Consider the following 57,671-nt stretch of genomic DNA (forward strand, 5'->3'; position numbering starts at 1 on the left):
GGACAGAAGCTGCCATTGCTTATCAGTCAGGATTCAACTGTAATATGGCTGCGATTTCCGCGGTTATGGACAAAAATGACGCTATCCTTTCTGACGAATTGAACCATGCATCGATTATTGATGGCTGTCGTCTTTCGAAAGCAAAGATTATCCGTTTTGGTCACTCAGATATGGAAGATCTTCGTGCGAAAGCTAAAGAAGCGAAGGAGTCTGGTCAATACAACAAAATCATGATCATCACCGACGGAGTATTTTCAATGGATGGAGATGTATGTAAACTTCCTGAAATCGTTGAAATTGCTGAGGAATTTGATATCATGACGTATGTAGATGACGCTCACGGTTCCGGGGTCCTTGGAAAAGGTGCAGGAACGGTTAAGCACTTTGGCCTCTCAGACAAAGTGGACTTCCAAATGGGTACGTTATCGAAGGCAATCGGCGTAGTAGGTGGATATGTGGCAGGAACGCAGAACCTGATCGACTGGTTAAAGGTCCGCTCACGTCCATTCCTATTCTCTACATCCTTGACTCCCGCGGATGTAACGGCTTGTACAGAAGCACTTGACCTGATCATGAACTCTACAGAGCTTCAAGATAATATGTGGGAAAACAGTCGTTATCTGAAAGAAGAGCTGACGAAGCTTGGCTTTGACATCGGAAACAGTGAAACGCCTATCACTCCGGTTATCATCGGTGAAGAACAGGCGACCCAGGACTTCAGTAAACGCCTGTATGAAGAGGGTGTATATGCCAAATCCATCGTGTTCCCAACCGTACCAAGAGGAACAGGCCGTGTGAGAAACATGCCTTCAGCAGCACATACGAAAGACATGCTTGATCAAGCGATTAAAGCATATGAAAAAGTCGGTAAAGAAATGGGAATTATCTAATCCCCCTATATAAATAACGAGATAGGGTCTGGCTGTAAAAGTCAGCCCTATCTGTATGAATCATGAAATCATTCTATCACCATAGGAAAATGCAGGAGGAAAGACGATGAAAAAGATTTTAGTAACGGGTGCCTTGGGGCAAATCGGTTCTGAGCTCACCAATAAACTTCGTACCGTGTACGGTTCTGATAATGTCATTGCGACAGATATCCGGGAAACAGACAGTCCTGTCGTAACGGACGGTCCTTTTGAGCAATTAGACGTGACCGATGCCGGGAAAATGTTTGATATCGCTAAAACAAATAAAGTGGATACGATTATTCACCTTGCAGCTCTACTATCTGCAACGGCTGAAGCAAAACCGCTACTTGCCTGGAATTTAAATATGGGTGGACTGGTAAATGCCCTGGAAGCAGCAAGGGAATTGGATTGTCAGTTCTTCACACCAAGTTCAATTGGAGCATTCGGTCCATCAACGCCAAAGGATTCGACTCCTCAAGATACCATCATGCGCCCTACTACCATGTACGGAGTCAACAAAGTGTCAGGAGAACTTCTGTCTGATTATTACTTCACTAAATTTGGAGTGGATACAAGAGGACTGCGTTTTCCAGGTCTGATTTCATATGAAACCCTGCCAGGTGGCGGGACGACTGATTATGCAGTAGAAATTTATTATGAAGCAATCAAGAATAACCAGTATACTTCATACATCGGTGAAGGAACCTATATGGATATGATGTATATGCCGGATGCACTTAATGCGATCATCGATCTTATGGAAGCGGACGGTTCAAAGCTTGAGCATCGTAATTCCTTCAATGTATCTGCCATGAGCGTAGCACCTGAGGATATTGCAAAAGCAATCCGCGTACACCAACCGGACTTTAAACTGGATTATAGCGTAGATCCTGTTCGCCAAACCATTGCCGAAAGCTGGCCGAACGCCATCGATTCCAGCGCAGCCATGAACGAATGGGGCTTCAAAGCAGAATACGACCTAGCCAAAATGACAGCTGATATGTTAGAAAAATTAAAAACGAAGTAAACAGAATGATCCCTGAGAAGCGATAGTTTCTTAGGGATCTTTTTTATTCCTTAATCTCTTTTATTTTGGTTTTTTTCGCAAAGTTTGAGGCTATCTTAGATAAGAAAGTAGTAGTTGATTTCCGCTACAGGATGCTCGCTTTCCGCGGGGCGTGAGTTGAGCCTCCTCGGGCTTTGCCCTGTGGGGTCTCAACTTTCCCGCAATTCCCGCAGGAGTCGAGCACCTTCCGCTCCAATCAACTTTCTCAGTATAATATTTTTAATGAAATCACTAATTTTTTGAAAACAATATTATTAAAAAGAGCAGTGATCCATTTCCTTTTAAGGACAAGTAATTCTGGTCTCTATTAGATTTTTTTTCAACCTTTTAGCTCTGTCACTAAAATTCTCTTATAGATGGTGAGGGGAACTGCGTAGACTCCTGCGGAAGTACGGTCGTGCCGAGACCCCGTTCGGCTAAGCTGAGGTGGCTCGGCCGAACGATAGCTGCAAGCGGAGCAGTTCCCCTCACCATCCAGCACAAACTAATTGATAGAGCTTATGTTATTAAACAACAATCTTTGCGAAAAGAGCCATTTTAAACGACAAAATATGACAATAATTGATAGTAAGTTGGAAGGGAAATGTTATACTGAAAGAGAATGAATAAAGGAAACCAAGCTCTTTTTTTGTGGAAAAAAATGGTGATAACCTATATAAATTATGCTAAAATTCAGAAGTCTAAGGATTTTACATAAGGGGGATTCAGATGAGAGAAAAATTGAAAGTATTTGGGATACCTATAGGAATCATGCTTCTATTCATCGCTGCCTTGTTCTTTCACCAGCTATTGTTAGTGAGAGAACTGCCTCAGCCAAATTGGAGCCGTTCACTCCCATTAGACTACACATCAAAAGAGAGACCACAGGTGTTTCAAAACAATGGGGAACTATACATATCAAGTAAAGGGAAGATCCATGCCTTTACAATCAATGATGAAATGACAGTAGCAGATGAAAGAGTCATTGACACCACTATTACCAGAGGCTATCCATTTTGGACCGATGGCAATGAATTCATCTACTATAAAGATGGAAATCTAGTTTCGACCCAAGACAAGAAGGATCAAATCCTTTCCAAAGAGATCACGGGTCTTGGAGCAAGCGCAAATCATATCTATTATTGGAGTAACGAACAACTCTATGAATATAATGTGCAAGAAGGTTCATCCAGGGAAGTCTACACTTTTCCATCTGGAATTTCTGATGTGCACGTAGGAGAAAACGGAAAAGCTGTCATTCAGGTGGCAAAAGATGATACTCATGATTTCGTCTATTATATGAATGAAAACCGTGAAGTAAGTGAGAAGCCTTTTTTACTAGTAAATACAGCACCGAATAAAAAGGTGGAAGGTTTAACGTTTAAAGTAACAGACGGGCGGCTCATCTTACTATACAATGAGAAATCACGTACACAAGGCACGCTTTCCTACAGTACATACAAGGTGCAGGTTCCATTACAGGAATTGGGATCATCGATGTTAACGGGGAACAAAATTGAATTCGTAAATAAAGATACCGGAGAAAAGCTGGCGAGTGCCGGTGGGGTACAGTTTGTAGATGTTGATGGGAAAGAATCCGTGGTGTTCACTTCAGAAGGACAGCGTATTGGTGATAACGGTGCAATGAGCCTGTATGCGGCTCCTTTTCAAGATCAGGGGATTCTGGAGGGTTCTCCTCTTAGTACGACCAAGCATGTCACATATTCACCCGTGCAATTAACTGACGAAACACTGGTTTGGTTTAATTATGATGGTGGTACATATGAACTATACGGAGCATCTCAGAACGATCAAGTCGTTTCAGAAAGTACAAGCTGGTCGAAAAGATCAGTGAAAGAGGCACTTAACAACGGCGTTCTCATGATGTTCAGCAGCTTGGTGACGGTATTGACGTCCTTTTACTGGGTGCTTCCATCACTCTTTCTATTAATCTTATTGTATATATTCAGACCAAACGCGTTTGAAAAAGACGGGATCAGCTGGGCTGAATATGCATCGATCATCATTTTTATGCTGATGCCGATCAGCTACACAAGCAATGCAATGAACGCATATTTTTACCAAGTGGCACCGGAGTATTTGGTGTTTCCTGGAAGCGGCTACGCACTATTAATGTTGATTAGTGTGATCACTTGGGTGATTTGGAAAGTAGGGCGGGACCCTGATTGGGGTTCATTTGCAGGTGCCTTTTACTTTATGGGAATCTATATTTTGTTCTATATTACTTCAATCGGTCCATATATATTTAACTTATTTTAACGAATAAAAGTATGAGTGGGACGGGTGACTTGGATGATGGAGAAAATGAATCATATGATTAAACATACCTTTTATAACAAAATAATGATCCTCATGGCTCTATTTGTCTTACAGTTCATCTTTTTACTCTTGATTGCCAAGCCATGGAACGTAATCGCTGCCCTTATGGTTACCATTGCAGGCGTAACGGTCCTGGCACGCTTATTAATTAAAGGGAAAATCTTTCTGGCAGAGCATCGAAAATTGCTGGAAGAAGAAAATCAGCTGTCCACCCTTCTCCATTCCCTGCCTGATTTTGTGTGCTTTAAGGATGGACAGGGCCGCTGGTTAAAGGTCAATCAATTTGGCCGAAAACTGTATAACCTTGAAAAAATTGATTATGTAGGGAAGACGGACAGGGAATTAGGGGAGCTGGTTCCCTTTTTTAAAGACGCCTTCGACTATTGTGTGGACTCGGATGAACAATCTTGGAAAGCAGAAAAGGTAACAAGATGTGAAGAAGGATTCTACCTTCCGAACGGTGAATACAAGACCTTTGATGTCATAAAAGTCCCGTTATTTCATTCGAACCAGACAAGAAAGGGACTAGTCATCATCGGCAGGGATATTTCTCAGCAGAAAATAGCAGAAGAAATGCTATTAAGAAAAGAGAAATTATCTGTGGTCGGGGAGCTTGCGGCGGGAATCGCCCATGAAATCCGGAATCCCCTTACGAGCATCAAGGGCTTCATTCAACTGCTTGAAGAGAATGAGCATGTATCCGACCATTACCTTACCGTCATGTCTACCGAGATAGATCGAATCAATCAAATCGTCGGGGAATTACTCATTTTATCAAAGCCACAAATGAGGGAATACCAGGTCTTTGATATGAATGAAGTGTTAAAGTATGTAATCAAGGTAATGGAGCATGAAACGATCCTCAATGGGATCACATTAAATGTTCAAGTACCCTCGTCCTCCATTCACGTATTTGGAGATAAGAATCAATGCGTTCAAGTCTTTATTAATATTATAAAAAACGCAATCGAATCGATGGATGAAGGAGAAATTCGCGTCAACTGGAATGTTCTGAACGAAACGATCATCATCTCGATTCAAGATCAAGGGGTGGGAATTTCACCTGACCGATTAAAGAGACTGGGAGAGCCCTTCTTTACCTTGAAAGAAAAAGGAATGGGGCTCGGACTGACCATTAGTCAAAAAATCATTGAAGACCATAAAGGGTCTATACACATTGAATCAGAAGTGAACAAGGGAACAAAAGTTGAAGTTACCTTACCGGTAAAACATAAGTGAAGTTCAGGGCTGCCTCATTGCGATGCAGCCTTTACCTATTAAAAGGCAGAATTCGTAAGACGATAGGGTTCTTAGCTTGGATTGGTTGTGGGGATAGATGAAAAAGAGTTAATGAACATGAAAGTACAAGAATAAGATGAAAGGAACGTAAATACAGGCTTCCCTTCATAGAATCCATAAAGGAGGTGTGAAGTCATGATATCATCCAATCATCCATATAAGCGGAAAGGAACGGTCAACGTTTTGTTCACTGGTCAAAGAAATAAAAAACCCAGGTTCGAATTCGAACCTGGGTTTCTTTCATCAAAAAATCATATGAGCAATCGCAACAATCACAAGTAAAGTCAAGAATGTACGCTGTAAGAAGATAATCACTAAGTCCTTGAAATCAACAGGGATCTTAGAACCTAGTAACAGCCCACCAACTTCAGACATGTAGATCAATTGTGTTACAGATAAACAAGCAATCACAAAGCGTGTCAGCTCACTTTCAATTCCAGATCCAAAGATGGCTGGAAGGAACATATCGGCAAAACCGACAAGGATCGAACGTGACGCTTCTGTTGCCTCTGGAATTTGAAGAAGTTCCAGTAAAGGAATTAGCGGCATACCGATATATTCGAAGAACTTTGTATTCTCGGCTACGATCAACGCGGTTGTACCGATCGCCATTACGATAGGTGCAACCCCCATCCACATATCCAACACATTCTTCATTCCATCAGCGAAAAACTTAGAAGTACTATTGTTATTCTTCGCTTGAACAAGAGCTTGCTCGTATCCATAACCTACGCGGCTGTAGCCTTCTGGAATGACTTCCATCGTGTTCTTGCCTTCTTGATCATTATAGTAAGTGTCAGGCTTACGGGATAATGGCGGGATTCGTGGCAGCACGATCGCTGCGATAATTCCTGAAATGGCTACTGTTATATAGAAAGGAATGAAGTATTTTCCGAGACCAACCTCAGAAATGACGACCAAACTGAAGGTAATGGATACAACAGAGAATGTCGTACCGATGATCGCTGCTTCCTTCTTTGTATAGTATCCTTCTTCATATTGCTTACTTGTCAGTAGCACCCCGATCGTTCCATCTCCTAACCAGGAGGCTAAACAATCGATGGAAGAACGCCCGGGTAAACCGAATACGGGACGCATCACTTTCGTTAAGAGAGCACCGAATAATTCAAGTAGACCGAAATTTAATAATAAAGGTAGAAAAAGTCCGGCAAATAAAAATACAGAGAATAGAATGGTGAGAAGTCCATCCGGATTTAATAAAAGTCCACCTGTTGCGTCTGACCAGACCCATTCAGGACCTAATTTAAATAGAGTCATAATGGCAAACACTGCACCCAATACTCTGACAAAAACCCAAACAGGTCTCACATCGAACAGGCTTGTGAAAAACGGGGATTTTTCAATAAAAGCCGGTCGTACGAACTTTGTGATAAAAGTCCCTAATACGGTAAGGATGATTAACCCAGTCATGATCGCAGGTACATAGCTTCCAATCCAGTCCTGTAATAGTCCTGAAAGAATGGCGATGGGTATCGTGATCCCGTCTTCCTGTGGAATCGGAACCATAAAAAGAAAAATTCCCAATAGGGAAGGAATGATAAATCGTAAATGGCTTGTTAATGTAAAGCGATGTTGTCGATTCATAAATTCACCTCAGATGTAGTTATAACGGAAAATGAAACATTATTCATTCTAATGCATACATATAAATTTGTCCATAAGAAGTTCCCACAAGGGAGATTATGCATTACCTAGCTGTTTTTCCCAAACGGTGTGAAAGTGAAACATAAAATGTCGAATGATAAATCTAGTAAATGTAGGTATACAAAAGAAAGCGCTATCTTTCAATACCTCTCTATTTTACTAAAATTTTAAAAAATTTCAATTATAAGCTGAAAAACATTTCGATTTCTCACATTTCAAGTAAAAAAGTCTGAGGTTCAGGGGGGATTATTACCTAAAAAACTTATTAATTATTTTGATAATAGGGTTTAAGTAGTATGAAAGAGGGTATTAAGAATTCATACCTTGGTAAGTCAGGAGTTGTACTAGATGACATCTTTAACGATACTTACGGAAGAGCAATTGGCTAATGTCTATCAATTAGCACAGGAAGAAGGATTGGAAGAAGAATTTATTGAGATGTTAGAAGGGGAGCTGGAAAGAAGAGAAAGCGCTCGATAGGGACCAGAATAGAAAACAATGAAACGCCATACATAACGGCTGATCTCCTCACGGGAGGTCAGCCTATTTTTATTGTCATAAGACTAAAGTGCCCCAGAGATTCTAATGGCACAGTCGAAACACTCTAAGGCACTCATAGTATTTTTATAAGAACAATAATCCAAGGGAAATGACGACTCCACTAATGACAAGGATAATGACGCAGTAACCCATAATATCCTTCGCCTTTAATCCTGCAATCGCTAAAGCAGGCAATGCCCAGAACGGCTGGATCAGATTTGTCCAGGCGTCTCCCCAAGCAACAGCCATAGCGGTCTTAGCTACAGAAGCATCCAATGTTTGAGCGGCATCAAGCATGATAGGAGCTTGGACGGCCCATTGTCCTCCCCCGGAAGGAACAAAGAAGTTCACAATCCCGGCGCTGAGGAAGGCGAAGAAGTAAAAGGTCACATCATTTGAAATCGATACAAAAGCCTCGGACATGACGACAGCAAGACCAGATGCCGTCATCATTCCCATGATTCCTGCGTAGAAAGGGAATTGAATGACAATTCCGCTCGCGCCTTTGATCGCTTCCTGAACAGCCGCAAGAAATCGCTTTGGTGTCCCGTGAAACAGAATGCCCAGGAATAAGAATAAAAAGTTGACGATATCTAAATTCAGGGCGAAACCGTTTTGAACAAAATATGAAAATAGGAACGCAATCCCGAGAACGGCTACAATAATGGATAAAATCATGCTGTTTTCGAGACGCTCAGCAGGTGTTAATGCCTCTTTTTCAAGAGTGGCGGCAGTTTCATTAAAGATTTCAGGATCTACGGTTACAGTTTCTTCTTTTGACGGCATCAGCATCCTGTTAATGACCGGAAGAATGATAAATAGAGCTAACACAATCAGGACATTGAATGTAGCGAAAATCGTCTCGCTTGTCGGGATGACACCGATCATATCCTGGAATGGATGATCGGCTGTTGCAACGGATAATGGAATGGAACCCGAGAACCCTGCATGCCAGACGATAAATCCGGAATAAGCACTGGCGATCAGCAACCGGTAATCGACACCTTTCACCCTTTTTGCCAATTCTTTCGCAAATAATGCCCCGATTACAAGCCCGAAGCCCCAGTTGATCCAGCTGGCAATCATCGAAACGACAGTAACAATGACAATCGCTGAACCAGGTGACTTCGCAAATGAGGCCAGGAAACCAAGGAACCGTTTAAACAGTGGACTGCTTGCCAGTACATACCCCGTAACAAGAACAAGGACCATCTGCATGGAAAAGGCAAGCAGGCTCCAGAATCCGTTACCCCAATATTGAATCATCTCGAGGCTTGAACTTTCAGTGAAGATAAGACCAAATCCAAATACGGCCAGTGTTAAAATGACAACGAATAAAAATGGATCAGGCAGATAGCGTTGCATGATTTTGTTCGATAATGATATAAGTGCTTTCATCTATTCATCCCCCTTATTTAATACACACCCTTTCTATTCTTCTATAATGATGTGTGAAAACCCTTTCATTTATATGAAAATATGCTCCAAATCAAAAGCGCCTGACTCATTTACAAGAGATCAGGCGCTTTGGTTTATTTCCTTACAGTTCTGGAAGTTCCCTTCTTTTCTTTACGTAGAAGTCTAAATAACGTAACACACATCAAGACAAGGATGACAGTGAATGGCAATGCGGAGACAAGAGAGGCGGTCTGTAAGCCCTCCAGTCCACTGGACACCAGTAAAACAGCGGCAATGGCAGCAATGAGTACCCCCCAGACGATTTTTACTATCATAGGAGGATTCAAGCTTCCCTCCGTCGTCATACTGCTTAAAATATAGGTCGCTGAATCAGCAGATGTAATTAAAAAGGTAAAGATCAATAAGATGGATGTGACTGACAGGATCATGGTAAATGGAAGTTCTCCATAAGTAGAAAATAATGCACTTGTGACATCTTTGTTGACCCCTTCAGCAATGGAGGTACCATTAAATAAATCGAGGTGAAGAGCTGTACCACCAAAGACGGCAATCCACATAAGGGCAATCAGTGGAGGGACCACCAGGACCCCTATGATAAATTCCCTTATCGTTCTCCCTCTTGATACCCTGGCGATAAAAGCACCTACGAATGGAGACCAGGCGATGGCCCATGCCCAATAGAAAATCGTCCAATCCTGTACCCATGTCCCTCCCTGATAAGGAGTCAGACGTAAGCTGTAGCGGATGAAATTAGAAATATAGTCACCGATTCCAAGGGTGAACGTGTTTAATATAAAGACAGTCGGCCCGACGATGAATACAAACAGCATCAAAAAAAGAGCCAAGGATAAATTTACATTACTGAGCCATTTAATCCCTTTATCGAGGCCAGTTGTGGAAGATGCTAAATAAAGGATAAGCAGAATGAACACAATCAAGAGTTGAGAAAGTGTGTTGTTACCCACTCCGAATACGGAACTTAATCCTCCGTTTATTTGGAGAATCCCTAACCCCAGTGAAGTCGCTACACCCATGACGGTTGCGATGACAGCCAGGATATCAATCGTATTCTTAATCCCTTTCGTTCTTTTACCTTGGCCGATCATAGGAGTCAGGGAAGTGGAAACCAGACCATTTTCCCCTTTTCTAAATTGAAAGTAGGCAATGATCAATCCGACAATCGTAAAGACAGACCATTGACTGACGCCCCAGTGGAAAAAGGAATAACCCATTGCAAGGCGCGCAGCTTCCTCCGTTTGCGGCTCTACACCTGGAATGGGGGTTTCAAAGAAATGACTCATCGGTTCAGCAATCCCCCAGAACACAAGACCGATTCCAAACCCGGCTGAGAATAACATGCCAATCCAGGTGAAGAAAGGATACTGCGGTCGTTCATCATCCTTTCCCAATCGTATCTTCCCGTATTTACTTACCATAAGAAAAAATAGAAATAATACAAAGAAAAACACTGCAGCAAGATAAAACCATCCAAACGAATAGGTCGTGAATCCAAAGGCTGCATTCGCTCCTTTAGCAAAAAGTTTCGGAAAAGCAGCCCCAAACACAACCAAGATGGACACAATAATAGCTGAAATCCAAAACACTTTGTTCAAATATGTACGATTACCCATGAATACCCCTCCTGACATAGTAGACGAACGTCTTCTATATTTTCATACCCTAAATCTACAGGGTTATTCATAAGCAGGAGGTGGTTCAGTACAACTCGGGAAATGTTTCATGATACAATGGGTAAAATTATGAACATTAACAACAGGAAGGTGTCTACTTATGATTACATGTATCGCAACGGATATGGACGGAACGCTTTTAAATGAAAAACAGGAAATCAGTGAAGCCAACAAACAGGCTATCCTGGATGCGCAACAGCAAGGAATAGAAGTCGTTGTTGCAACAGGGAGATCATATGAAGAAGCCCGCTATGTCATACAGGAGGCAGGCATCTCATGTGATATCGTTTGTGCCAATGGAGCAGAGGTTCGAAATAAAAAGGGTGAAATCGTCTATCAGGCAGGCATTGAATCAGCACAAGCGAAAAAAATTGCAGCTGTCTTAAACGAAACCGGTATTTACTTTGAAATCTATACAGATCAGGGAACATACACTGAAAATTATGAAATGGGCGTTGAGTTGATCGTCGATATTTTCACGACAGCCAACCCTGAAGTATCAGAAGAGCAGGTGAGAAAAGCAGCCAAGGAACGATTTGATAAAGGTCATATCAAATTAGTGGAAGATTACGGGGTACTGTTCGAGGATGCTTCCCAGCTTGTTTATAAATTCCTTGTTTTCTCTTTTGATGAAAAGCAATTGACAGAAGCGAATGAAAAATTGAATAAAATAACAGGCATTGCCATTAGCTCGTCGGGTAAAGAAAACATTGAAGTGAATAGCCTTGAAGCACAAAAAGGAGTGGCTCTGCAGAAGCTTCTGAACGACAAAGGCCTTTCAGCAGAGAATGCCATGGCAATGGGAGATAACCTTAACGACCTATCCATGATGAAGGCTGTGGGAAGACCTGTTGCCATGGGGAATGCCCTGGATCAGATAAAAGAGTTCTGTCCATTCATCACGGCAACAAACCGTGAAGACGGTGTCGCAAAAGCAATTCAGGAAGCTCTTCAACAGACGGCAAACTCATGAGAACGTACTCTGTTGTCCATACTGGTTAAAAAAGTAAATAAGGGAGCTTGAAAAAAATGAGAAACCGAAATAGAAGCAGTTGGTTCTTATTCGTCATTGGTCTTAGCTTACTACTTAGTGCCTGCTCAATGGGACAGCCAGATGAACAACAGGAAGAAAGTGAATCCGTCAGTAAACCGAGTGTCGAAAGCAGCGTGACCGCACAAAACCTCTCCATTCCCTGGTCGATTCAAAAGCTTGATGATGTATTCTATCTCACCCAAAGGACAGGGGATATCATTGAAATAAAGGATGGCAGGAAATCCGTTGTGAAAATCAATCTGTCTATGCCATTATCCAAACGGCCGGAAGCGGGGTTACTGGGATTTGTGCTTCATCCTGATTTTAAAACAAATCAGCAGGCGTATGCCTACTATACCTATGATGACTCAGGGGACCCGTATAACCGTGTCGTAGTATTGAAACGAACGGAAAATCAATGGAGCGAGGAGAAAGTATTGCTGGATCGTATCCCAAGCGGTCAATACCACCACGGCGGCCGGCTGGAAATCGGTCCGGATAACAAACTTTACATCACGGCAGGGGATGCCACTCAACAGGATAAGGCTCAGGACCTCTCCTTTCTTGGCGGGAAAATTCTTCGGATGAAGTTGGATGGTGGAATCCCAAAAGACAACCCATTTAAGGATTCTTACGTTTACAGTTACGGTCATCGTAATCCTCAGGGACTTGCATGGAACAAAGCTGGAGAGCTATATGAAACAGAGCACGGACCGAACGGATATGATGAAGTGAACCGTATCGAAGCCGGCAGCAACTATGGATGGCCGAAGATTACCGGGGATGAAAAGGAAGGGTCTTTGATTTCTCCTCTCGCTCACTCCGGGGAACCTTCATGGGCCCCATCAGGAGCGGATTTTTGGAATGAAGATTTAGTGTTTGCTTCTCTCGCAGGTCAAAGTGTGAAGCGATTCGACCCTGAAACCGGCAAAGTATCGGAATTGCTGACAGGATTTGGACGTATTCGGGACGTGCTTGTGGAAGGTGACTCCCTTTACTTTGTATCGAATAACACAGACGGACGCGGGATCCCCCGGGAAAATGATGATAAATTGTATGAGGTGGATCTGAATTCATTGACGATTGAAGAATAAGATTGGGATACCTTCCTTAGCGCTGGACTGGGGGAGGGGTTTTTTGCAAAAAAATAACACGCTAAAGAGCGTGTTTATGAATTCTTATTCTCATCATTGTCTTTATATTTCAGAATAGCGATCACAAACATCCCAAAGCTGAGCATCAGAGATAATACTTCAAATGTATTCATGGATACATCGCCTCCTTACACTAATGCTTCCCTGATCCAGGATTGTCCTATACGCTTCTTAAAAATAAAAAACATGAAACCGATGGAGTATTCGGTTTCATGTTTTTTGTTTTATCTTGTTAAAATATCCAACACATTTGACAGAAATACATCCTCATCGATGGCAACGGCAATCCGTGAACAGCCTGTCCCAAAGCAGTCTGTACTTCCCGGCCTGAAATCAGCGATGCTTAATCCATTTGCATTATTTTCTTCATGTTGTACGCGGATTACCCTTTTCTCATAGGTGAACAGCCCATCTATGGCTGCGGCAGCCATGACGGCAGAGAGATCATGCTGTGGAGTCCCGGCTATGCCCGGCTCAAGCTGCTGATACGCTTCGTAATAAAAGTCCAGGATGGGTTTGATGATCTGATCCAATGGGGTCTTTGCCCTGGAATGGATGAAATTCACTTGAGCAGGTGTTATAAGGGCCAACCTTGTGACATTCAGCGGGATCACTGTCAGGTTCGGAGTATTTCTGCACACAATGTCCGCTGCCACTGCATCCCCATAAAAGTTTGCCTCTGCTACTTCTGTTACATTTCCTGGAACAAAAAATGCCCCTCCCATGATATAGGTTTCCTTCACCAGTGACATGACGTCAGGGCTCAAGAGCCAGGCGATGGCAAGGGATGTACACCTCCCCACACCAACAATCGTGAGTTCCCCGGGATTCTTCTTGATCAGTTGGAACAGCTTACTGAAATTGGTTTTGTTCCCATATCGTTCTTCGGGAATTGGAGGGGAGAGGGGACCAAGCCCTTCCACACCATGAATATCCGGGAAAAACTCGGGTTCCTCCCCATTAAGTGGCCGGGTGCTCCCCGAAATGACGGGAATTCCTTTTTGGCCTGCTAATTTTAGTAGATATGTTGCATTCCTATAGCTTTTGTTCCGGTCTGTATTACCGAATCCACTGACAATACCCACGACTTCGATGTTTGGGTCTTTCAAGGCATAGATCAGCGCAATCGCATCATCTATACCGGTATCTGAGAATAGAATGATTTTTTTAATAGAAATCACCTCCTACTATCATATATGTAGGAGGTGCGAAGATTGCTTGTTGTAATCACTAGATTCATCGATTTATTTGTTGGAGTCTGGTAAAAAGAATAATACTTAGCGATAGAAAAGTGAAAGTGATCCAATGCTGATGGTTCATCAAGAGGAGGGTCAAGCTGACGCAGCTCAGGAATATGGCAGCCCATCCCCCGATTATCTTAATCAATTCATATACCATCCGTCTATTTCCCATTATCATTAAACGATTTTGAAAGAGCATGAATGGCGAGTTCTAGCTGTTCCAACTTTTTCTCAAGTTTCACTAATAGAAAGAGTGTGACGGCAATGGGAAATCCGAAATTACCAAGTAATTGAACAAAAACCGAATAATCCATTAGTGCTCCTCCTTTATAAGGCAGGCTGGCCTGCTAGAGATTCAGTGCCTTCCCGATGCCTGATGCTATTGCGTTAGAAATTCCCGTGAGGAAGGTAGGGTCTTTTAAGAGATTGGTATCATTCACACTATCGATAAAGAGATTTTCAAGTAAAATTGCAGGCATGGCCGTTTCTCTCAATACGGCGAAGTTCGCTTCCTTTTGACCTCGGTCCCTTAATCCAAATCCAGTGAGGAACTTCATGACTTCTCCGTGCAGGACGTCCTGGCGTCTACCCGTTTCCGAAGAGCTTGTACCGGGATAGATAAAGCTTTCAAATCCGGTGCCTCCACCTGCATTATGATGAAGGGAGACGAAGTAAGATGCTCCTAAGTTATTGGCGAAATCAGCCCGCTCCGACAGCTCTATAAAGACATCCGTTTCTCTGGTTAAACGCACATCAACGATATAATTTGCCTCCAATAATTGCTTCACCTTCAATCCGATCGTCAGGGTAAGATTCTCTTCCTGAAGTCCGTTTCCAATAGCGCCAGGGTCTGTTCCCCCGTGGCCGGGATCAAGTACGATGATTGGCATATGTTTTCCCCCCTTTCCTTCTTAAGCCCAGTAATACGACCCGGCACCATACGGGTATTCGACCCGGCTGTCATTATGAACGAAGGTAGAATATTTGATTATCCCGCTGAAGCCGCATGTTTTAGCAACTTCCGCAACTTGGGCCGGTGTCTTTCCTGAGGGATCTACATCTGCTGCGATTCCGTACGTATGCATACTGTTAGAGGCACCGCCGACATTTCGGTTATGTGTGATGCTTCTGAATCCGGAATTAATGACAACGGGTGGATTCCCCAGTTTTTTTCGAAGGGCCTCGAGCTTGTACATCAGTCTTCGTACATTCTCTCTTACCTGTGTCGAGCCGGTATTCCCTCCAGAGAAGCCGCTTCCGTCCTTGGAATAGAATTCACTGAATGCAAAGTTGACCGTCGATCCATCGCTGTCTTCTAGACTATTCAACAGGTTATGGGTTTGCGGTCCTGCAATTCCATCAGCAGAAAGACCGTACGCACTTTGGAATCGTTTGACAGCTGCTTCCGTTCCGGGTCCGAATGCCCCATCCACCGATACATAGGTTTTCGAAGGGGAACTTGCCGCCCAGCCGGCAACGCGGATTTGAAGTTCCAATACATCGCTTCCTGAATCACCTTGTCGTAACGTTCGTGTCCAATTCATTCAACATCTCTCCCTTTATATGGTTATAGGCAAAAGGATGAAGCGGAAGAAAGACCATCCCAATCTCTCTCACTCTTTGTTGTTTGCCTTACACTGTATAAAGAAGAGTTCTAAGGGAAAAAGACAACCTGCAGTCAAACATTTATTAAAAAGAAATACAGACAAAAAAAGGACAAGCGCCACAGGTTTGTGAGCACTTGTCCTACCTTTATTGTTCATTTAAATCAAATAACCCTGGTACTTTTTCTAGTGAGTAATCCCGGACATACCGGATCAGTTTGATCTTTAACTCCTGTTCGAGATCATCCCTATTTTCGACCCGGGTAAGATACAAGGATTTCTTGATCTTCGGTTCAAACGTCCGGATGACCTTCGTTTCATATTCCGAGTTGCCCTTCGCTTCTTTGACTAGATTGTATAGAATTCCCATAGTTTATGATTCTCCTTTTTCTAAAATGGATTTTAATAAGCGTAAAGCTTTTCGATGGGTTTTGGAGATCGCTTGTTGTGATACGCTCAGCATTCTTGCGATTTCAGTATCAGATAATTCCTGCACATAGGCTAAATCCAGGATATGCTTCTGTTTGTCGGTCAACGTTTTATAAGCCTGCAAGAGTTCTTCGTTCTCCACGCATTCCATTAAAGTCGAATAATTGGTAAAAAGCGCAATATCCGATGCCGGATCTGGAACAAGATCGACATACGATCCACCATCTTCATCCGCCTGGTTATCCAAGGTCAGAGGGTGTCGTTCGCTATACTTTCTTGTATGTTTGTCAAAGTTCACACTGTGAAAATAAAGGGATGAACTGACGTAAGAGGTAAACCGGATATCAAAATAATGGGCTTTAAAAGCTTCGTTTAAACGTTCTTCCCTACATGCACTGGGGTGACGTAAAAAATTTTCGACTAACTTCTGGTTATCCGATTGACTGATAAAGGACTCAACGGCTTTATTCTGTTTGAGATGAGGATAATGACGATAAAATTCACTGACTAATGAATCCATTTTTTTCACCACCAATAGAACGTATGTTCGATTTTAAAGTAAAAAAAAGAGGAGAAAAATCTCTCAGCTTTTACTTTATAAAGAAGTGGAAGGGGACCCTTTCCACAACCCTCTTCACTAATATCGTTCCATAGTACTATCTATTAAACCATATTTTACAGAATGAAGTAAGTGATGAATGCACTAATTTTTCCTGTTTATCCCTTATTAGCTGCAATTCTGATTTTAAAAAGGGGTTAGAGGGTATTTTATATAATATAGTATACAATGGTGCATTCTCTAAGAAAGGGAAGTGATGACTATGAGTGGTAAATGGATGTTCGCATTCCTTTTGGTGCCCTTATTACTGAATGGATGTACTGCAGACGATCAGAGGAACGATCAAGATTCTACTGAAGTCAACTCGGATGTACCTGCTGGAGAAACCGAACAGCCAGCAAACAAGATAGACGTTCTGGCCAACGATGAAAAGATCATCGAGATGTTAAAGAAGACCGGAGTCATAGCGGAAGACGCTTCACATGAAGAGATTGAAAAGGCCCTTCAAAAATACCTCCAAGATAAAAACAGTGACCAGCTGAACAATGAAAAAGAAAAGAAAAAATATATAGATAAGATCAAAAAGAAAATTCAAGAGGGCAGCTAGAAACCAAGAATGGGTTAACCGGGGCAAGGGTGAAAATCCTTGCCCGTTCTTTGTTCAACCATGGATCAGCGCATGACGCTTCCTCCTGAAATTTTGACCGATTCCCCGACAATGTTTTCGGCTGCATCACTTAATAGATAGACAATGGTGTTCGCGACCTCAAGAGGGGAGGTCAATCTTCCTGAAGGAATGCTATCCTTTGCGATCTCCAATTGCTCCTCATAACTTCTGCCTTCACGTTCGCCTTTTGATTTAATTGCGCTTCTTCCCATATCAGTATCTACATAACCAGGGCAAATGGCATTCACTCGTATGTGGTTTTCAATCGCTTCATGGGCAAAGGCTTGTGTAAACCCGATTACGGCAAACTTGGAAGCACTGTACGCGCTATTCCCATGTGTCCCTCTCAATCCTGACAGGGAAGAGATATTGACGATGGAACCGCTTTTCTTATCCTTCATTTGGTTATAGACTGCCTGTGAGAGCTGAACCAGTGAGAAGTAGTTCAACTCCATGATATTTCTCAGGTCTTCCTCGGATAGACTCTCGACCATATCACCGCCGCCTATTCCGGCTGAGTTCACGAGACCTGTGATGGGACCATGCTGTTTTCTTGCCGCCGGTAGAAGCTTTTCGCGATCTTCAGTGTTGGTAAGATCCGCTCTATATATGAAGACCTTGTCTGAGTCCCGGCATTCATTTTTCAGTTGCTTCAGCTTCTCTTCATTTCTTCCTGTAATCGTCACCTTTGCGCCTGCCTGAACGGCTACTTTCGCCGTTTCAAATCCGATCCCGCCTGTCGCGCCTGTGATGAGGATATGCTGGTCTTTTAATGTGCTTTCGTGAAAAAGGAAACTCATTTCTCTACCTCCTTGTGATGTATAGTAGGTTTTACCCGTTTGGGGGAGGAGGAAAACGGGTGAAGGTGGGGTGGAATGTCGGTTTTGAAAATAAATGGTGGGGCATTGAAAATAATAGTGAAAGTTTGAAAATAAGCATGGTGAAATTGAAAATAAAACCCTCATTGCATGAGCAAGACGAATGAAAACCTGCTTCCAGTATCCATTTTCAGTCCCGATGGTCACTTTACAGCCAAAAAAAAGAACCCCAAATCCCTCGTTTGGAGTCCTTTCTTCACATTTATCCCTTACCAATCCCATTCACAATCATCTGCACCGTCATGTCGATCTCCTTCTCATCATCCCAATCCGCTTCAGGAAGGAAGAGGTACCTGACAAGCAACAATCCGAAGATACTCGTTGCCGAAAATCGCACGACAGTGTATGAAGGCAGGTCGATGATCTGTCCCTTTTCTTTATAATGATCGACGAGCCTCACGAATTTCTCGATCACTTTTTCAGCGATATGCTCTTTGAATTGTTCCTTCAGCTCAGGATGAAAAGGGATTTCCTGTATCAAAATCTTAAATGCCGTCATGTTCTCTTTCAAAAATTCCTGCCGATTCAAAATCATCGCTTTCAGGAAATCTTCATACCGATCATATTTCGCATCGAGCACTTTATTGAGATCCCGGATGACAAATGGAGCGATCAGCTTGGCCATCGTAGGGGATACAATCGAAAGAAGCAGGTCCTTCTTCGTTTTGTAGTGCCGGAAGATGGTTCCTTCTGCAACACCTGCTTTTTTTGCGATTTGACTGGTAGAGGTGGAAGCGTAGCCTTTTTCTGCAAACATTTCAATGGCTGCCTCCACGATTTTTTGTTGCTTATCAGTCAGTGTTTCTTCCTGATCAAATAGCTGTTTAAATATCTTCTTTTCCTCAGTCATGCTTTAAACCCCTAACTTGTCGTTCATTACTTACCTATATTTTACGGTATTTTCTGAGGGCTGCAACATTGAGAACGATAAAGAGGATAGAAAACCCAATCAATACCGATAAGTTAAAGAGCAAATCCTCAAGAGCAAATCCCCGTATCATCACATCTCTTAAAGCATCCGCAGCATAATATAGAGGGGTGATTGGACCGATCCAGCTCAGCCATTCAGAGATCGTATCTAAATTGAATAATCCTGAAAAGAATATCTGTGGTACGACCACAATCGGAATGAACTGCATCATCTGTAATTCATTCTTGGCAAAAGCCGATAGCAATATCCCAAGCGTCAAGGCCGTGAATGATAATGAAACAATGATGATCAATACATTGAAGAAGCTTCCTTCCATCATCATATCCAAAACATAGATGGCATACCAGGAAATCAAGGAAGCCTGAAGGAGGGTGACGATACCGAAACCAAGGACATAGCTTACGACCATTTCCCAAATCTTGATCGGGGAAGCAAGCAACCTCTCAAGTGTGCCTGTCGTTCTCTCTCTCAGGAAAGATACCCCGCTGATCAAAAAGACAAAGAAGAAGACGAAAAAGCCCAGAAGGACTGGTCCAAAGGAGTCAAACATCTCCATGTCCCCGCTTCCGTACACGTACTCAATCTGATCTGATAGCTTTTGAGAGTCGGCGGGAAACAAAGTTTGAATTTTTTTCATTACAGCCCCGTTGACAGTGTGGTCACTTCCTTCGATGACAATCGAAGGGGAAGTAGAGTCCTCGAATGATATATAGCCATCCAGTTCACCATCTTTAATGTCTTTCAAGGCCTTATCGGAACTCGCATAAGATTGAAAATCCTTCGTATCGAATTTAGATTCCAGTTGCTGTGGCAGATCGACAATCGCCACCTTTGCATCGTAATCATCAGAGTTAAATACGAGCGACAGCATGCTGAGTATCAATAATGGAGCTAAAAACATCAAAGCCAATGTTCGTTTGTCCCTGAGGAGCTGTTGAAGAATCCGAATGACAAAACCTCTAATCCGCAATGGAAACACCCCCATTTTTCAAAAATACTTCTTCAATCGAAGTCACCCCATAGGTTTCTTTAATAGCATCAGGCGTATCGCTTGAAATGATTTCGCCATGCTGCAGGAGGCCCAGCCGGTCACATCTTTCTGCCTCATCCATCACATGGGTTGTAATGATAAGGGTTCTGCCTTCTTCCTTAAGACGGTGAAAGCTATCCCATATTTCCTTTCTTAAAACGGGATCGATCCCGACAGTCGGTTCATCTAAAAATAAGACTTCAGGGTCATGCAGAAGGGCAATGGCAAGGGAAAGCCTCCTTTTCATTCCTCCTGAGTATTGATGGACAGGCTTATAAAGGTGATCAAGTAAATCTACGATCGTCATTACTTTTTCAATTTGTTCGTTTCGTTTCGGTTTCTTTAATCCATAGAGAGAAGCCATGAAAGATAAATTTTCCTTTGCTGTCAGCTCATCATATAGGGCGTCTGATTGAGCCATATATCCGATGGTCGGGTACAGATCTTTTGCTTTCAGCTTGTTCCCTTTGAAGGTTACACTCCCTGTCGATGGGGTTTCGAGTCCGATCATTAGCTTGATCAATGTCGTTTTGCCCGAGCCAGAGGGTCCTAATAGTCCATAGATATCGCCTTTTGGGATGTTGAGAGAAACGTTTTTTAACACTTCTTGAGGGCCGAATGACTTGGACAGCCCGTTCAATTGGATGATGGAATTCAATTGAATCACACCTTTCTGAAGGTAATGAGTGATTACTCACTATTAATATAAAGTATGCCGGGTGAATTGTAAAGTGAGTAATCACTCATTAATTGGTTATATTTATTCTATTCACAAACCGATACCTTAGAAGAGCACAATAAAAAAAGAGCTTGAGCAAAGCCCAAACTCTTATTACAATCATTATTCCACTGTGTCATTTTCCCATTGATAGCTCCAGAATCGCTCAACAGTCACCCATTTTAATGCTTCAGGGTCATTTTGCTGAATGCCTTTTTCTAAATCCTTGAGCATCCATGCTGTTTGGGAGATATGTGCCTTCATGGCATCGATTTTTTGATCTTTAACTGGTGTGATATCAATAAGGATATCCGGCTGTCCCAACGCTTCCTCACAATTCTTGGAGAAGGCAAGGCAGTGGAGCTTCGGTCTTGATGCTTTCGGAAGGCGTCGAACGGCACGAACGACGGCTCTTGCTGTTGCTTCGTGATCCGGGTGAACGGAGTAGTCGGGATAGAAGGTAATGATGAGTGAAGGGTTCAATTCTTCAATTAACTCAGTCACCATGTTGGACAGCTTTTCATCATTTTCAAATTCAAGGGTTTTATCCCGGTATCCCATCATGCGTAAATCCTGTATTCCCATAACATCGGCCGCTTTTTGAAGTTCTTTTTTACGAATCAGTGGAAGCGACTCTCTTGTTGCGAAGGGTGGGTTACCTAAGTTTCTTCCCATTTCCCCTAATGTGAGGCAGGCGTAGGTAACAGGCGTTCCATTATTCACGTGGGTGGAAATGGTTCCTGACACACCAAATGCTTCATCATCGGGGTGGGGAAAGATGACAAGTACTTGTCTTTCTTTTTCCATTTTGACCTCTCCTTTTATATAGATTCAAGTGGTTTAGTTGAAAGGTGTAGGGCTGATTTCAAGGGCTACGGCCAGTTTCCCGTCCCCGCCGTGACCTGCAAGTAACAAGCGTCCTTGTTCATCAAATTCATAATGAGTCAGTCCTTCAGCATATATCCAGCCGATTTCAATTTTCAAACCGACACGGTAGGGTCCGTCCCCGATGATCTTCCCGTGCTCATAGTTGACTTTCGCGTTGCGGATATAGGCTCCGGCTGAAAAGAAGCCCTCATTAAAGTGAGATGCATAGGCTCCGTTGGTGGTTTCTAAATGTATATAAACGTCCTGACGGGCAAGCTGGGTAATGATCCCTTGCACATCAGCAATCTTGATCGGTTCCATTCTTTTTCCTCCTTAAATACAGAAAAGACTCTTAACCATTATGTACTATCTTACTAAAATTCATGAATGAATGCGAAAAGTATGATTGGGGGAGGGGCGTACTTTTTGGAAGGTCCGTCCCTCAAAAAAAGTGCCAGGCACGAGATCATTCTTTCGTGCCTGGCACTAGCCGGTAATTATTTTTCATGACGATTGTAAGCCCCGTGCATAACCGGGCCTACGTATTCGTTCAGTTTGAATCCGTGTTTGATGGCTGCCGTTACGAAGGTTTTCGCGTTTTGAACAGCTTCTTTCACGTCTTGTCCATTTGCAAGGTTTGATGTGATGGCTGCTGCGAATGTACAACCGGCACCGTGGTTATAAGTTGTTGCTACTTTCTCTTCTTCAAGTAGAGTGAAATCGTTTCCGTCATAGAATAGATCAAGAGCTTTGTCATGCTGTAATTGCTTTCCGCCCTTGATGACAACATTTTTCGCTCCAAGGTCGTGGATTTTCTTTGCGGCTACCTTCATTTCATCAATGGTTTTGATCGGACCTGACCCGGCAAGCTGACCTGCTTCGAACAGGTTAGGAGTCACTACGGTAGCGCGCTTAAGCAAGTGCTCTCTCATGGCATCTGTTGTTTCAGGGTTTAATACTTCATTTTCGCCCTTACATACCATTACAGGGTCGATGACGACTTTATCCAAACCGAAAGCATCGATTTTCTTCGCTGCAAGCTCAATGATCTCAACTGTACCGAGCATGCCTGTTTTCATTGCATCGATTCCGACAGAAAGAACAGTTTCCAGTTGTGATTCCAATGTATCAATGGATAATGGATGAACCTGGTGGTGCCAATGGTTATTCGGATCCATCGTAACAACCGTTGTAAGAGCCGTCATGCCATACACGCCATGCTCCTGGAATGTTTTAAGATCTGCTTGGATTCCGGCTCCACCGCTTGTATCGGAACCAGCGATCGTCAGGGTTTTTTTCAATGTCATAGTTGCATTCCTCCTTAGAAAGTAACTCTTTATAATTGTAAAAGTCTGACTAAAGAATATAATAACGGACGGGTAAATACAAATTCTTTTGACTATGGCTGTTTACAAAAAAAGACGCCGGGAATGATATCCTCGACGCCTTTTTGGATTGGATGAATCGTTAAAACTTAGAATGGTTTCGCATCATTATTTGTTGCTTCCTTGGAAGCGACGATGACAAGCTTTCCTTTATCGAGTTCTTCTTCATAGACATCTGCTTCTGCCTGATTCATCCCTACTGACTTCATTTTCGAACGTAATTCGTCTCCGCGGCTGTTGAATAAATTACTCATGGACTCAATGATTCCTTGTTCTTTTATACCGGTGGATTCCGTATGGGTTGCTTCTGTGATATGTTCAGAACGATGTTTGTCATGGGCGAACACATAGATTTCATCTTTAGAGTAACCTTCACTTGTAAACATTTCTATTTCTCTTTTCGCTTCTACTACATTTTCAGCTGTTTGAACTTTATACATAATCATTACCTCCACTTTTAATTTAATGTCTTGTTCCTTCTTTTCCCGGTTGTGCAGAAATAAAACTTTCCATAATATAGAAATACTTTTGAGAGAATAATTGTTTCCAAGATTCTACATTATTTCCTATAATAGAAGAGAGGAAGGTGAAGCATTTGACAAATCAATACAAGAAAATACAAGAAATTGAAGCGCTTTTAGCAGATTTGAAAGCGAGTGAAAGAGAAACCGGTGCCTCTTTGGCGTTTGAGAATAGAAGCAGTAGACGTTTTCCGGCTTGGAAATTAACAACATCCGTTCTGTCCTTTTGGAAAAATAGAGTGTTGTTGATTCTCCTTCTTTTCATCCTATTAGTAGGAGGAGTATCCATAGGGGTCTATTCGTTGTTATCCGGATCTACCTTTACAGAAGAGAAGGGGGCATTTGTCGAACGGATTCAAGAGATGAGTTCCCTGGCCACGGCTCAAGGGTTTATAAAGGCCGTGATCGAGCAGGAGGATAATCAATTATTCGGGAAAGACATCAATACGGATATACCCGGGACAAAACGTAAGCTTCTGATGGTGGTCCCTGGAGCCGTCCTGGCAGGGGTTGATTTACAGGGAATCGATGAAGACGATATTGTAGTTGATGAAGAGAAGAAAGAAATTCAATTAACCCTGCCACGTGCTGAGATTCTCCAAGACCCTTCCATTGATACTGAGAACATTAAGACCTTCTCCGTAGAAGGGATCTTCAGAAATGATGTGGACTGGAACGAAGGGTTTGCCCTTGCGGAAGTGGCAAAGGACCAAATCAGTCAGGAGGCGGTTGAGCAGGGGTTGCTTCAAGCCGCGGAAAAAAACGCAGAGAAATCATTGAAAGGTTTCTTTGAACAATTGGGTTATGACGTTACGATTCAATTTAAGGACTAGAAAGGATGTCTAACAGTGACAAAGATTTTTCAAAACGATTGGGCAGACATTCTGGAAGGTGAACTTCAGAGGGAGTACTATCAGACCTTGAGAGAATGGCTTAAAGGGGAATATGAAACGAACACGACGTATCCTTCCATGCATGACATCTTCAATGCTTTTCATTATACAGCTTACGAAGATGTGAAGGTTGTATTGCTTGGACAAGATCCTTATCATGGGCCGAATCAGGCAGAAGGCTTAAGCTTTTCTGTCAAAAAAGGAGTCAAGATTCCGCCGTCGTTACGAAATATGTACAAAGAGCTTCATGATGATATCGGATGTCAGACCCCTCCCCATGGCTCCCTGGTAAAATGGGCAGAGCAAGGTGTCCTGCTGTTAAATACCGTCTTAACCGTACAAGAAGGGAAAGCTCACTCCCACCGGGGAAAAGGGTGGGAGCAATTCACGGACCGTGTCATCTCGATCCTGAATGAGCGAGAGAAGCCGATGGTGTTTATTTTATGGGGGAAACCCGCTCAGGCGAAGCAGGCCCTCATCGATTCTTCCAAGCACTATATGGTAACGGCCCCTCATCCGAGTCCATTATCTGCACACAGGGGTTTCTTTGGAAGTAAACCATATACTAAAACAAACGAATTTCTGCGGGATCAAGGCATAAAAGAGATTGACTGGTGTCTCGAATAACCGGATGTTTCACGTGAAACAATGGATGGCCCCTCGTTCATGGAGGGGTTTATTTTGTAGAAAGGGGATGCCAAATGATAAATGAGAAGCGTATCAACTGCTTTCAATGCCAATATTTTTATACAACGTGGGAGCAGGCTCATCCCCGGGGCTGTAAAGGCTATGGTTTCAAAACAAGAGCCATGCCTTCACTGGTGGTTTTCCAATCATCAGGGAGTCCCTGTATGAAATTCAAGCCTAAACAGAAATGACTCAGGAAGATATTTGCGAAATCCTTCATTTAGAATTAGGATAGTGATGTAGGTGAAACAGAGGAAGTACATATTGTATGTAATCACGTACGGGAAGACTTGTGGAAGGAGTCATAAATTGTGAATATCCCACATCAATCATTAATAAAGAAAATTGAACATGAGCTCGGAAAAGCAAAATCAGCCGAAAAGTCTCAGCAAATCCGTGAGCATGTGTATTCAATAAAGGCTCTATGTGAAGTTTTGTTGGAGGAAAACCACGGGGGGGCCACTGCAGCACCTTCGTTTCAACCTCAACAAGCGATGCCATATTTACAGGAATCACAACCGAGTCAGAAGCCTGTCACCATCCAGAAAGAAGAACCTCTGGAAACGGATGATGGTGCGAATGGAAATTCATTATTCGACTTTTAATCACTAAGTGAAAGAAAGAACAGGAGGTCCATCATGAAAACATTTATCATTATTGGGGCTATCAACGCCTTTTTATCAGTCGCTTTAGGAGCTTTCGGTGCCCACGCATTGGAAGGGAAAATCTCACAGAAGTATATTGATATTTGGAATACCGGAGTTCTCTATCAGATGTTTCACGCCATCGGAATCATCATTGTAGGGGTACTGATGGGGAATGTGACACCAACCTCATTACTGTCCTGGTCCGGGTGGCTGATGCTGATCGGAACGATTTTATTCTCAGGAAGCCTTTATGTACTGAGCCTATCCGGAATCAAGGTGCTTGGAGCAATCACACCTCTGGGCGGAGTCAGTTTCTTGGCAGCATGGGTGCTTTTGATTGTCTTTGCAGCGAAAACGTTATAAAAAAAGTAAAATACCCTGACAGGAAAGTATTCTCCTGTCAGGGTATTTTTTTATCGCTGGGAATAACTTTGCATAGAACCTCCAGCTCCATACGGATATTCATATTCAATTTCTTCATCAAATGTAATGTAGTCTAAGTAAATCATCGGGATGAGGTACCTGGTCCCCGTTTGTGGATCACTCAGGATAAGGTGATCCCGGCCCGCGGCTTCTATGATTCCTTTGAAGATTTTTGCATTCCATTCTGTATTGTTTTCAAACGTAGTGTAAACAGTCGCTACTTTTCCTTTGTTCAAGCGAAGAATATTCTCGATATATGATTCTTCAATCGGCAGCATCCCCTGAATATTTTGAGTAGGGGCTGGAGCATTCGTCGGTGGAGGTACTTGGAAACCTCCACCACCTTGCTGTTGGGGATAATATTGTTGACCCTGAACCTGCCCTCCTCCGTAATATTGACCATATGGATTATACCCTTGCATATACGGGTTTGATTGTTGATTAGCCAAACCGAATACCTCCTTTTAATAAAGTTATACTTTCGGACAATCTCTTTGAGCAGGCTGATAGAAACAACGGGACTTCAAGAAGTTTCACTTCCTTCTCGTGATAAGGAATAACAGCCACCTCACTTTAAAGATGCTATATGTCTCACTATTTCATGTCTATGTAGGGGGAGAAAAATATATTCGTTTGTTTTTTGAATGAGGAAGACGAACTTTTTTTAATAAAAGTTCCTTTCGTAAACTTTGTGTCTTTGCATAACTTCTCAAAAATGAATTTCTGTTTTAGATGAGGGGTAGTGTGAAAATAGGGACCGTTACTTTCCGCTCCAGGCACTTGCTTTCCGCGGGGAGGAAGTCGAGCCTCCTCGACGTTCCGTCTGTGGGGTCTCGACCTTTCCTCTATTTCCCGCAGGAGTCAAGTGCCTTCCGCTCCAATCCACTCTGTGCTGCTCCTAATGACAGATGGCCAAAACAAAAAAAGCTCCTATTGTAGAAATATTGAGCGTTTGTTCCCCCAATAACTATCTACAAAGGAGTAATAGAAAATTTTATGTTAACTCATAAATCGAAGTATCCTTAAACCATCTTTCAAATGAACCAAACAATGATACCACCGTAAATGACCTCATTTAAAGAGAGCAGTAGTCCGTTTTCCATATTAAGCAAGCTCTGTCATGAATTTTTTTATGGATGGTGAGGGGAACTGCGTAGACTCCTGCGGAAGTACGGACGTGCCGAGACCCCGGAGCTGAGGAGGCTCGGCCGAACGTCCGCGGAAAGCGAAGCAGTTCCCCACACCATCCAGCACACGCTTGTTGACAGAGCTCCAGGCAGATCTTATGTTACAAAACAACCATCTGAGAAGAAAAGAGCCTAAAAAAAAAAACGACAAGCCAAGAAGGCTTGTCGTTTATGATTGTATTTAGTTCACGTGAAGGAATTTCGCAATTGCTTCTTCTTTTAATAGATTACCTACATAGAAAGTACCGAATTCGCCGTAGCGTGCACTTACTTCATCAAAACGCATTTCGTATACAAGCTTTTTGAATTGAAGGACGTCGTCAGCAAATAGGGTCACACCCCACTCGTAATCATCAAAACCAACAGAGCCCGTGATGATCTGTTTGACTTTTCCTGCGTATTGGCGGCCGATCATTCCATGACTTCTCATCATGTCGCGACGCTCTTCCATCGGCAGCATGTACCAGTTATCATTACCCTGGCGACGCTTGTCCATCGGATAGAAGCAGATATGATTCGCTTTCGGAAGGATCGGGTAGATGCGCTCCTGTACATATGGATTATCATAAGGATCGCCCTCTGAAGGCATGTAGTTGCCAAGTTCCACTACAGAAACATAAGAGTATGTCGGAATCGTGAATTCAGCGATCTTCAGCTTGTTGAATTCATTTTCCAGTTCATTTAATTCTTCCATCGTAGGACGAAGGATCATCAGCATGAAGTCTGCTTTTTGACCAACGATCGTGTAAAGAGCGTGACTGCCTTCCTTCGCATCCTGCGTGCTGTTTAACTTATCTAAGAAACGGTGGAATTCAGAAATCGCCGAGGATCTTTCTTCACTCGGAAGCATCTTCCAGGACGTCCAATCCATCGCGCGAAAATCATGCAGGGAATACCAACCATCTAACGTTTGTGCCGGTTCTGCCAATGTAATCACTCCTTAAAGTACTTTTTCCAACTTTACTATATCATAGTTTGGCCCTGGAGTAAGAATACAAAACCCAATGTCGTTAAAATGGCACAAATAGTGGATAGGCAAGGGATATGTGGAACACACTATCCTAGTAGATTATGACATAGGCTTAGGGGTGTAGAGAAAAGGGTAAAAGGAAATAGGAATTATTAGAAAACAAAGACTTTTTCCGTGAAACCGATAACATTTCCCCTTTTCCTTGAATTCCTATATGAGAAGAGTATTCTAAGATTGGATATGTATAAATCAAGGAGGTCCCTCTATTGAGCAACTTATTTACAACATTAACAGATAAAGTAAAAGGAAAAGAGTTAAAAATCGTTTTCCCTGAAGGTACAGACGAACGTATTCTAACAGCAGCCTCCCGTTTAGCCGGCGACGGCATCTTGACGCCGATCGTAGTCGGTAACGTGGATGAAGTTAATGCAAAAGCCGACCAGCTTGGTGTGAAGCTTGACGGTTGTGACGTTGTAGACCCGGCATCATTCCCTGGAATGGACGAGCTTGTGAAGGCATTCGTAGAGCGCCGTAAAGGAAAAGCCTCAGAAGAAGATGCGAAAAGAATCCTATTAGACGGAAACTATTTCGGAACGATGCTTGTATACACGGGCAAAGCTCACGGTCTTGTAAGTGGAGCAGCTCACTCGACAGCTGATACGGTTCGCCCGGCTCTTCAAATCATCAAAACAAAAGAAGGCGTCCGCAAAACGTCCGGTGTCTTCATCATGGTACGTGAAGAAGAGAAGTATGTATTCGCTGACTGTGCGATCAACATTTCACCTGACAGCCAGGATCTTGCTGAAATCGCAATCGAAAGTGCGAAAACAGCTGAAATGTTTGACATCGATCCTCGTGTTGCAATGCTAAGCTTCTCTACAAAAGGTTCGGCTAAATCACCGGAAACGGAAAAAGTGGTTGAAGCCGTTTCCGTTGCAAAAGAAAAAGCACCGGAACTGACAATTGATGGTGAATTCCAATTCGACGCAGCATTCGTTCCATCTGTTGCAGAGAAAAAAGCACCGGGTGCCGACATCCAAGGTAATGCGAATGTATTCGTATTCCCGAGCCTTGAAGCAGGAAACATCGGATACAAAATTGCCCAACGCCTAGGAAACTTCGAAGCAGTAGGCCCGATCCTTCAAGGACTGAACGCACCTGTAAACGATCTTTCACGCGGCTGTAATGAAGAAGATGTGTATAAGCTTGCGTTGATTACGGCTGCTCAGGCGCTGTAATTTAATAGATGTTGTATATAAAGCCGGATCCTTTTGGGGTTCGGCTTTTTTTTCGTTTGTGTGTGCTGAATTGGTGGCTGGCACCAGTGATCTGGAGAGAATTACGTTTGCCTGTTAAATATCCCTCTTTTTTTAACAGGCAAATAAACCGGAATATTCATCTGTCAAGATAACCGTAGTTTTTAACAGGCAACCAATCTCAAACGAAATGCGAACCCCATGGATTGTCCAACCCTTTTTTAGCAACCCCATCATTATATGATATAATGAGCTCGCATGTTGTGAGTGAAGGAGAAGCGTTATGGATAAGGAAAAAGCATATGCACTGCTTCGTCAAGACAGATGGAGAGTGATTGATCAATCGAGCTTGGGACCGATGTTCGGGGCCCTGCAGTCGTTTGCCATGGATGATACGTTGTGCACGGCGATTGGAGCAGCTCAGTCAGACCCGACGGCACGCTCATGGGTGCACCATCAAACGGTCGTACTGGGCATTCAGGATACAAAGCTGCCGTTTCTTTCGGATGCCTTGAAGGTGTTGGAAGAAGAAGGCTATCAATATATTGTACGAAACTCCGGGGGCCTTGCCGTTGTATTGGATGAAGGAGTTTTGAATCTATCACTGGTTTTCCCCGATTCTGAAAAAGGGATCGATATTAACCGTGGCTACGATGCCATGTGGTTGCTTGTTGAGGATATGTTCAAGGACTTTGATGTGAAGATCGAGGCGAAGGAAATCACGCAATCCTACTGTCCCGGAAGTTACGATTTGAGCATACATGATCAGAAATTTGCGGGTATTTCTCAGCGCAGGATTCGAAATGGGGTAGCTGTACAGGTGTACCTCTGCGTCAATGGAAGTGGTGCTGAACGAGCGAAGCTGATTCAGCGTTTTTATGAGACCGGGTTGAAGGATGGAACGACGAAGTTTACGTTTCCTGTTATTGATCCTGAAGTGATGGCTTCTTTATCGGAGCTGCTTGGAGTCGAGTTATCGATACAAGACGTGATGCTCCGCTTTCTGCAATCGTTGAAAGGGTTCAGCGGTGAGTTTTATAGCAGTGCCCTTCAAGGGGAAGAGTATGGAATGTATGAAATGTATTATCAGAGAGTCGTTGATCGGAATGAGAAGTTTTTAGGTTAGAAAGATAGATAAGCTGGACTTCGATTGATTTGTGGTCTGGCTTTTTTGGTGGTGTGAGAATTGGTTGACAATGGTAAAAGACGCATAAAATAAAAAAACGACGCAAAAAAATTTTAAAATGACGCAATGACGACTCCTCTCTACTACTTTTGAAGCACCAATTCCTATCGTAAGGTCAATTTTTAGCCTGTTAGCCTTATTTTCATCTGAAAAGGTCTTGAAATAACTGTATTTTCACATAAAATACATCTTTTGCATTCTTTTAGTTTTGTAGAAAAAGGCTTGATCATACATTCACAAGCACTTCGCAACCCCCTTATGCTCCAAAACCTTCCTACAACCCATACCTCTACACCATCCACAAGGCACCATACTGTCACAACCCAACCAAAAAACCAGCACGCCCACAGGCGCACTGGTTGGGAACTAGCATTATTCCGCTACTTTTTCTAAGTTTCCGTTCCGATCCATTTTGAAACGTGGGGCTTTGGCATCGTCTTCATCGAATAGGACAAGCTTTCTGGCACGGTTCATGATTTGCATAAGTGTTTCGTAGTCTTCCTGCATGGTGACGGAATTGTTTTCAAGAGCTTTGACTTTCTTTTCAAGCTCGCTGTTTTCTTTTCTGATTTCAGCGATTTCCTGCTTTAATCTCTGATTCTCTATTTTTACATAGTCGGAATTCATGTTGGTTTGAGCAAGGTTTTGCAGGAAGGCAATGACTTTTTCGAGTGTCACTTCACCTTTTAATCCTGAAGGCTTTACAACATGGTTAGCGGCAGGCGCCTGATGTGTGACGTAGACTGGTTCCTCGCTTGCTTCCATTTCGAATTTCGGGGCTTCTTCGGATTCTTTCCCAAGCTGCTCCGTTTCGGGCACATAGTTCTCGTACTCAGCAAATTCCATTTCTTCTTCGGCTTCAGACATTGATAGAGACATAGCATCTAAATCTTCGAATGAAGGCGTTGGTGGCTGGTACAAAAGCTTTTTCTTGCCGCCCTGGTCTTTCCCGAGGATGCGGTGGCGCTGTTTGCGTTGTTTTTTTGCTAGTTGAAGAGCTTTCTCGTATTGGTGACGCACCACTGCGTTCCAGCGGAATCCACATGCGGCAGATGTGCGGTTCAGTTTGTCCCCGACTTCTTCAAAGGCATTTAATTGTGTGCTGCCTTCCCGTACATGACGTAGGACCGTTTCGGCTAATAATAGATCATTTTCTTCCGTCCAGGCATCCTGTCTTGTTTTCATCATCATTTCATCTCAACTCCCATAGTTTTCTTAAATGATTCGTTGGTTAAAGGATGGACAGTTTTATAGGTTTTTATACGAATATGTTAAATTTATTTTTTGTCTGCTAGTTTCGTTGTATAAGTGGGGGTTCCCACAAGCTGGAAACGATGTTCTCTTGCAAAACATTGCAGAAAACTGTATTCTATAAATCGATGTTTACGACGAATAAAAATCATTTAAATAGATAGAAAGGGTTGTTGGCAAATGGCAAACGAATTTCGTGTTTGCGATGATTGTCAGGCCGTTAACCTAAAGACATTGATTCCCAAATTAAAAGAAATTGACCCGGATGCACCGATCGATATTGCGTGTCAATCCTATTGTGGTCCAGGGCGCAAGAAGACATTCGCTTTCGTGAATAATCGTCCTGTAGCGGCGTTGACTGAAGAAGAACTCATGGAAAAAGTAATCAAGAAAATAAAGAAATAAAGGAAAACTTCCAGTGAGGGAGTTTTTTCTTTTCTGTTGAATAAAAAAATATAGGTTTGGCTCTTATTGGAAAAGGAAACTAGTTAGAGGGTAGAGAATAAGTAGGGAAAGCGTAGATTTTTGTCAAGCGTGCTTAAAAGCTGAAATTTTTTTGAAGGAAATGGAACGCTTGGCATGGATCATTCAGAAGCCAAATACCTATTTTTTTCGACAAAATTCGAGATGAATACCAGTACGAAAGTAGCTATAATATAAATATGCTAGTTTAGGAAGAGGGTAGAAGATGGAGTATGCCAAGCAGAAATTACATGAAGAAAAAGTATTTAAAGACCCTGTTCATCGGTATGTTCATGTAAGGGATCGCGTGATTTGGGATTTGATTGGAACGAAAGAGTTTCAACGACTTCGCAGGATCAGGCAGCTGGGAACCACTTACCTGACTTTTCATGGTGCAGAGCATAGCCGGTTCAATCATTCTCTTGGCGTGTATGAGATAATCCGCCGAATCGTGGACGATGTCTTCGCAGGCAGACCGGAGTGGAATCAGGATGAGCGGTTATTGTCCCTTTGCGCTGCGTTATTGCACGATCTGGGGCATGGACCGTTTTCCCACTCCTTTGAAAAAGTGTTTCACCTGGATCACGAGCACTTCACCCAAGCCATCATCTTAGGGGATACAGAGGTGAATGAGGTTCTGACGAAAGTGGGACCTGATTTCCCGAAACATGTAGCGGAAGTGATTGCGAAAACGTATAAGAACAAGCTGGTTGTCAGTCTGATTTCAAGTCAGATCGATGCGGACCGAATGGATTATTTGCAGCGTGATGCCTATTTTACAGGGGTCAGCTACGGTCATTTCGATATGGAGCGAATTCTTCGTGTGATGAGACCCCGTGAGGACCAAGTGGTGATCAAACAGAGTGGAATGCATGCAGTGGAAGATTATATTATGAGCCGTTATCAGATGTATTGGCAGGTATATTTCCATCCCGTCACACGGAGTGCTGAAGTGATTTTAACGAAGATCCTACATAGGGCGAAGGAGCTTCATGAAGAGTATTACTCTTTTAAGCAAAGCCCGATCCATTTTTACTCCCTGTTTGAAGAAGAGGTTTCACTTCAGGATTATTTGAAGCTGGATGAAGCGGTCATTATGTATTATTTCCAAATTTGGCAGGAAGAAGAGGATCCGATTTTACGGGACTTATGCGAGCGGTTCATGAACCGTAATTTATTTAAGTACGTGGAATTTGATCCGGCTAAGGAATATAAGAAGCACAGTGAGCTTGAAGTTCTGTTTAAAAAAGCGGGGATCGACCCTGACTATTATTTAGTGGTGGACTCATCTTCAGACCTTCCATACGATTTCTACAGACCTGGGGAGGAAGAAGAACGGCTTCCGATTCATCTGTTAATGAGAAATGATGAGCTGCGCGAGTTGTCGAGGCAGTCGGATATCGTCGATTCTATTTCCGGAAAACGCCGAACCGATCATAAATTATATTATCCAGTGGATTTACTATATGACGAATCAACGAAGAAAAATATTAAGAGACAAATACGTACTATTCTAGAATTAACATAAACGACACGACACAATGAGGATCTGAAAAACGCAATACTAGGAGTAGGAGATGACGTACATTGTTGAAAGATCATGCAAAACTAATGAGTGCCTTCTTAGCCTCGGGTGAAGTGGTGGGAAGAAAAAAGCTTCAGAAGATGATCTTCATCGCGAAGAAGCTTGAATTCCCGTTTCAGGAAAAATTTCAGTTCCATTTTTATGGACCATACTCGGAAGAGCTTACCCTCAGGGTGGAAGAGCTCTGCAATATGGGATTCATCTCCGAGGTGAAGGAGAAAAAGGGTGGATATTATCAATACAGGTACACCGTCACCAAAGAAGGGGAAGACTTCCTGCAGATCTATGAGAAAGAGATGCCCTGTTTAGAAGATTGCCTGACGGATATGAACGTTCAATCAGCACGCTTTCTTGAACTTGTTTCGACAGTCTTATATTTTGATAACCTTCCAAAAGATGAAGTCGTGGAGAAAGTATTCACACTTAAGAGCAAACAGAAATATACAGAAGAAGAAATCGACGAAGCCTTCGCATACATCGAAGGATTAAAATTGAAAAAAATCGTCCAATAAAGGACGTTTCATATGAATGGCGGGGATCACTCGAAATGGGTGATCCCTTTTTAAATGAACAAAAAAATCGTCACTCAAGAGCGTAACGATTTTCCTCACTTTATTTAGGTGTTTGATCCATTTTTTCTATAATCTGATCAAGCTTTTCTTCAATTTGTTTATCATATTTCCGCTGCTGGATCCTTCGATTTCGAAACCCTTTTGCCACCATGAAAGCAACCACCACAATGGCTGCAAGGAAAGCCATCATGAACAATTGGAAGAGTACATCACCGGTATCCATGTCCATTTCACTTCCTCCTTTCCATATGGGTTTGGTATATCGTATTCATCAAAGTGAGAAATTACCCCTTTTTTACGTTTAAGTAGGCTTCATAGCCGAATGTGATGACCAGTCCAGTAAAGAAGAGGAAGGCGGAGGAAAAGAGGTCCCTGCCTATTATCAATGAAGACATATAGTTAACGGCGAGTAACCCCATATATGTATAGAATCCCAGTACGGCACTTTTGTTCCAGTTGGACTTTTCTTTAGGGGACATGGATTTGAAGAATTTCATATGCGCTCCTTCGTATAGAAAACGATTGAAGCCTGCGATCGGTCTGATGGCAGGCTTATTGTCCTTAATTCTTATTGATCACTGAGTCTCTTACCGCCGACTGCATAGTGACCTTTCGTCATTTCTTCAATGAAGACAACGATTTTTTCTTCAGGTGCTCCGGTTGTTTCACTTACGGCTTCGGTTACTTTTTCGACGAGGGCGCGTTTCTGTTCTTCTGAACGGCCTTCGAGCATTTTTACGGTGATATAAGGCATTATGGTTCGCTCCTTGCATTTGGATTTGGTACAATCTGTGGTAGGCATGTTCGTTTTAACCCCCCTTTTAAATGTAAATGGTAGGGGTTGTAAGAGCAAGCTTCTTATGGTGGGGAATTGGAATTGTTCCTTAGAGTGGTCATGAAGGCAGGAATTTTTCTGTATACTATTGAATAAGAAAGTAAATCATTTTTTAAAGGAGTACATACTTTGGATACATTTAGCTCTCTTTTTGAGTCCATTTCCGTCTTTCGCTTGGAAGAGCTTCCGTTTGTGGTGATTGCCCTGGTCATGGCCTTTACGGTTCATGAGTTTGCCCATGCATTTGTGGCGTACAAATTTGGTGACACGACAGCGAAGGATCAGGGAAGGCTCACGTTAAATCCGATTCAACATCTGGATCCCCTGGGAACCATTTTAATTTTAATTGCGGGGTTTGGCTGGGCGCGTCCTGTGCCGGTCATGAGATCCCGATTTAAAAATCCCCGTTTGGCAGGGGTATTAGTTTCAGTGGCAGGCCCGCTGAGTAATTTCTTACTTGCATTCATTGCATTCGGATTTTTTTATTTTTTTGTAGGAGTGACTGGTGGAGTCGGGGTTCCTCCCTTTGTCATCGATCTCCTGCAGATGATCGTGTATCTGAATGTGTTGTTATTTGTGTTTAATCTACTGCCGTTCCCTCCCCTGGATGGGTACCGGATCATAGAGGATTTATCACCGAATCATATCAGGGCAAAAATGACTCAGTATGAGCAGTATGGAGTCGTGTTATTTCTGATCATCGTGATCACACCCCTTGATGAGTATACGATCTGGCCGCTGTTACAAGGTGGGATGACAGCAACCAACCAGGCTTTCAGTGCAATTTTTACAACTGTTTTTTCAGTCTTTAGCTAGAATGTCAACTTTGAAGGAGTGAAGATACATGGAAAAGAAAAAGAACATCGGGTTCAATATCATCAAAAGTGATCCTACTGACGGCCACGGTGGCTATGGTGTAGGCTCATTAAGTCTTGATAATGTTTCCCCAGTGATGATTGATGTCGAAGAAGGGGAAGCGACGATTGAAATCGGAGCGATGCATGCCAGGAGCCCGATTGAAAAAGGGATTAAATTCACGAATAATCGGGATGATTCAGCAGGCGGTAAGCCGTACTGGTTAATCTGGGTAACCATTGACCGTATGGAAAATGGACCGTACTATGCAGGCGTGACGGCTTGTGAAATGGTCGTGAACCGTGAGAAGCGCAGAGGATACAAGTCCATGCCGGAGCATGTGAATAATATGGATAAATCGATTAAACGTAAAATCGTCCTTGATCATCTGGACGACAAGTCGAAAGGGATTCTCACTGACTTCCTGAAGAAACATGATGAGGGTATGTGGGAACGCTCAAAAGACGAATTAAAGGAAGCGTTAAAAGTTTAAAAAGATAGAAAAAACTTCTTTTGTGAACAAACTATGACATTTTTTTGAATATGTCGTTCACATCTTGCCCTTATGCTTGAAAAAAAGTACACTTAAATCACAGTTTGCACATAAACTAGGACATGAAAAACCACGGGTTCGCACAAACCCGTGGTTTTTCGTTTTTTTATAGAGATTTAGAGTGATTTGAGGGTGTGAATTGGATTTGTTGAGGGGACTTTCTAATTAACTTGTGCCACTTTTGAACTTTGTTGCGCTAAAATGTGAACACTACACTTTTTGGCCTGAACAACCCGCTTCCGCTTTTCGAAATGTCCAGCTCCAGGGGCTTGGGGCTCGAGGTCATAAGCCAAGTCACCCAAAAAGGCAAAGGGCGCCTTACCGGGTGACTCGTCTTATGCTTGTCGCCCCAGGGCGAGCCCCTTCCGCTTTTCGAAATGTCCAGCTCCAGCGGCTAGTCCCTCGAGGTCATAAGTCAAGAACGCCAAAAAGGCAAGGAGCGCCTTTCCGGCGTTCTCGCCTTATGCTTGTCGGGCCTGAACAAGCCGCTTCCGCTTTTCGGTATGTCCAGCTCCAGGGCTTAGAGGCTCGAGGTCATAAGTCAAACCTGCCAAAAAGGCAAAAACCCGCCTTTTCAGCAGGTTCGCCTTATGCTTGTCGCCTCTGGGCAAAGCCCTTCCGCTTTTCTGTTAAAAAATCCAATCCTTCACCTTTTCATACCAAGGCTTTTCTTCTTTTTTCATTGGTGTCTTTTCTTTCGGTGCTTCATTTTCACCCAGGTGTTCATGACAGTACTCGGTTGGTTCGGTTCCTTTTACAAAGTACGTGAAGCGCTGCACGGGACAGTCCTCTGTGGCCAGTTTCCCGTTATGAGGATTCACGGCTACGCCGACGACACCCTTCGTCGGTTTGAAGTTTTTGACGGGTTCATCCTTCAGGGCTTCTTCCATGAAATTCACCCAGAGTTTCTTGGCTAAATATTTATCGTCGACCAGGGAGATTTCTTTTTCTTTGTCATATCCGGTCCACACCCCTGCAGTGAGCTGAGGTGAGTAGCCGATCATCCAGTTATCTGTGTTGGTGGTACCTGATTTCCCGGCATAGGGACGGGTGGCGTCTTTCCGGATCTGGATCCCCGTCACCGTTGAGTAATCATTGAGCTTTGGATCAAATATTCCACTCAGCATATGTGTCATGACATACGCTTGATCAGGGTCCAAAACTTGTTCTTTTTCAGATTTATTTTCGTAAATGACGTTACCGGACCAGTCTTCCACACGCGTAATGAATACCGGTTTCACCTTATAACCTCCGTTTGCGAAGATATTGTAGGCGTTGACCATATCGATGACTCTTGCCCCTGATGTACCGAGTGCAGAGGAAGGATACTTTTTTACCTTTGTTGTTAATCCGAATGTATCCTGTGCTGTTTTCGTTAAGGTATCCTGACCGATGAAAAGGTGGGTTTTCACTGCGTACACATTATCGGAAAGGGCAATGGCCTGAGCAAGGGTGATATCATCCCCTGCATATTTATTGTTGTAGTTGTGAGGTGTGTATTTCGCTTTGCCATCATCAAATGTGAATGAAGTTAACTCACTTTTCATCGTCGTTGACGGTGTGAAACCTTGCTCCAGGGCAGAATAGTACAGGAGCGGTTTAATCGTTGATCCCGGCTGACGAATGGCCTGAACCGCACGATTAAACGGGCTTTCCTCATAGCTTCTTCCGCCGACAAGCGCTGTTACATGACCATTCTTTGGGTTCATCGATACAAAGCCCAGCTGAATATCAGACTCATCGGGGATTTGTTCCTTCACGACTTTTTCTGCGACTTTTTGATGGTCGGGATTGAGGGTTGTGTATACCTTCAGTCCGCCCATTTCAACGGTTCGATCTTCTATGCCTAAGTCTGAGCGGAGAATGCTTTTCACAACATCTTGAAAATACGGAGCCGTTTCTGCCTTATGGTGTGCGTGCTCGCCTGTAATAGTAATCGGAGCTGCCTTTGAAACGACCTGTTGTTCTTTTGTAATGAAGCCGTCCTCGGTCATGGACTGGAGGATCAGCTCCTGACGCTTCTTGGCATTCTCCATATTGGCCACGGGTGAATAGTACGTCGGTGCTTTCGGGATGCCGGCAATCATAGCGGCTTCTGCAACGGTCAATTGATTGGCATCCTTACCGAAATAGTATTGACTTGCCGCCTGGACCCCGTAGGCGCCGTGTCCATAATAGATGGTATTTAAATAGCCTTCCAGAATTTCTTTCTTCGAATAGTTCATTTCGATACGAATCGTATAGAGGGCTTCTGAAATCTTTCTTTTCCATGTCTTGTCATGGGATAAAAATAGATTACGAGCATACTGCTGGGAAATGGTACTGGCTCCTTGTACCTTTGACATGGCTTTCAAATCGGCAAGTGCTGCTCCCGCCATACGTTTGATATCGAAGCCATAGTGCTGATAGAAGCTTTTGTCTTCGATGGAGATGGTGCCTTCGATGAGCGCAGGGGAGATTTCTTTCAGGCTCACCCAATATCGTTTCTCTCCTGTATTCGTTTCCCCTATAACCGAACCGTCCTCACCGTAGAGCAAAGTGGATTGAGGCACAGCAAGTGGAGGCGGCCCCTGGATTTTAGCATATGTTAAAATTCCGATCAGACCGACAAGAATCAAAACCGCCCCCAATAAACCTGCAACGACTGCCACTCTGGCATACTTTTTTGTTCTCTCCATTCGTGCTATCAGTTCCATGCCTCTCCCCACCTTCTCCTCCCGAGGTCCGTGTGTTTAGGGACGGACCTTAGTATATTGGACAATAGTAAACATCCTATATTATGTTTAGCGTATAGTATCAGTATGAAAAGTTTTGCGAGTTTTTAAACGTCAAAGATTTAGAAAAAATTTCACTTGAAATTTTGCTAGATTCCACTATACTTTTTCTCATGTTTGTATTTATCATGATAGGGAAGGATAAAAATGACGTCTGTTGCGGACGTTTTAATAAATAGGAGTAAAGCCCGTCATTAAAGGCTTTCGCTTAATTGAGTGATCTATTTTGTCCTGAGATGAACGTGTGAAAACTCAAACTAGTGGTATATGATTTTTACAACGAAGAACGGAAATAGCGAAAAATCGATAAAAAACAGAAGGGAAGTTGAAACAATGAGCGGACTTTGGTACACAGAAAAACAAACAGAAAACTTCGGAATCACGATGAAAATCAAGAAGACTTTACATACAGAGCAAACGGATTTTCAATATCTTGAAATGGCAGAGACAGAAGAGTGGGGTAACATGCTATTCCTTGATGGAATGGTGATGACAAGTCAAAAAGACGAGTTCGTCTATCACGAAATGGTAGCTCACGTACCTTTATTCACACACCCAAACCCTGAGAAAGTATTAGTTGTTGGTGGCGGAGACGGTGGCGTAATCCGTGAAGTGTTAAAGCACCCAAGCGTGAAGAAAGCGGTACTTGTTGAAATCGACGGAAAAGTGATCGAGTACTCTAAGAAGTATCTTCCGGAGATTGCTGGAGAATTGGAAAACGAGCGCGTTGACGTACAAGTGGACGATGGCTTCATGCACATCGCGAAAAGTGAAAATGAATATGACGTGATCATGGTTGACTCCACTGAGCCGGTCGGTCCAGCTGTAAACCTATTCACAAAAGGTTTCTATGCAGGAATTTCGAAAGCACTGAAAGAAGACGGAATCTTTGTCGCGCAATGTGATAATCCTTGGTTCAAAGCGGATCTTATTCGCCAAGTACAAAGCGATGTAAAGGAAATCTTCCCGATTACCCGTCTGTACACAGCGAATATCCCGACATACCCAAGCGGACTATGGGCATTCACGATCGGTTCGAAAAAGCACGATCCAATCGAAGTGCCGGAAGACCGTTTCCATGATATCGAAACAAAATACTACACACCAGAACTGCACAAAGCAGCATTCGCCCTTCCTAAATTCGTTAAAGACCTGACGAAATAAAGAAAATTTGAGGGACGGACCTCAAAATTCAGTGAAATAGTTTAAATTGAGGTAGGGACGGACCTCTAAAAAAGAGAGGTTGAAGAGTATGCGTTTTGATGAGGCTTATTCAGGTAATGTGTTTATTAAGAGTCATCCTTCTTATGAAGACAGCCAGGTAGTTCTTTACGGTATGCCGATGGATTGGACGGTAAGTTACCGTCCCGGTTCCCGTTTTGGCCCGGCTCGTATTCGTGAAGTTTCGATCGGTTTGGAAGAGTACAGTGCGTATCTTGACCGCGAGCTCGAAGAAGTGAAATTCTTTGATGCCGGGGATATTCCATTGCCATTCGGTAACCCGCAGCGAAGCATCGATATGATTGAAGATTATATCGACGGTCTTCTTGGAGACGGAAAAACCCCATTCGGAATGGGAGGGGAGCACTTGGTATCATGGCCGGTCATGAAAGCAGTCGCTAAGAAATATCCGGACCTTGCGATCATTCATATGGACGCTCACACAGATCTTCGTGAAGAGTATGAAGGAGAGACATTATCCCACTCCACTCCGATCCGCAAGATCGCTGAGCATATCGGACCGAAGAATGTCTATTCATTCGGAATCCGTTCCGGGATGAAAGAGGAATTCCAATGGGCGAAAGAAAACGGTATGCATATCTCGAAATTTGAAGTACTTGAGCCGTTGAAGCAAATTCTTCCACAGCTTGCAGGACGTCCTGTGTACGTGACAATTGATATCGATGTATTAGACCCTGCACACGCTCCTGGTACAGGAACCGTAGATTGCGGTGGGATTACGTCTAAAGAATTACTGGCATCGATCCATGCCATCGCTCACTCTGACGTAAATGTAGTAGGAGCAGACCTTGTAGAAGTTGCCCCGATCTATGATCCATCAGAGCAAACAGCCAATACAGCAAGTAAGCTGATTCGCGAAATGCTCCTTGGTTGGGTAAAATAAACTCCCAAAAGCCTCTTCTGATCGTCGGAAGGGGCTTTTCTTTTACCATAAATCCGCTTACATCCAATCCGCAAAATGAAAACTCATCGTGTTCCATTGCAATTTCCCACAATACTTCTTATACTTAATTAGTTAGAAGGAAGGGACGTCTAAAAGAGGGACGGACCTATCACTTGATCGGACCCTAATATAGAAAAGGATGTGAGTGGTTTGACGGCAAAAACAGATTACACCCCTGTCAAAGTTCACTTGAAAACCAAAATCACAATAGGAGAGGAAAGTGACTCTTTTGAACTGGTATCATTTGGTCGATACTATGAAAAAGGAGATGCCGTTTTCCTGAAGTACGATGAGGTGCAAGAGGAAGGAACCACCCATACGATTGTTAAAGTCTCTGATCAACAAGCTCTCATTCTCAGAAGCGGTGCAGTGAAAATGAGAATGGCCTTTAACGAACGGGAGGAACAAAATGGTTCTTATGAAAGCCAGATGGGTACTCTCTTACTTACAACCAAAACAAAGAAACTTTCACATACACAAAGTGACTCAATACTTGAAGGGGATTTCAACCTTTCTTACGAGTTAAAAATGCAAGACAGTCCAGTAGGGGATTATGTTATGTCCATTCACTATAAGGAGGAAGCATAGGCACATGAATATTGTCGAAAAAGTACAAGAAAACCTGAAATCCGAAATAAAAGCAGCAGTTCTGAAAGCGGGACTCGCAACAGAGGACCAGATTTCTGATGTTATTTTAGAAATCCCGAAAGAAAAATCCCACGGTGACTACTCTACCAATATGGCGATGCAGCTTGCACGCGTAGCGAAAAAAGCGCCGCGCATGATTGCAGAGGACATTATGGCGAACTTCGACCAGTCCAAGGCATCAATTGAAAAAATGGAGATCGCAGGACCTGGATTCATTAACTTCTATATGAACAATGAATACTTGACCGACTTGATTCCATTGATTCTTGATCAAGACCAGCAATATGGCCAATCTAATGCTGGGAATGGCGAGAGAGTGAACGTGGAGTTTGTATCTGCCAACCCGACAGGTGACCTTCACCTTGGACATGCCCGTGGAGCGGCTGTAGGTGATTCCCTATGTAACGTTCTTGAAAAAGCAGGTTATAAAGTAACGCGTGAATACTACATCAATGATGCAGGAAACCAAATCCATAACCTGGCGATTTCGGTCGAGGCCCGTTATTTCCAAGCTCTTGGTGAAGACAAAGCGATGCCTGAAGATGGATATCACGGGGCGGACATCATCGGAATCGGGAAGAAACTGGCGGGAGAATTCGGTTCGAAATATGCTGAAGTTAGCGACGAAGAGCGCTACAAGTTCTTCCGTGAGTATGGACTGAAGATCGAAATGGCGAAGCTTCAAAAGGACCTTGAAATGTTCCGTGTGCCATTCAACGTGTGGTACTCTGAAACTTCACTCTACGAAAACGGTAAAATTGATGCTGCGTTAAAAACATTAAAAGACAATGGTCACGTTTATGAAGAAGACGGGGCGACCTGGTTCCGTTCGACTGAACTTGGGGATGACAAAGACCGTGTTCTCATCAAGAATGATGGGACGTACACGTACTTGACCCCGGATATTTCCTATCACCAGGATAAATTCGAACGCGGGCACGATGTGCTGATCAATATTTGGGGTGCTGACCACCACGGATACATCCCTCGTATGAAGGCGGCGATTGAAGCACTTGGTTTTGACCGTGAGAAGTTAGAAGTAGAAGTGATTCAACTTGTTCACCTTTATAAAAATGGTGAGAAGATGAAGATGAGTAAGCGTACAGGTAAAGCAGTCACTTTACGTGAGCTTGTAGAAGAGGTCGGCCTGGATGCAGTCCGTTATTTCTTTGCCATGAGAAGTGCCGATACGCATATGGACTTTGATTTGGACTTAGCGGTATCCCAATCTAATGAAAATCCAGTGTACTATGCTCAATATGCCCACGCGCGTATTTGCAGCATTCTTCGTCAAGCAGAGGAGCAGGGACTCGCTTCAGAAGACAAGATCGACTTAAAGCTGATCGGTACGGAAAAAGAAGTGGATTTACTGAAAAAATTAGGTGAATTCCCACAAATGGTTGCCGATGCTGCGGAGAAACGTACACCTCACCGTGTGGCAAACTACATTAACGACCTGGCATCAGCTTTCCACAGCTTCTACAATGCCAATAAGGTTCTTGATGAAGAAAACCGTGAACTTACAACGACTCGTTTGGCTCTTGTAAAAGTGGTTCGAGTCACATTACAAAACGCTCTTGCATTAATCGGAGTTGCCGCTCCGGAAAAAATGTAATGACGATAGATGAAAAAGGTCCGTCCCTCGGGGTGGACCTTTTTCTTATATTTCTCAAGCTTTGACGTATAATAAAAGTAGACATACTGTTCAGGAGGATGTTATGAAAACAGTTATTTTAGCGATTGTGACCGGTTTCCTGGTTGGTTTTATTTTTGCACTATTCAAGCTTCCTATTCCTGCACCGCCTGCCTTGGCCGGAATTGCAGGAATCGTAGGTATTTACCTTGGATTTAAAGCCTTCACAGCCATTCAGCCTTGGATTGAATCGGTCTTTAAATGAAATCTACATAGGAATCGATTCCAGGAACCGATAGCTTCCAAAGACCGGTTCCCGGAATAGACAAAAAAAGACGAACAACAGCGTGTTCATCTTTTCTTCTACCATTCCAACGCCCCGCCGCTAATCCGCTTTACTCCCCGAATCGTCGAGAGATCCTCTATCAGCTTCAACATGGCCAGATCTTTATGCTTTGCTTCAATCATAAAATCAATGTCCTGATCGAACGTCTTGAGAGTTTTGAAAAATCCTTCTACAAAGCCTGCATCCACCAAATCAGCGTGAGAGCGGAATGCTTTGTCCGATTTCGGCGAGGAAATATGTATTTTTGGAACGAGATCTCTCTTTTCCCATGTGGCAAAAATCGCTTCAAGATAATCTTCTAATGGCTTCTCACTAAGGTTGGCCTCGTGATGGTGGATATCAAGGACCATGGGGATGTTTTCTCTTTGACAGACACCTAATGTTTCTTCTACCGTATAGGTTTTGTCGTCGTTCTCCAGGGTCATGATCTTTTTCACATCAGTCGGGAGGCTTTTCAAATTCTCATGAAAGCGTACAAGCGTTTCTGCCTTATCACCATAGCTTCCACCGATATGAATGTTAATGACAGAGCTATCCTCAATCCCCATATATTCAAGCATGCGGTAATGATAAACCATATCCTTTACGGCGTTGTCAGTGACATGCTGCTTGGGACTGGTGAATAAAGTGAACTGATTAGGGTGAAAACTTGCCCTGATCCCAAACCTTTTGATCAGATCCCCAAGCTCTTTCCATTCGTCTTTAAATGGGGAATAGAAGTCCCATTCAACATCCGGGTGAGTAGCTAACGGAACAAGTGAGCTTGATAGTCGGTACAGTTCAATTTCGTGAGCTGCGCACAGATACAGTATGCGTTTCGTATGTTCCAGGTTTAATCTTGTTACTTCCTTCAAACGATCCATTCGTTCCTCTTTTGGAAGATCAGAATATCGTTTGAAGGTCATGGTTTTGGCAGGGCTTGCGTCCCATAAGGAGAGGGAATTAGCAACAAACCCCAATCTGACTTTCATGTGGTTTCCCCCCTAAAGTAAAATGGAAATGGATGAAGCGACACGTTCCTTTATACGAGTGAGCAAGGAAACATTTGCAAGATCGTTTTCGCTCAGCATGTCGGATGCTTCCATATCCTTTGCCATCTCTTTTTTTAATGTATGAATAAATTCTTTGTCGAAAATAAGGTTGTTGATCTCAAGATTGATAAAAAAGCTTCTTTTATCAAAATTGGCCGTACCTAAATCACAGAAATGATCGTCTATGATCATTACCTTAGCATGGTAAAAACCGTTCATAAATTGATACACCTTTGCCCCTTTAGCCAGTAAGGTTCTAAAATAAGGGAATGCTGCTTCCTTCACTAACATATGATCGGCATTATTTGGAATGATGACCCTTACGATAACGCCACGTTCCAATGCATGACAAAGGGCATCCATTAAAATGGGTGTGGGGATGAAGTAAGGAGTCCCAATAATGATTTCATCTTGTGCTTCATCAATGAACTTCTTGAAGAAATCCTCGATATTCACACCTTCTGTAGGGAAGATCTGATGTGTGATGCTTCCTTTTTCAGCTGGAGGAAAGTATTTCACTTCGTTTTTAAGTTCATTCTTCGCTGCCCTGAACCAATCGATACAAAATTCTGTTTGTAAATCGTGAACGCCTTCACCCTCCAAACGGAGATGATAATCCCTCCAAGGAGACAGCTCGGGTTTGTCATTTTCATCAATATATTCTTTCCCTACATTATACCCTCCCAAATACCCAATCCCCCCATCAATGACGGTGATTTTTCTGTGATTACGCTGTTGGGAGGAAAAGAATAAGAAGGGGAGCCTGACCTTTTGACAGTAGGCCACTTCCACCCCTGCGTCACGGAGCATTCTCACTTTTGATTTAGGCACATTATGACTCCCGATCTGATCCATTAACAAGCGGACCTCTACGCCTTCTTTTGCTTTAACCTTCAGTAAATCCATAAACCGTAAAGCAAAATGGTCATCTTGGACGATATAGAATAAAACATGAATGGAAGACTTGGCTTCCTTCATTTCTTTAAACATTCGATCAAACAGCTCCGGACCTCTGGAAAATAATTCGATATCGCTGTTTCGTTTTTCATAATCTCTTCTTGTCCGTGTCCGGATGAAATGACTTCTACCCAGCTTAAAGTCGATCATTAACCAGCCTATGACAACAACTATTATTAACAGTAGGATGAACCACCACATATAATCACTCTCTCATCTGCATTAGCATTAGTATGTCCTTAAATCTTACCTACTTTGCACTCTTTCTTCTTTTACCTTAAATGATTCATATTGAAACCTATGGGGGGTACAAAAAGTCCTGGTTATTCCCGACGAATGAATGACTATTCATGTAAAGGTTTTCATTTTTCTTGGTAAAAACCATTGACTGAATGCTCATTCATAATATAATGGATATATGAACTATTCAGAATATTAATTTGGTTTGTAAAAGTTTGAACAAAGGGGAAGTTCGGGTCAAACCAAAGAAGGGGGAGTGTTTTTCAATGAATGGGTTACTCATTCTCAATTGGGTTGCATTTATTCTTGTAACCGTTTACGCACTTAGTCTGTTTGTGTATGTAGTAAAGACGAGAATTGAATATATTAAGCTCGGAAAGAAAGTGGAGTTCGACCAGCGATTCAAGGAACGGTTCCAGAAGATCGTGGTCAATGTCTTCGGCCAGAAGAAGCTCTTGAAGGATAAGAAGAGTGGAGCGATCCACGTCATGTTCTTCTACGGCTTCATATTAGTCCAATTCGGAGCCATCGATTTCATCTGGAAAGGACTGGCGCCAGGGAGTCACTTACCACTGGGACCATTATATCCCGGATTCACGTTCTTCCAGGAGATTGTCACACTCATGATCCTGGTAGCGGTTGTTTGGGCCTTCCACCGCCGCTATGTGGAGAAACTGGTTCGTCTTAAAAGAGGATTTAAATCAGGATTGGTTCTCCTATTCATCGGGGGATTAATGCTATCGGTTCTTGTAGGGAACGGAATGGGCCTTATCTGGCACGGTGAAGAGCTTGCCTGGACAGAGCCTGTAGCGTCACTCATTGCAGGAGCACTTGGAGCCATTGGAGAAACAGCTTCCATCGTCATCTTCTATGTGGCATGGTGGATCCATTTATTATTCTTACTGGCATTTCTTGTATATGTTCCACAATCCAAGCACGCTCATTTAATCGCAGGTCCTGCGAATGTCTACTTCAATCGATTAGACAACCCTGGAAAGCTTAAGCCCATCGACTTTGAAGATGAGTCAGCCGAAAGCTTCGGGGTAGGGAAAATTGAAGAGTTCACGCAACATCAAATGATCGATTTCTACGCGTGCGTGGAATGTGGTCGTTGTACGAATATGTGTCCTGCTACAGGAACAGGGAAAATGCTTTCCCCAATGGATCTAATTGTGAAACTGCGTGATAATCTGACGAATCACGGTGCGGTCGTTACTCAGAAAAAACCGTGGGTGCCGACTTTTGCATTCAATGGGACTAAAGGGAATCAACTTGCGATGGCGAGTGCCACTCAAGCAGCGGAAGAAGCGGCTGCTGGAGCTGCGTACAGTCCAAGCCTGATCGGAGATGTCATCACAGAAGAAGAAATCTGGGCATGTACGACGTGCCGTAACTGTGAAGATCAATGTCCGGTCATGAACGAGCACGTAGATAAAATCATCGACCTTCGCCGTTACCTGGTCCTGACTGAAGGAAAGATGGATGCAGATGCACAGCGCGCGATGCAAAATATCGAACGCCAAGGGAATCCTTGGGGTCTGAACCGTAAAGAACGTGAAAACTGGCGTGAAGCGAGAGAAGACGTTCATATCCCTACGGTTAAAGAAATGAAAAAAGCTGGAGAAGACTTCGAATACTTATTCTGGGTTGGATCCATGGGTTCATTCGATAACCGCAGCCAAAAAATCGCGTTATCCTTTGCCAAGCTGCTGAATGAAGCAGGCGTGAAATTCGCGATCTTAGGAAACAAAGAGAAGAATTCCGGTGATACACCACGTCGACTCGGTAATGAGTTCCTATTCCAGGAGCTTGCAGGTCAAAACATCGCCGAATTCGAAAAGAATGAAATCAAGAAAATTATTACGATCGATCCGCATGCTTATAACATTTTCAAAAATGAGTATCCTGACTTCGGATTGGAAGCGGAAGTGTATCACCATACAGAGCTTCTATATGACCTGGTAAAAGAAGGACGTCTGAAGCCGAAATACGAAGTGAATGAAACGATCACCTTCCACGACTCCTGTTACCTGGGACGTTACAATGAAGTATACGATCCACCTCGGGAAATCCTGAAATCAATCTCCGGCGTGAAATTGGTTGAAATGGAACGTAACCGTGAAAAAGGTATGTGCTGTGGAGCAGGTGGAGGACTTATGTGGATGGAAGAAGACGCAGGTCACCGCGTGAACGTTTCCCGTACAGAGCAGGCACTCGAGGTCAGCCCATCGGTCATCAGCTCGGGTTGTCCATACTGTCTAACGATGCTATCTGATGGAACGAAAGCGAAGGAAGTAGAAGAAACCGTCTCTACTCAGGATGTGGCAGAAATCCTTGAAAAAGCGGTATGTGGCGATCAAAAAGATCAGCCGGCTGCTTCGTAAAAAGAATATTATCCGTTTGATAATGAAAAGTCCGCTTCTCAGTAGTTGAACATCTAGGAGTGAAACAAAAGCCTCAATCTGCGTTTCACTCCTAATATTTTTTTACAATAATAAATTTAATAGAAAAATAAAAACTTTCTAAAAAATCATTACGTTCTAAACGAATATGAAGTACAATAAAGGTATATAAAGGGACAAAAACTGTCCCTTCTCTTATGGGGACTGGTTGAGCGAGCGTTCAGTCGAATTAAAGTAAGTCCTATTTTTTTAGGAATAGTTGAAAGCGTATACAATTTGTTTTTGTCGAATCGAATCATTCAGATATAAAGGAGAGCGATTGAGATGGGAAAAACGGTTATTTTAGATGGAGCAAGAACGCCATTCGGTAAATTTGGTGGAAGCTTAAGCAGTTTTACAGCTTCAGAGCTGGGCGGTTTTGCCGTGAAGGAAGCCCTGAAACGATCAGGTATAAATGGTGAAGAAGTAGAGGAAGTGATCCTCGGATCTGTTTTACAAGGGGGGCAGGGACAGATCCCTTCCCGACAAGCATCACGTCATGCCGGATTACCGTGGAACGTTAAAACGGAAACCATCAACAAGGTATGTGCTTCAGGAATGCGAAGCGTGACAATGGGTGACCAAATCATCCGTGCAGGTGACGGCGAAGTCATCGTTGCGGGCGGGATGGAATCCATGTCCAATGCACCGTATATCCTTCCGAAAGCTCGCTGGGGTTTCAAAATGGGGGATTCCCAAGTGAAGGACTTAATGGTTCATGACGGATTGACGTGCAGCTTCAACAATGTCCACATGGGAACGTACGGAAATGAAACAGCGAAAGAGTTTGAATTATCAAGAGAAGAGCAGGACGGTTGGGCACTTAGAAGCCATGAACGCGCTTTGAAAGCGACAGATGCAGGCATTCTTGGGGAAGAAATCGTCGCGGTGGAAGTACCACAGCGTAGAGGGGAACCAGTAGTAGTCAGTAAAGATGAAGCCCCACGCAAAGAAACGTCCATCGAAGCTCTGGGCAAATTAGGCCCAGTCTTCGGATCAGAAGGAACAATCACAGCAGGGAACGCACCGGGGGTCAACGACGGGGCGGCAGCCATGGTACTCATGAGTGAAGAACGAGCCATAAAAGAAGGGAAGCAGCCATTAGCTACCATCCTTGGACACACGGCGATTGCCGTAGAAGCAAAGGACTTCCCGCAAACACCGGGACTCGTCATCAATGAGCTTCTGAAGAAAACAGGCAAATCACTTGAAGAAATCGACCTGTTTGAAATTAACGAAGCATTCGCAGCGGTTGCCCTGACAAGCGGGAAAATCGCCGGGTTAGATCCGGAAAAAGTCAATGTGAACGGTGGAGCAGTCGCCCTTGGACATCCGATCGGAGCAAGCGGAGCCCGTATCATCCTGACGCTGGCATACGAACTGAAACGTCGTGGAGGCGGTGTAGGAATTGCATCAATCTGCAGCGGAGGCGGTCAAGGGGATGCGATTATGATTGAGGTGGCGAAGCAGTAGGCTGTTAGGAGAGTGTTGTACCAGGTACCAAGTTGGTTGATTTTACCAGGTGCAAAACGGCTAACTTGTACCTGGTACGCATAACTATGATCAGCTACAACTTCAATTACAAACTAAACCAACTAGATAACTAGCTTTAACAAAGGGGAGAAAATAATGAACATCAAAAAAGTAATGATCATCGGGGCGGGACAAATGGGGTCAGGCATCGCTCAAGTATGTGCCCAGGCGGGATTCGACGTCTACCTGAACGATCTGAAAGAAGAATTTGTACAAAAGGGAATCGGCGTAATTACAAAGAATCTGACACGCTCCGTTGAAAAAGGAAGAATGTCAGAAGAAGAAAAAGCAGCTACAGTGAACCGTTTGACGGCTTCAACGGATATTCATGACGCGAAGCAAGTAGACCTTGTCATCGAGGCAGCGGTTGAAAACATGGAAATCAAAACAAAAATCTTTGCTCATCTGGATGAAATAACTCCGGAGCACACGATCCTTGCTTCTAACACTTCTTCACTACCGATTACAGAAATCGCTGCAGCGACGAAGCGTCCCCAGCAAGTAATCGGAATGCACTTTATGAACCCGGTACCGGTCATGAAGTTGGTTGAAATCATCCGTGGCCTAGCGACAACGGATGAAGTGTATCAAGTGATCGAAGACATGACGGAATCCCTTAACAAAGTACCCGTTGAAGTAGAGGACTTTCCAGGGTTTGTCTCAAATCGTATCCTTATGCCGATGATCAACGAAGCGATCTACACGTTATATGAAGGGGTCGCGAGTAAAGAGGCGATTGACGAAGTGATGAAGCTGGGTATGAATCATCCAATGGGTCCTCTTACTCTGGCAGATTTCATCGGACTTGATACGTGCCTATACATCATGGAAACACTGCACGAAGGCTTCGGTGATGACAAATACCGCCCATGCCCGCTACTTAGAAAATATGTGAAAGCCGGCTGGTTAGGCAGAAAAACAGGCCGCGGTTTCTATTCATACGAGTAACAACGACGAACATCAGGGAGGAACCATTCATGGAGTTACGATTCACGGAAGAGCAACAGATGATGAGAAAGATGGTACGGGATTTTGCCGAAACGGAAATCCAGCCGTTTATCGAGAAGATGGAAGAAGGGCAATTCCCGAGAGAGATATTGAATAAAATGGCGGAACTTGGGTTGATGGGCATCACGATCCCTGAGAAATATGGCGGCTCTGAAATGGATTTCACATCCTACATCATTGCCATACATGAGCTGTCCAAAGTAAGCGCAACCATCGGGGTGATCCTGTCTGTGCATACTTCAGTAGGAACAAATCCGATTCTTTATTTCGGTAACGAAGACCAGAAACAAAAGTACCTTCCCAAGCTTGCGACCGGGGAATATTTAGGCGCTTTCTGCCTGACGGAACCAAGTGCAGGATCGGATGCGAAAAGCTTGAAAACGAAAGCCGAAAAACGTGACGATCACTATGTATTAAATGGATCAAAAGTATTTATTACAAATGGTGGAGAAGCGGATACGTATATTGTCTTTGCCGCAACGGATCTGTCAAAAGGGAGCCGGGGAGTATCAGCCTTCATCGTAGAGAAAGATACACCGGGTCTTGTGATTGGAAAAGACGAACATAAAATGGGTCTCCACGGTTCGAGAACGGTGCAGTTGACGTTTGAAGATATGAAAGTACCGGCTGAAAACCTTCTGGGTCAAGAAGGGGAAGGTTTCAAAATCGCCATGGCGAATCTGGATGTCGGTAGAATCGGAATCGCAGCGCAGGCGTTGGGAATCGCAGAAGCGGCTTTCGACTATTCCACCGCTTATGCCAAAGAGCGCGTACAATTCGGTAAGCCGATCGCAGCCCAACAGGGGATCGGATTTAAGCTTGCAGATATGGCGACGGCCGTTGAAGGATCGAAGCTTCTTGTGTATCGTGCGGCAAATCTTCGTTCAAATAACATTTCCTGTGGAAAAGAAGCAAGCATGGCAAAGCTATTTGCTTCTAAAACAGCAGTGGAAGTCTCAACAGAAGCCATTCAGGTTTACGGAGGATATGGCTATACGAAGGAATATCCGGTTGAACGTCTATTCCGTGATGCGAAGGTGACGGAGATTTATGAGGGTACGAGTGAGATTCAGAGAATGGTGATTGGGAAGAATTTATTGGTTTAGAGTGATGGATGGGTTTGAGATCTTGGAAGAGTGTATTTGTGCACGTATTCTGAAGCGTGTCAGGCACCTGAACTTGATAGTGATGTTTCGTGGCGTAAAGGGGTTTGTTGCTTTGCTTGCATCGTAAGGGTGCCAGACCCGGTATGTAGTAGATCATAGATATGGAGGAATTGAAATGAATTTTAAATTATCGGAAGAGCATGAAATGATACGTAAGATGGTGCGTGATTTTGCGCGGAATGAGGTGGCCCCGACTGCTGCCGAACGTGATGAGGAAGAGCGCTTTGATATGGACTTGTTTAAGAAAATGGCTGAGCTTGGATTGACGGGAATTCCTTGGCCGGAGGAGTACGGTGGAATCGGGAGTGACTACCTCGCATACTGCATCGCCGTTGAAGAGCTTTCAAGAGTGTGTGCGTCTACGGGGGTAACCCTTTCAGCCCATACATCGTTAGCGGGATGGCCGGTATATAAATTCGGTACAGAAGAGCAAAAGCAGAAGTACCTTCGTCCAATGGCACAAGGTGAAAAAATCGGGGCTTACGGATTGACTGAGCCAGGTTCAGGATCCGATGCCGGCGGTATGAAAACGACGGCCCGTTTAGAAGGAGACCATTACGTATTGAATGGCTCTAAGATTTTCATCACAAACGGTGGAATCGCCGATACGTATATCGTATTTGCTTTGACAGATCCTTCCCAGCGCCAGCGTGGAACGAGTGCGTTCATCGTTGAGGCAGATTTCAAAGGGTTCTCTGTAGGAAAGAAGGAGAAGAAGCTCGGGATTCGTTCATCACCAACCACTGAAATCGTATTTGAAGACTGTAAGGTACCAAAAGAAAACATGCTAGGAAACGAAGGGGATGGATTCAAGATTGCCATGATGACCCTTGATGGGGGACGTAACGGAATTGCAGCTCAGGCGGTCGGGATTGCCCAAGGAGCCCTTGATGCGTCTGTCGATTATGCAAAAGAGCGTGAGCAATTCGGGAAGCCGATTGCTGCGAATCAGGGAATTTCATTCAAAATTGCCGACATGGCGACGTCCATCGAAGCTTCCCGTCTACTAACCTATCAAGCTGCGTGGCTTGAGTCAGAAGGCCTTCCATACGGAAAAGAATCGGCGATGTCGAAGCTGATGGCAGGGGATACAGCAATGAAAGTGACAACGGAAGCGGTTCAGATCTTTGGTGGATATGGTTATACGAAGGATTATCCTGTGGAGCGCTATATGCGTGATGCGAAGATTACGCAGATTTATGAGGGGACGCAGGAGATTCAGAGATTGGTTATTTCGCGGATGGTGACGAAGTAGGGATTTTGGGTGTAATGGGATTTTTGTAGAGGATCTCTTGGTCGTCCTGAAGCGTGTCAGGCACCTGATAGGTTCTACTACGCTTCGTGGCGTAAAGGGGTTCGTATCATTGCATGCGACTTTAAGGTGCCAGACCCGGTATGTATAGATATATGGTTAGAGAGATAGAAGAACTTCTGCTTTGTTGGGGGATGAGGCAGATTGGTCTGGAATGGGGTCAATGGGAGAAATGGATAGTAAAGGCGGTCGGTTGTTTTGAATAAGAAGAGGGAAGTTCATGCTTCGGTTAAGGATGAGCGTTTAGTAGAAAAGCGGCGTGATCAGATGATTCGTGGGGCCGTCTCTCTATTTAAACAAAAGGGGTTTCATCGCACCACGACTAGAGAGATCGCAAAGGCCGCCGGATTCAGTATCGGAACGTTATATGAATATATTCGAACAAAGGAAGATGTCTTGTACTTAGTATGTGACAGCATTTATGAGCAGGTCCGGCTGGAGCTTGAGGAGCTGGATGTCGGAAAAGGGACACTGGAGAGCTTAAGGCTTGGCATCGCTCATTATTTTAAAGTGATGGATCGTATGCAGGATGAAGTCCTCGTCATGTATCAGGAGGCGAAATCCTTATCGAAGGACGCCCTTCCATATGTACTGCGTAAAGAACTTGAAATGGTGGGGATGGTGGAAAATCTCATCATTGGCTGTGTCGAGAGTGGAAAGCTTGAGCTTGATGAAGATCAGATCCATATGCTGGCTCAAAATGTATTCGTCCAGGGACAGATGTGGGGATTCCGTCGTTGGGCACTTCAGAAGAGATTTACACTCGATGAATACATCAATCTTCAAATCGAACTCACTTTTGCAGGCGTCATAGGGTTTGAAAAACAAGGGAGAACAGGGGGAGTAATATGAGCACGGTTGAAATTTATAAACCAAAGCACCATGTTCGTTTTGTCACGGCTTCGAGTCTGTTTGACGGACATGATGCGTCGATCAACATAATGCGTCGGATTATCCAGGCAAGCGGGGCAGAGGTTATCCACTTAGGTCATAACCGCTCCGTGGAGGAAGTCGTCAATGCCGCGATTCAAGAGGATGTACAGGGAATCGCGATTTCGTCCTACCAGGGCGGACACGTTGAATACTTCAAGTATATGTACGACCTTTTGAAAGAAAGAGGAGCGTCTCATATCCGCATTTATGGCGGTGGTGGGGGCGTGATCATCCCACGTGAAATCAAAGAGCTTCACGAATACGGGATTGCCCGCATCTTCTCACCTGAAGACGGTCGCAAGCATGGTCTTCAAGGAATGATCAACAACATGATTGAAGAGTGTGATTTTCCGACAATCAAGGGAAGTGTGAATCAAGAGGTTGAAAAGCTTTCGACTGGAAATGTGAACACGGTTTCGAAGCTGATTTCACTTGCAGAGTATCAAGTCGGAGCGAATGAAGAAGTGGCGGCGACGGCCCAAACCGTTTTTTCTGAAATAAAGAACTTAGCGAAAAAAGTTCCTGTTCTGGGGATCACAGGAACAGGTGGAGCAGGGAAGAGCTCCCTGACGGATGAGCTGATCCGTCGTTTCATCAACGAGCTTCCTGAAAAGAAGATCGCGATACTATCCATCGATCCCACGAAACAGAAAACAGGCGGAGCCCTTCTTGGGGACCGCATTCGTATGAATGCCATCTTCAATCCTCGCGTCTATATGCGAAGCCTCGCTACCCGTGGGTCGAAAACAGAGCTTTCACTGGCCATCAAGGATGCCATCAATGTGGTCAAAGCGGCAGGTTATGATCTGATCGTCGTTGAAACGAGCGGGATCGGTCAGGGGGATGCGGAAATCGCTGAAATCTGTGATATGTCCATGTATGTGATGACAAGTGAGTTTGGTGCTCCGTCACAGCTCGAGAAAATCGATATGATCGATTTTGCCGACCTTATCGTCATCAATAAATTTGAGCGTAAAGGCTCGGAGGATGCAAGACGCCAGGTCCAGAAGCAGTATCAGCGCAGCCACTTGCTTTTTGATAAAGATTTAGATGACATGCCGGTATACGGAACGATCGCCAGCCAGTTCAACGATCCGGGTACGAACGCGTTGTTTGCAGCGATCGTTGAAACCGTGAATAAGAAAATGGAACTGGATTGGAAAACGGGCTTCTCCAAAGATGTAGATGTGGAAAAGCAAAACGTCATCATTCCAAACAATCGCCGTTACTATCTCCGTGAGATTGCGGAAACGGTCCGGAACTATCATAAAAAAGCCGAAGAACAGGTGAACCTCGCACGCAGGTTGTTCCAATTGGAAGGGGCAATCGAAGCGGTTAACGAAAAAGAAACAAATGATGGGGTCATTACATCTCTTCAGACGTTGAAAGATGAAGTCGAAAACAAATTAACAGCTGAGTCGAAACAGATTTTACAAAAATGGGATGGGTTAAAAGAAACCTACAGCAAAGATCAATTCATCACAAAAATCCGTGATAAAGAAATCGTCACTGAATTAAAGACAAAGAGCTTATCGGGACTCGATATTCCGAAAGTGGCCCTTCCAAAATACAAAGACTACGGACAGATTCTGGATTGGGTATACAAAGAGAATGTTCCAGGCTCATTCCCATACACAGCAGGAGTGTTTCCTTTTAAACGAAAAGGGGAAGATCCGAAGCGTCAGTTTGCAGGGGAAGGCACACCTGAACGGACGAATCGCCGTTTCCATTATCTATCGAAGGATGATGATGCGAAACGCCTGAGTACAGCGTTTGATTCTGTAACGTTATATGGTGAAGATCCGGATCACCGTCCGGACATTTACGGTAAGGTCGGAGAGAGCGGAGTAAGCATCTGTACACTTGAAGACATGAAGAAGCTATACGCCGGCTTTGATCTGTGTGCCCCTTCCACGTCTGTATCCATGACGATCAATGGTCCGGCACCGATCATCCTGGCTATGTATATGAATACGGCTATCGATCAGCAGATCCGCATGAAAGAAGAAGAGCTTGGCCGTGTGCTGACGGTGGAAGAATATGTTGAAGTAAAGGAACAAACGCTTCAGGTCGTTCGTGGAACCGTGCAAGCTGATATTCTAAAAGAAGATCAAGGACAAAATACGTGTATCTTCTCGACTGAATTTGCCCTTCGCATGATGGGTGACATCCAAC

At 43.6% G+C, this 57,671-nt stretch carries 59 protein-coding genes (2 of these 59 cut by a window edge); 32 read left to right on the forward strand and 27 right to left on the reverse strand.

Translation table 11 applies throughout. The features are described from left to right. From FZC88_RS20790 to FZC88_RS20805, 4 genes are all read left to right on the forward strand, one after another. Nucleotides 1-890: the 3' portion of a glycine C-acetyltransferase gene (locus FZC88_RS20790; protein WP_148996291.1), read on the forward strand. The gene continues 301 nt to the left of window position 1, outside the view; only the last 890 of its 1,191 coding nucleotides appear in the window; its start codon lies beyond the left edge, outside the window; the stop codon is at nt 888-890. Nucleotides 891-996: 106 nt separating this feature from the next. Next, nucleotides 997-1,938 (forward strand): L-threonine 3-dehydrogenase, encoded by a 942-nt coding sequence (locus FZC88_RS20795; protein WP_148996292.1) that lies wholly within the window; start codon nt 997-999, stop codon nt 1,936-1,938. Nucleotides 1,939-2,685: 747 nt separating this feature from the next. Beyond that, entirely contained in the window at nt 2,686-4,236 is a 1,551-nt protein-coding gene (locus FZC88_RS20800; protein ID WP_148996293.1) for a hypothetical protein, read from the forward strand. A 36-nt stretch (nt 4,237-4,272) separates the two neighbouring features. Then, nucleotides 4,273-5,535, forward strand: coding sequence for an ATP-binding protein (locus FZC88_RS20805; RefSeq protein WP_262372003.1), 1,263 nt, complete (start codon nt 4,273-4,275; stop codon nt 5,533-5,535). A gap of 303 nt (nt 5,536-5,838) precedes the next feature. Here FZC88_RS20805 and FZC88_RS20810 read toward each other — a convergent pair whose 3' ends face one another. After that, entirely contained in the window at nt 5,839-7,200 is a 1,362-nt protein-coding gene (locus FZC88_RS20810) for a YjiH family protein (RefSeq protein WP_148970634.1), read from the reverse strand. Between the two features lie 408 nt (nt 7,201-7,608). On the opposite strand from FZC88_RS20810, the gene sda reads away from it, so the two are divergent. Continuing rightward, nucleotides 7,609-7,740 (forward strand): sporulation histidine kinase inhibitor Sda, encoded by a 132-nt coding sequence (gene sda / locus FZC88_RS20815; RefSeq protein WP_148970635.1) that lies wholly within the window; start codon nt 7,609-7,611, stop codon nt 7,738-7,740. 144 nt (nt 7,741-7,884) lie between these two features. Here the strand turns inward: sda and FZC88_RS20820 are convergent, their stop codons facing one another. Together FZC88_RS20820 and FZC88_RS20825 are read right to left on the reverse strand one after the other, a co-directional pair. After that, nucleotides 7,885-9,198, reverse strand: a complete 1,314-nt coding sequence (locus FZC88_RS20820; RefSeq protein WP_148996294.1) for a short-chain fatty acid transporter — start codon at nt 9,196-9,198, stop codon at nt 7,885-7,887. A 134-nt stretch (nt 9,199-9,332) separates the two neighbouring features. Continuing rightward, nucleotides 9,333-10,850, reverse strand: coding sequence for a BCCT family transporter (locus tag FZC88_RS20825; RefSeq protein ID WP_148996295.1), 1,518 nt, complete (start codon nt 10,848-10,850; stop codon nt 9,333-9,335). Between the two features lie 160 nt (nt 10,851-11,010). Here FZC88_RS20825 and FZC88_RS20830 point away from each other — a divergent pair, with 160 nt between their 5' ends. Both FZC88_RS20830 and FZC88_RS20835 read left to right on the forward strand, forming a co-directional pair. Further along, nucleotides 11,011-11,883, forward strand: coding sequence for a Cof-type HAD-IIB family hydrolase (locus tag FZC88_RS20830; RefSeq protein ID WP_148996296.1), 873 nt, complete (start codon nt 11,011-11,013; stop codon nt 11,881-11,883). Nucleotides 11,884-11,939: 56 nt separating this feature from the next. After that, nucleotides 11,940-13,037 carry a PQQ-dependent sugar dehydrogenase gene (locus FZC88_RS20835; RefSeq protein WP_187443714.1) on the forward strand — a complete coding sequence of 366 codons (1,098 nt, stop codon included), beginning with the start codon at nt 11,940-11,942 and terminating at the stop codon, nt 13,035-13,037. Between the two features lie 74 nt (nt 13,038-13,111). Here FZC88_RS20835 and FZC88_RS24260 read toward each other — a convergent pair whose 3' ends face one another. The 7 genes from FZC88_RS24260 to FZC88_RS20865 all read right to left on the reverse strand — a co-directional run bounded on the left by FZC88_RS24260 (nt 13,112) and on the right by FZC88_RS20865 (nt 16,891). Then, on the reverse strand, nt 13,112-13,210 hold the full coding sequence (locus FZC88_RS24260) for a putative holin-like toxin (protein ID WP_220154059.1): 99 nt from the start codon (nt 13,208-13,210) through the stop codon (nt 13,112-13,114). Nucleotides 13,211-13,321: 111 nt separating this feature from the next. Beyond that, a complete protein-coding gene (locus FZC88_RS20840; protein WP_262372004.1) occupies nt 13,322-14,278 on the reverse strand; it encodes a nucleoside hydrolase in 957 nt (318 codons plus the stop codon). A 221-nt stretch (nt 14,279-14,499) separates the two neighbouring features. Next, nucleotides 14,500-14,652, reverse strand: a complete 153-nt coding sequence (locus FZC88_RS20845; RefSeq protein ID WP_148970640.1) for a YvrJ family protein — start codon at nt 14,650-14,652, stop codon at nt 14,500-14,502. A gap of 33 nt (nt 14,653-14,685) precedes the next feature. Beyond that, nucleotides 14,686-15,228: an N-acetylmuramoyl-L-alanine amidase family protein gene (locus tag FZC88_RS20850; RefSeq protein ID WP_148996297.1), complete on the reverse strand. Its 543-nt coding sequence runs from the start codon at nt 15,226-15,228 to the stop codon at nt 14,686-14,688. Between the two features lie 21 nt (nt 15,229-15,249). Next, complete coding sequence (locus FZC88_RS20855) at nt 15,250-15,882, reverse strand: D-Ala-D-Ala carboxypeptidase family metallohydrolase (RefSeq protein ID WP_148970642.1); 633 nt, start codon at nt 15,880-15,882, stop codon at nt 15,250-15,252. Between the two features lie 208 nt (nt 15,883-16,090). Beyond that, on the reverse strand, nt 16,091-16,312 hold the full coding sequence (locus FZC88_RS20860) for a hypothetical protein (RefSeq protein ID WP_148996298.1): 222 nt from the start codon (nt 16,310-16,312) through the stop codon (nt 16,091-16,093). A gap of 3 nt (nt 16,313-16,315) precedes the next feature. After that, a complete protein-coding gene (locus FZC88_RS20865) occupies nt 16,316-16,891 on the reverse strand; it encodes a sigma-70 family RNA polymerase sigma factor (RefSeq protein ID WP_148996299.1) in 576 nt (191 codons plus the stop codon). Nucleotides 16,892-17,192: 301 nt separating this feature from the next. Here FZC88_RS20865 and FZC88_RS20870 point away from each other — a divergent pair, with 301 nt between their 5' ends. Continuing rightward, nucleotides 17,193-17,537 (forward strand): hypothetical protein, encoded by a 345-nt coding sequence (locus FZC88_RS20870; RefSeq protein WP_148996300.1) that lies wholly within the window; start codon nt 17,193-17,195, stop codon nt 17,535-17,537. Nucleotides 17,538-17,602: 65 nt separating this feature from the next. Here FZC88_RS20870 and FZC88_RS20875 read toward each other — a convergent pair whose 3' ends face one another. Beyond that, nucleotides 17,603-18,397: an SDR family NAD(P)-dependent oxidoreductase gene (locus tag FZC88_RS20875; RefSeq protein WP_148996301.1), complete on the reverse strand. Its 795-nt coding sequence runs from the start codon at nt 18,395-18,397 to the stop codon at nt 17,603-17,605. A gap of 59 nt (nt 18,398-18,456) precedes the next feature. Here FZC88_RS20875 and FZC88_RS24615 point away from each other — a divergent pair, with 59 nt between their 5' ends. Continuing rightward, nucleotides 18,457-18,582 carry a hypothetical protein gene (locus FZC88_RS24615; RefSeq protein WP_262372005.1) on the forward strand — a complete coding sequence of 42 codons (126 nt, stop codon included), beginning with the start codon at nt 18,457-18,459 and terminating at the stop codon, nt 18,580-18,582. Between the two features lie 95 nt (nt 18,583-18,677). On the opposite strand, the gene FZC88_RS20880 is transcribed toward FZC88_RS24615, so the two are convergent. The 7 genes from FZC88_RS20880 to FZC88_RS20910 all read right to left on the reverse strand — a co-directional run bounded on the left by FZC88_RS20880 (nt 18,678) and on the right by FZC88_RS20910 (nt 23,846). Then, on the reverse strand, nt 18,678-19,325 hold the full coding sequence (locus FZC88_RS20880; protein WP_148996302.1) for a TetR/AcrR family transcriptional regulator: 648 nt from the start codon (nt 19,323-19,325) through the stop codon (nt 18,678-18,680). Between the two features lie 34 nt (nt 19,326-19,359). Next, nucleotides 19,360-20,376: an ABC transporter permease gene (locus FZC88_RS20885; RefSeq protein ID WP_148996303.1), complete on the reverse strand. Its 1,017-nt coding sequence runs from the start codon at nt 20,374-20,376 to the stop codon at nt 19,360-19,362. Next, the gene (locus tag FZC88_RS20890) at nt 20,366-21,094 is read right to left on the reverse strand and encodes an ABC transporter ATP-binding protein (RefSeq protein WP_148996304.1); all 729 of its coding nucleotides are present in this window, start codon (nt 21,092-21,094) and stop codon (nt 20,366-20,368) included. The genes FZC88_RS20885 and FZC88_RS20890 overlap by 11 nt, the downstream gene beginning before the upstream one ends. 183 nt (nt 21,095-21,277) lie before the next feature. Next, the gene (gene bshB2 / locus FZC88_RS20895) at nt 21,278-21,961 is read right to left on the reverse strand and encodes a bacillithiol biosynthesis deacetylase BshB2 (protein ID WP_148970649.1); all 684 of its coding nucleotides are present in this window, start codon (nt 21,959-21,961) and stop codon (nt 21,278-21,280) included. Between the two features lie 33 nt (nt 21,962-21,994). After that, nucleotides 21,995-22,342 (reverse strand): YojF family protein, encoded by a 348-nt coding sequence (locus tag FZC88_RS20900; protein WP_148970650.1) that lies wholly within the window; start codon nt 22,340-22,342, stop codon nt 21,995-21,997. Nucleotides 22,343-22,518: 176 nt separating this feature from the next. Next, nucleotides 22,519-23,328 (reverse strand): pyridoxine/pyridoxal/pyridoxamine kinase, encoded by an 810-nt coding sequence (gene pdxK / locus FZC88_RS20905; protein WP_148996305.1) that lies wholly within the window; start codon nt 23,326-23,328, stop codon nt 22,519-22,521. 167 nt (nt 23,329-23,495) lie between these two features. Continuing rightward, nucleotides 23,496-23,846: a YflT domain-containing protein gene (locus FZC88_RS20910; RefSeq protein WP_148970652.1), complete on the reverse strand. Its 351-nt coding sequence runs from the start codon at nt 23,844-23,846 to the stop codon at nt 23,496-23,498. Between the two features lie 155 nt (nt 23,847-24,001). Here FZC88_RS20910 and FZC88_RS20915 point away from each other — a divergent pair, with 155 nt between their 5' ends. The 4 genes from FZC88_RS20915 (at nt 24,002) to FZC88_RS20935 (ending at nt 26,517) form a co-directional block, all read left to right on the forward strand. Then, nucleotides 24,002-24,760 (forward strand): DUF4230 domain-containing protein, encoded by a 759-nt coding sequence (locus FZC88_RS20915; RefSeq protein ID WP_262372006.1) that lies wholly within the window; start codon nt 24,002-24,004, stop codon nt 24,758-24,760. Between the two features lie 15 nt (nt 24,761-24,775). Continuing rightward, nucleotides 24,776-25,447, forward strand: coding sequence for a uracil-DNA glycosylase (locus FZC88_RS20920; protein WP_148996307.1), 672 nt, complete (start codon nt 24,776-24,778; stop codon nt 25,445-25,447). A 371-nt stretch (nt 25,448-25,818) separates the two neighbouring features. Continuing rightward, entirely contained in the window at nt 25,819-26,112 is a 294-nt protein-coding gene (locus FZC88_RS20930) for a YwdI family protein (protein WP_148970656.1), read from the forward strand. 33 nt (nt 26,113-26,145) lie between these two features. After that, entirely contained in the window at nt 26,146-26,517 is a 372-nt protein-coding gene (locus tag FZC88_RS20935; protein ID WP_113969283.1) for a DUF423 domain-containing protein, read from the forward strand. Between the two features lie 50 nt (nt 26,518-26,567). Here FZC88_RS20935 and gerQ read toward each other — a convergent pair whose 3' ends face one another. Both gerQ and hemQ read right to left on the reverse strand, forming a co-directional pair. Next, entirely contained in the window at nt 26,568-26,999 is a 432-nt protein-coding gene (gerQ, locus tag FZC88_RS20940; protein WP_148970684.1) for a spore coat protein GerQ, read from the reverse strand. Between the two features lie 946 nt (nt 27,000-27,945). Beyond that, nucleotides 27,946-28,692 (reverse strand): hydrogen peroxide-dependent heme synthase, encoded by a 747-nt coding sequence (hemQ, locus tag FZC88_RS20945; RefSeq protein WP_148970657.1) that lies wholly within the window; start codon nt 28,690-28,692, stop codon nt 27,946-27,948. Between the two features lie 308 nt (nt 28,693-29,000). Here hemQ and pta point away from each other — a divergent pair, with 308 nt between their 5' ends. Together pta and lipL are read left to right on the forward strand one after the other, a co-directional pair. Next, nucleotides 29,001-29,972 (forward strand): phosphate acetyltransferase, encoded by a 972-nt coding sequence (pta, locus tag FZC88_RS20950; RefSeq protein ID WP_148996309.1) that lies wholly within the window; start codon nt 29,001-29,003, stop codon nt 29,970-29,972. Nucleotides 29,973-30,273: 301 nt separating this feature from the next. After that, on the forward strand, nt 30,274-31,116 hold the full coding sequence (gene lipL, locus FZC88_RS20955; RefSeq protein WP_148970659.1) for an octanoyl-[GcvH]:protein N-octanoyltransferase: 843 nt from the start codon (nt 30,274-30,276) through the stop codon (nt 31,114-31,116). 432 nt (nt 31,117-31,548) lie between these two features. Here the strand turns inward: lipL and FZC88_RS20960 are convergent, their stop codons facing one another. Beyond that, a complete protein-coding gene (locus FZC88_RS20960) occupies nt 31,549-32,361 on the reverse strand; it encodes an RsfA family transcriptional regulator (RefSeq protein WP_148996489.1) in 813 nt (270 codons plus the stop codon). Nucleotides 32,362-32,607: 246 nt separating this feature from the next. Between FZC88_RS20960 and FZC88_RS20965 the strand changes: the two genes are divergently transcribed. The 3 genes from FZC88_RS20965 (at nt 32,608) to FZC88_RS20975 (ending at nt 34,986) form a co-directional block, all read left to right on the forward strand. Beyond that, entirely contained in the window at nt 32,608-32,832 is a 225-nt protein-coding gene (locus FZC88_RS20965) for a YuzB family protein (protein WP_034765044.1), read from the forward strand. A gap of 283 nt (nt 32,833-33,115) precedes the next feature. Continuing rightward, nucleotides 33,116-34,417 carry an HD domain-containing protein gene (locus tag FZC88_RS20970; RefSeq protein WP_148970660.1) on the forward strand — a complete coding sequence of 434 codons (1,302 nt, stop codon included), beginning with the start codon at nt 33,116-33,118 and terminating at the stop codon, nt 34,415-34,417. A gap of 59 nt (nt 34,418-34,476) precedes the next feature. After that, nucleotides 34,477-34,986: a YwgA family protein gene (locus tag FZC88_RS20975; RefSeq protein ID WP_148970661.1), complete on the forward strand. Its 510-nt coding sequence runs from the start codon at nt 34,477-34,479 to the stop codon at nt 34,984-34,986. Nucleotides 34,987-35,086: 100 nt separating this feature from the next. On the opposite strand, the gene FZC88_RS20980 is transcribed toward FZC88_RS20975, so the two are convergent. The 3 genes from FZC88_RS20980 to FZC88_RS20990 all read right to left on the reverse strand — a co-directional run bounded on the left by FZC88_RS20980 (nt 35,087) and on the right by FZC88_RS20990 (nt 35,800). Next, nucleotides 35,087-35,275 carry a DUF4083 family protein gene (locus FZC88_RS20980; RefSeq protein ID WP_148996310.1) on the reverse strand — a complete coding sequence of 63 codons (189 nt, stop codon included), beginning with the start codon at nt 35,273-35,275 and terminating at the stop codon, nt 35,087-35,089. A gap of 55 nt (nt 35,276-35,330) precedes the next feature. After that, on the reverse strand, nt 35,331-35,543 hold the full coding sequence (locus FZC88_RS20985; protein WP_148996311.1) for a hypothetical protein: 213 nt from the start codon (nt 35,541-35,543) through the stop codon (nt 35,331-35,333). A gap of 71 nt (nt 35,544-35,614) precedes the next feature. Continuing rightward, nucleotides 35,615-35,800 carry a 2-hydroxymuconate tautomerase gene (locus FZC88_RS20990; RefSeq protein ID WP_034765056.1) on the reverse strand — a complete coding sequence of 62 codons (186 nt, stop codon included), beginning with the start codon at nt 35,798-35,800 and terminating at the stop codon, nt 35,615-35,617. 291 nt (nt 35,801-36,091) lie between these two features. On the opposite strand from FZC88_RS20990, the gene FZC88_RS20995 reads away from it, so the two are divergent. Both FZC88_RS20995 and FZC88_RS21000 read left to right on the forward strand, forming a co-directional pair. Further along, nucleotides 36,092-36,697, forward strand: coding sequence for a site-2 protease family protein (locus FZC88_RS20995; RefSeq protein ID WP_113969431.1), 606 nt, complete (start codon nt 36,092-36,094; stop codon nt 36,695-36,697). A gap of 28 nt (nt 36,698-36,725) precedes the next feature. Further along, the gene (locus tag FZC88_RS21000) at nt 36,726-37,229 is read left to right on the forward strand and encodes a YwhD family protein (RefSeq protein WP_148970664.1); all 504 of its coding nucleotides are present in this window, start codon (nt 36,726-36,728) and stop codon (nt 37,227-37,229) included. Between the two features lie 689 nt (nt 37,230-37,918). Here FZC88_RS21000 and FZC88_RS21005 read toward each other — a convergent pair. Next, entirely contained in the window at nt 37,919-39,985 is a 2,067-nt protein-coding gene (locus FZC88_RS21005) for a transglycosylase domain-containing protein (protein WP_148996312.1), read from the reverse strand. A 411-nt stretch (nt 39,986-40,396) separates the two neighbouring features. On the opposite strand from FZC88_RS21005, the gene speE reads away from it, so the two are divergent. The 5 genes from speE (at nt 40,397) to FZC88_RS21030 (ending at nt 44,794) form a co-directional block, all read left to right on the forward strand. Then, nucleotides 40,397-41,227 (forward strand): spermidine synthase, encoded by an 831-nt coding sequence (gene speE / locus FZC88_RS21010; protein ID WP_148996313.1) that lies wholly within the window; start codon nt 40,397-40,399, stop codon nt 41,225-41,227. Between the two features lie 88 nt (nt 41,228-41,315). Continuing rightward, on the forward strand, nt 41,316-42,188 hold the full coding sequence (speB, locus tag FZC88_RS21015) for an agmatinase (RefSeq protein WP_148996314.1): 873 nt from the start codon (nt 41,316-41,318) through the stop codon (nt 42,186-42,188). A gap of 210 nt (nt 42,189-42,398) precedes the next feature. Continuing rightward, entirely contained in the window at nt 42,399-42,836 is a 438-nt protein-coding gene (locus FZC88_RS21020) for a YwiB family protein (RefSeq protein WP_262372008.1), read from the forward strand. Between the two features lie 4 nt (nt 42,837-42,840). After that, nucleotides 42,841-44,511 (forward strand): arginine--tRNA ligase, encoded by a 1,671-nt coding sequence (gene argS, locus FZC88_RS21025; protein WP_148996316.1) that lies wholly within the window; start codon nt 42,841-42,843, stop codon nt 44,509-44,511. A gap of 103 nt (nt 44,512-44,614) precedes the next feature. Beyond that, nucleotides 44,615-44,794 carry a XapX domain-containing protein gene (locus FZC88_RS21030; protein WP_148970668.1) on the forward strand — a complete coding sequence of 60 codons (180 nt, stop codon included), beginning with the start codon at nt 44,615-44,617 and terminating at the stop codon, nt 44,792-44,794. 98 nt (nt 44,795-44,892) lie between these two features. On the opposite strand, the gene uvsE is transcribed toward FZC88_RS21030, so the two are convergent. Together uvsE and cls are read right to left on the reverse strand one after the other, a co-directional pair. Then, entirely contained in the window at nt 44,893-45,846 is a 954-nt protein-coding gene (gene uvsE, locus FZC88_RS21035) for a UV DNA damage repair endonuclease UvsE (protein WP_148996317.1), read from the reverse strand. A 12-nt stretch (nt 45,847-45,858) separates the two neighbouring features. Continuing rightward, the gene (cls, locus tag FZC88_RS21040; RefSeq protein WP_148996318.1) at nt 45,859-47,064 is read right to left on the reverse strand and encodes a cardiolipin synthase; all 1,206 of its coding nucleotides are present in this window, start codon (nt 47,062-47,064) and stop codon (nt 45,859-45,861) included. Nucleotides 47,065-47,369: 305 nt separating this feature from the next. Between cls and FZC88_RS21045 the strand changes: the two genes are divergently transcribed. From FZC88_RS21045 to icmF, 7 genes are all read left to right on the forward strand, one after another. Beyond that, the gene (locus FZC88_RS21045) at nt 47,370-49,487 is read left to right on the forward strand and encodes a 4Fe-4S dicluster domain-containing protein (protein ID WP_148970671.1); all 2,118 of its coding nucleotides are present in this window, start codon (nt 47,370-47,372) and stop codon (nt 49,485-49,487) included. 342 nt (nt 49,488-49,829) lie between these two features. After that, nucleotides 49,830-51,017, forward strand: coding sequence for an acetyl-CoA C-acetyltransferase (locus FZC88_RS21050; protein ID WP_148996319.1), 1,188 nt, complete (start codon nt 49,830-49,832; stop codon nt 51,015-51,017). 156 nt (nt 51,018-51,173) lie between these two features. Further along, nucleotides 51,174-52,025, forward strand: coding sequence for a 3-hydroxybutyryl-CoA dehydrogenase (locus FZC88_RS21055; RefSeq protein ID WP_148996320.1), 852 nt, complete (start codon nt 51,174-51,176; stop codon nt 52,023-52,025). Nucleotides 52,026-52,054: 29 nt separating this feature from the next. Next, on the forward strand, nt 52,055-53,191 hold the full coding sequence (locus FZC88_RS21060) for an acyl-CoA dehydrogenase (RefSeq protein WP_148996321.1): 1,137 nt from the start codon (nt 52,055-52,057) through the stop codon (nt 53,189-53,191). Between the two features lie 175 nt (nt 53,192-53,366). Continuing rightward, on the forward strand, nt 53,367-54,506 hold the full coding sequence (locus tag FZC88_RS21065; RefSeq protein WP_060674334.1) for an acyl-CoA dehydrogenase: 1,140 nt from the start codon (nt 53,367-53,369) through the stop codon (nt 54,504-54,506). Nucleotides 54,507-54,761: 255 nt separating this feature from the next. Further along, nucleotides 54,762-55,415 (forward strand): TetR/AcrR family transcriptional regulator, encoded by a 654-nt coding sequence (locus FZC88_RS21070; protein ID WP_262372010.1) that lies wholly within the window; start codon nt 54,762-54,764, stop codon nt 55,413-55,415. Continuing rightward, nucleotides 55,412-57,671, forward strand: the 5' portion of a protein-coding gene (gene icmF, locus FZC88_RS21075) for a fused isobutyryl-CoA mutase/GTPase IcmF (protein ID WP_148970676.1). Its footprint extends 1,007 nt past the window's final position; only the first 2,260 of its 3,267 coding nucleotides appear in the window; it begins with the start codon at nt 55,412-55,414; its stop codon lies beyond the right edge, outside the window. The genes FZC88_RS21070 and icmF overlap by 4 nt, the downstream gene beginning before the upstream one ends.

Origin of the sequence: Rossellomorea aquimaris, from assembly GCF_008180865.1 — a bacterium.
Lineage (GTDB): Bacteria > Bacillota > Bacilli > Bacillales > Bacillaceae_B > Rossellomorea > Rossellomorea yichunensis.

Excerpts from the sequence above, each read along its gene's own strand:
- FZC88_RS20795 (WP_148996292.1), top strand. The coding sequence starts at position 997 with ATGAAAAAGATTTTAGTAACGGGTGCCTTGGGGCAAATCGGTTCTGAG.
- FZC88_RS20800 (WP_148996293.1), top strand. The coding sequence starts at position 2,686 with ATGAGAGAAAAATTGAAAGTATTTGGGATACCTATAGGAATCATGCTT.
- FZC88_RS20805 (WP_262372003.1), top strand. The coding sequence starts at position 4,273 with ATGGAGAAAATGAATCATATGATTAAACATACCTTTTATAACAAAATA.
- FZC88_RS20810 (WP_148970634.1), bottom strand. The coding sequence starts at position 7,200 with ATGAATCGACAACATCGCTTTACATTAACAAGCCATTTACGATTTATC.
- sda (WP_148970635.1), top strand. The coding sequence starts at position 7,609 with ATGACATCTTTAACGATACTTACGGAAGAGCAATTGGCTAATGTCTAT.
- FZC88_RS20820 (WP_148996294.1), bottom strand. The coding sequence starts at position 9,198 with ATGAAAGCACTTATATCATTATCGAACAAAATCATGCAACGCTATCTG.
- FZC88_RS20825 (WP_148996295.1), bottom strand. The coding sequence starts at position 10,850 with ATGGGTAATCGTACATATTTGAACAAAGTGTTTTGGATTTCAGCTATT.
- FZC88_RS20830 (WP_148996296.1), top strand. The coding sequence starts at position 11,011 with ATGATTACATGTATCGCAACGGATATGGACGGAACGCTTTTAAATGAA.
- FZC88_RS20835 (WP_187443714.1), top strand. The coding sequence starts at position 11,940 with ATGAGAAACCGAAATAGAAGCAGTTGGTTCTTATTCGTCATTGGTCTT.
- FZC88_RS24260 (WP_220154059.1), bottom strand. The coding sequence starts at position 13,210 with ATGAATACATTTGAAGTATTATCTCTGATGCTCAGCTTTGGGATGTTT.
- FZC88_RS20845 (WP_148970640.1), bottom strand. The coding sequence starts at position 14,652 with ATGGATTATTCGGTTTTTGTTCAATTACTTGGTAATTTCGGATTTCCC.
- FZC88_RS20850 (WP_148996297.1), bottom strand. The coding sequence starts at position 15,228 with ATGCCAATCATCGTACTTGATCCCGGCCACGGGGGAACAGACCCTGGC.
- FZC88_RS20855 (WP_148970642.1), bottom strand. The coding sequence starts at position 15,882 with ATGAATTGGACACGAACGTTACGACAAGGTGATTCAGGAAGCGATGTA.
- FZC88_RS20860 (WP_148996298.1), bottom strand. The coding sequence starts at position 16,312 with ATGGGAATTCTATACAATCTAGTCAAAGAAGCGAAGGGCAACTCGGAA.
- FZC88_RS20865 (WP_148996299.1), bottom strand. The coding sequence starts at position 16,891 with ATGGATTCATTAGTCAGTGAATTTTATCGTCATTATCCTCATCTCAAA.
- FZC88_RS20870 (WP_148996300.1), top strand. The coding sequence starts at position 17,193 with ATGAGTGGTAAATGGATGTTCGCATTCCTTTTGGTGCCCTTATTACTG.
- FZC88_RS20875 (WP_148996301.1), bottom strand. The coding sequence starts at position 18,397 with ATGAGTTTCCTTTTTCACGAAAGCACATTAAAAGACCAGCATATCCTC.
- FZC88_RS20880 (WP_148996302.1), bottom strand. The coding sequence starts at position 19,325 with ATGACTGAGGAAAAGAAGATATTTAAACAGCTATTTGATCAGGAAGAA.
- bshB2 (WP_148970649.1), bottom strand. The coding sequence starts at position 21,961 with ATGGAAAAAGAAAGACAAGTACTTGTCATCTTTCCCCACCCCGATGAT.
- FZC88_RS20900 (WP_148970650.1), bottom strand. The coding sequence starts at position 22,342 with ATGGAACCGATCAAGATTGCTGATGTGCAAGGGATCATTACCCAGCTT.
- pdxK (WP_148996305.1), bottom strand. The coding sequence starts at position 23,328 with ATGACATTGAAAAAAACCCTGACGATCGCTGGTTCCGATACAAGCGGT.
- FZC88_RS20910 (WP_148970652.1), bottom strand. The coding sequence starts at position 23,846 with ATGTATAAAGTTCAAACAGCTGAAAATGTAGTAGAAGCGAAAAGAGAA.
- FZC88_RS20935 (WP_113969283.1), top strand. The coding sequence starts at position 26,146 with ATGAAAACATTTATCATTATTGGGGCTATCAACGCCTTTTTATCAGTC.
- gerQ (WP_148970684.1), bottom strand. The coding sequence starts at position 26,999 with ATGCAAGGGTATAATCCATATGGTCAATATTACGGAGGAGGGCAGGTT.
- lipL (WP_148970659.1), top strand. The coding sequence starts at position 30,274 with ATGGATAAGGAAAAAGCATATGCACTGCTTCGTCAAGACAGATGGAGA.
- FZC88_RS20960 (WP_148996489.1), bottom strand. The coding sequence starts at position 32,361 with ATGAAAACAAGACAGGATGCCTGGACGGAAGAAAATGATCTATTATTA.
- FZC88_RS20965 (WP_034765044.1), top strand. The coding sequence starts at position 32,608 with ATGGCAAACGAATTTCGTGTTTGCGATGATTGTCAGGCCGTTAACCTA.
- FZC88_RS20970 (WP_148970660.1), top strand. The coding sequence starts at position 33,116 with ATGGAGTATGCCAAGCAGAAATTACATGAAGAAAAAGTATTTAAAGAC.
- FZC88_RS20980 (WP_148996310.1), bottom strand. The coding sequence starts at position 35,275 with ATGGACATGGATACCGGTGATGTACTCTTCCAATTGTTCATGATGGCT.
- FZC88_RS20985 (WP_148996311.1), bottom strand. The coding sequence starts at position 35,543 with ATGAAATTCTTCAAATCCATGTCCCCTAAAGAAAAGTCCAACTGGAAC.
- FZC88_RS20990 (WP_034765056.1), bottom strand. The coding sequence starts at position 35,800 with ATGCCTTATATCACCGTAAAAATGCTCGAAGGCCGTTCAGAAGAACAG.
- FZC88_RS20995 (WP_113969431.1), top strand. The coding sequence starts at position 36,092 with ATGGCCTTTACGGTTCATGAGTTTGCCCATGCATTTGTGGCGTACAAA.
- FZC88_RS21000 (WP_148970664.1), top strand. The coding sequence starts at position 36,726 with ATGGAAAAGAAAAAGAACATCGGGTTCAATATCATCAAAAGTGATCCT.
- FZC88_RS21005 (WP_148996312.1), bottom strand. The coding sequence starts at position 39,985 with ATGGAACTGATAGCACGAATGGAGAGAACAAAAAAGTATGCCAGAGTG.
- speE (WP_148996313.1), top strand. The coding sequence starts at position 40,397 with ATGAGCGGACTTTGGTACACAGAAAAACAAACAGAAAACTTCGGAATC.
- speB (WP_148996314.1), top strand. The coding sequence starts at position 41,316 with ATGCGTTTTGATGAGGCTTATTCAGGTAATGTGTTTATTAAGAGTCAT.
- argS (WP_148996316.1), top strand. The coding sequence starts at position 42,841 with ATGAATATTGTCGAAAAAGTACAAGAAAACCTGAAATCCGAAATAAAA.
- FZC88_RS21030 (WP_148970668.1), top strand. The coding sequence starts at position 44,615 with ATGAAAACAGTTATTTTAGCGATTGTGACCGGTTTCCTGGTTGGTTTT.
- uvsE (WP_148996317.1), bottom strand. The coding sequence starts at position 45,846 with ATGAAAGTCAGATTGGGGTTTGTTGCTAATTCCCTCTCCTTATGGGAC.
- cls (WP_148996318.1), bottom strand. The coding sequence starts at position 47,064 with ATGTGGTGGTTCATCCTACTGTTAATAATAGTTGTTGTCATAGGCTGG.
- FZC88_RS21045 (WP_148970671.1), top strand. The coding sequence starts at position 47,370 with ATGAATGGGTTACTCATTCTCAATTGGGTTGCATTTATTCTTGTAACC.
- FZC88_RS21050 (WP_148996319.1), top strand. The coding sequence starts at position 49,830 with ATGGGAAAAACGGTTATTTTAGATGGAGCAAGAACGCCATTCGGTAAA.
- FZC88_RS21055 (WP_148996320.1), top strand. The coding sequence starts at position 51,174 with ATGAACATCAAAAAAGTAATGATCATCGGGGCGGGACAAATGGGGTCA.
- FZC88_RS21060 (WP_148996321.1), top strand. The coding sequence starts at position 52,055 with ATGGAGTTACGATTCACGGAAGAGCAACAGATGATGAGAAAGATGGTA.
- FZC88_RS21065 (WP_060674334.1), top strand. The coding sequence starts at position 53,367 with ATGAATTTTAAATTATCGGAAGAGCATGAAATGATACGTAAGATGGTG.